The sequence below is a fragment of the Enterobacter cloacae complex sp. 2022EL-00981 genome (genome assembly GCF_028737495.1).
Lineage (GTDB): Bacteria > Pseudomonadota > Gammaproteobacteria > Enterobacterales > Enterobacteriaceae > Enterobacter > Enterobacter cloacae.
In genome coordinates, this window is the sequence record NZ_JAQZRK010000011.1 from 1 (window position 1) to 57,671 (window position 57,671).

53 protein-coding genes and 7 tRNA genes (1 of these 60 running past the window's edge) are annotated in these 57,671 nt (G+C 54.4%); 22 read left to right on the forward strand and 38 right to left on the reverse strand.

Annotation, left to right across the window (positions count from 1 at the left end; genetic code table 11):
* Nucleotides 1–151: 151 nt before the first annotated feature.
* From hisP to pdxB, 15 genes are all read right to left on the reverse strand, one after another.
* Complete coding sequence (gene hisP / locus PUZ33_RS11405) at nt 152–925, reverse strand: histidine ABC transporter ATP-binding protein HisP (RefSeq protein ID WP_020690627.1); 774 nt, start codon at nt 923–925, stop codon at nt 152–154.
* Nucleotides 926–933: 8 nt separating this feature from the next.
* Nucleotides 934–1,650, reverse strand: a complete 717-nt coding sequence (locus tag PUZ33_RS11410; protein ID WP_008502590.1) for an ABC transporter permease — start codon at nt 1,648–1,650, stop codon at nt 934–936.
* Nucleotides 1,647–2,333, reverse strand: coding sequence for a histidine ABC transporter permease HisQ (locus PUZ33_RS11415; protein WP_013098131.1), 687 nt, complete (start codon nt 2,331–2,333; stop codon nt 1,647–1,649). Before PUZ33_RS11415 ends, PUZ33_RS11410 begins: the two co-directional genes overlap by 4 nt.
* 87 nt (nt 2,334–2,420) lie before the next feature.
* Nucleotides 2,421–3,203: a histidine ABC transporter substrate-binding protein HisJ gene (hisJ, locus tag PUZ33_RS11420; protein WP_008502592.1), complete on the reverse strand. Its 783-nt coding sequence runs from the start codon at nt 3,201–3,203 to the stop codon at nt 2,421–2,423.
* A 226-nt stretch (nt 3,204–3,429) separates the two neighbouring features.
* Entirely contained in the window at nt 3,430–4,212 is a 783-nt protein-coding gene (gene argT, locus PUZ33_RS11425) for a lysine/arginine/ornithine ABC transporter substrate-binding protein ArgT (RefSeq protein ID WP_013098132.1), read from the reverse strand.
* A gap of 290 nt (nt 4,213–4,502) precedes the next feature.
* On the reverse strand, nt 4,503–5,072 hold the full coding sequence (locus PUZ33_RS11430) for a UbiX family flavin prenyltransferase (RefSeq protein ID WP_020690624.1): 570 nt from the start codon (nt 5,070–5,072) through the stop codon (nt 4,503–4,505).
* A gap of 90 nt (nt 5,073–5,162) precedes the next feature.
* Nucleotides 5,163–6,680, reverse strand: coding sequence for an amidophosphoribosyltransferase (purF, locus tag PUZ33_RS11435; protein ID WP_014832786.1), 1,518 nt, complete (start codon nt 6,678–6,680; stop codon nt 5,163–5,165).
* A 36-nt stretch (nt 6,681–6,716) separates the two neighbouring features.
* The gene (gene cvpA, locus PUZ33_RS11440) at nt 6,717–7,205 is read right to left on the reverse strand and encodes a colicin V production protein (protein WP_013098135.1); all 489 of its coding nucleotides are present in this window, start codon (nt 7,203–7,205) and stop codon (nt 6,717–6,719) included.
* A 213-nt stretch (nt 7,206–7,418) separates the two neighbouring features.
* Complete coding sequence (gene dedD / locus PUZ33_RS11445) at nt 7,419–8,114, reverse strand: cell division protein DedD (protein ID WP_014832787.1); 696 nt, start codon at nt 8,112–8,114, stop codon at nt 7,419–7,421.
* Nucleotides 8,104–9,372 carry a bifunctional tetrahydrofolate synthase/dihydrofolate synthase gene (gene folC, locus PUZ33_RS11450; RefSeq protein WP_274205316.1) on the reverse strand — a complete coding sequence of 423 codons (1,269 nt, stop codon included), beginning with the start codon at nt 9,370–9,372 and terminating at the stop codon, nt 8,104–8,106. The genes dedD and folC overlap by 11 nt, the downstream gene beginning before the upstream one ends.
* A gap of 70 nt (nt 9,373–9,442) precedes the next feature.
* The gene (gene accD / locus PUZ33_RS11455; protein WP_013098138.1) at nt 9,443–10,348 is read right to left on the reverse strand and encodes an acetyl-CoA carboxylase, carboxyltransferase subunit beta; all 906 of its coding nucleotides are present in this window, start codon (nt 10,346–10,348) and stop codon (nt 9,443–9,445) included.
* Nucleotides 10,349–10,502: 154 nt separating this feature from the next.
* Nucleotides 10,503–11,162, reverse strand: a complete 660-nt coding sequence (locus tag PUZ33_RS11460; protein WP_020690622.1) for a DedA family protein — start codon at nt 11,160–11,162, stop codon at nt 10,503–10,505.
* Nucleotides 11,163–11,190: 28 nt separating this feature from the next.
* Nucleotides 11,191–12,003, reverse strand: coding sequence for a tRNA pseudouridine(38-40) synthase TruA (gene truA, locus PUZ33_RS11465; protein ID WP_013098140.1), 813 nt, complete (start codon nt 12,001–12,003; stop codon nt 11,191–11,193).
* On the reverse strand, nt 12,003–13,016 hold the full coding sequence (locus PUZ33_RS11470; protein WP_013098141.1) for an aspartate-semialdehyde dehydrogenase: 1,014 nt from the start codon (nt 13,014–13,016) through the stop codon (nt 12,003–12,005). Before PUZ33_RS11470 ends, truA begins: the two co-directional genes overlap by 1 nt.
* Before the next feature lie 67 nt (nt 13,017–13,083).
* Nucleotides 13,084–14,220, reverse strand: coding sequence for a 4-phosphoerythronate dehydrogenase PdxB (gene pdxB, locus PUZ33_RS11475; protein WP_038984389.1), 1,137 nt, complete (start codon nt 14,218–14,220; stop codon nt 13,084–13,086).
* A gap of 113 nt (nt 14,221–14,333) precedes the next feature.
* On the opposite strand from pdxB, the gene flk reads away from it, so the two are divergent.
* On the forward strand, nt 14,334–15,338 hold the full coding sequence (gene flk / locus PUZ33_RS11480; protein ID WP_020690619.1) for a flagella biosynthesis regulator Flk: 1,005 nt from the start codon (nt 14,334–14,336) through the stop codon (nt 15,336–15,338).
* 90 nt (nt 15,339–15,428) lie between these two features.
* On the opposite strand, the gene PUZ33_RS11485 is transcribed toward flk, so the two are convergent.
* A complete protein-coding gene (locus PUZ33_RS11485) occupies nt 15,429–16,607 on the reverse strand; it encodes an MFS transporter (protein ID WP_047023797.1) in 1,179 nt (392 codons plus the stop codon).
* Between the two features lie 68 nt (nt 16,608–16,675).
* Entirely contained in the window at nt 16,676–17,893 is a 1,218-nt protein-coding gene (gene fabB, locus PUZ33_RS11490; RefSeq protein WP_013098145.1) for a beta-ketoacyl-ACP synthase I, read from the reverse strand.
* 158 nt (nt 17,894–18,051) lie between these two features.
* Here fabB and mnmC point away from each other — a divergent pair, with 158 nt between their 5' ends.
* Entirely contained in the window at nt 18,052–20,049 is a 1,998-nt protein-coding gene (gene mnmC, locus PUZ33_RS11495; RefSeq protein ID WP_058680701.1) for a bifunctional tRNA (5-methylaminomethyl-2-thiouridine)(34)-methyltransferase MnmD/FAD-dependent 5-carboxymethylaminomethyl-2-thiouridine(34) oxidoreductase MnmC, read from the forward strand.
* A gap of 36 nt (nt 20,050–20,085) precedes the next feature.
* On the opposite strand, the gene PUZ33_RS11500 is transcribed toward mnmC, so the two are convergent.
* The 6 genes from PUZ33_RS11500 to prmB are packed head-to-tail and all read right to left on the reverse strand — an operon-like array spanning nt 20,086 to nt 24,637.
* Nucleotides 20,086–20,364, reverse strand: coding sequence for a YfcL family protein (locus PUZ33_RS11500; RefSeq protein ID WP_013098147.1), 279 nt, complete (start codon nt 20,362–20,364; stop codon nt 20,086–20,088).
* 13 nt (nt 20,365–20,377) lie between these two features.
* The gene (locus tag PUZ33_RS11505) at nt 20,378–20,923 is read right to left on the reverse strand and encodes an elongation factor P hydroxylase (RefSeq protein ID WP_013098148.1); all 546 of its coding nucleotides are present in this window, start codon (nt 20,921–20,923) and stop codon (nt 20,378–20,380) included.
* Nucleotides 20,920–21,732 carry a sulfite exporter TauE/SafE family protein gene (locus tag PUZ33_RS11510; RefSeq protein ID WP_058680700.1) on the reverse strand — a complete coding sequence of 271 codons (813 nt, stop codon included), beginning with the start codon at nt 21,730–21,732 and terminating at the stop codon, nt 20,920–20,922. The genes PUZ33_RS11505 and PUZ33_RS11510 overlap by 4 nt, the downstream gene beginning before the upstream one ends.
* Nucleotides 21,732–22,556: a penicillin-insensitive murein endopeptidase gene (mepA, locus tag PUZ33_RS11515; RefSeq protein ID WP_020690615.1), complete on the reverse strand. Its 825-nt coding sequence runs from the start codon at nt 22,554–22,556 to the stop codon at nt 21,732–21,734. Before mepA ends, PUZ33_RS11510 begins: the two co-directional genes overlap by 1 nt.
* A 2-nt stretch (nt 22,557–22,558) precedes the next feature.
* Entirely contained in the window at nt 22,559–23,644 is a 1,086-nt protein-coding gene (gene aroC / locus PUZ33_RS11520) for a chorismate synthase (protein ID WP_023619788.1), read from the reverse strand.
* Nucleotides 23,645–23,704: 60 nt separating this feature from the next.
* On the reverse strand, nt 23,705–24,637 hold the full coding sequence (prmB, locus tag PUZ33_RS11525) for a 50S ribosomal protein L3 N(5)-glutamine methyltransferase (protein WP_013098152.1): 933 nt from the start codon (nt 24,635–24,637) through the stop codon (nt 23,705–23,707).
* Nucleotides 24,638–24,782: 145 nt separating this feature from the next.
* Here prmB and smrB point away from each other — a divergent pair, with 145 nt between their 5' ends.
* Nucleotides 24,783–25,334: an endonuclease SmrB gene (gene smrB / locus PUZ33_RS11530; RefSeq protein ID WP_013098153.1), complete on the forward strand. Its 552-nt coding sequence runs from the start codon at nt 24,783–24,785 to the stop codon at nt 25,332–25,334.
* 46 nt (nt 25,335–25,380) lie between these two features.
* Here the strand turns inward: smrB and sixA are convergent, their stop codons facing one another.
* The 4 genes from sixA to PUZ33_RS11550 all read right to left on the reverse strand — a co-directional run bounded on the left by sixA (nt 25,381) and on the right by PUZ33_RS11550 (nt 30,043).
* Nucleotides 25,381–25,866, reverse strand: a complete 486-nt coding sequence (sixA, locus tag PUZ33_RS11535; RefSeq protein WP_014832802.1) for a phosphohistidine phosphatase SixA — start codon at nt 25,864–25,866, stop codon at nt 25,381–25,383.
* Nucleotides 25,867–26,074: 208 nt separating this feature from the next.
* On the reverse strand, nt 26,075–28,222 hold the full coding sequence (gene fadJ / locus PUZ33_RS11540; protein ID WP_058680699.1) for a fatty acid oxidation complex subunit alpha FadJ: 2,148 nt from the start codon (nt 28,220–28,222) through the stop codon (nt 26,075–26,077).
* A complete protein-coding gene (gene fadI / locus PUZ33_RS11545; protein WP_058680698.1) occupies nt 28,222–29,532 on the reverse strand; it encodes an acetyl-CoA C-acyltransferase FadI in 1,311 nt (436 codons plus the stop codon). Before fadI ends, fadJ begins: the two co-directional genes overlap by 1 nt.
* Before the next feature lie 226 nt (nt 29,533–29,758).
* A complete protein-coding gene (locus tag PUZ33_RS11550) occupies nt 29,759–30,043 on the reverse strand; it encodes a YfcZ/YiiS family protein (RefSeq protein ID WP_014832805.1) in 285 nt (94 codons plus the stop codon).
* 372 nt (nt 30,044–30,415) lie between these two features.
* Between PUZ33_RS11550 and fadL the strand changes: the two genes are divergently transcribed.
* A complete protein-coding gene (fadL, locus tag PUZ33_RS11555; protein ID WP_014832806.1) occupies nt 30,416–31,738 on the forward strand; it encodes a long-chain fatty acid transporter FadL in 1,323 nt (440 codons plus the stop codon).
* 45 nt (nt 31,739–31,783) lie between these two features.
* On the opposite strand, the gene mlaA is transcribed toward fadL, so the two are convergent.
* Nucleotides 31,784–32,536 (reverse strand): phospholipid-binding lipoprotein MlaA, encoded by a 753-nt coding sequence (mlaA, locus tag PUZ33_RS11560; protein ID WP_013098159.1) that lies wholly within the window; start codon nt 32,534–32,536, stop codon nt 31,784–31,786.
* A gap of 315 nt (nt 32,537–32,851) precedes the next feature.
* Between mlaA and PUZ33_RS11565 the strand changes: the two genes are divergently transcribed.
* On the forward strand, nt 32,852–33,781 hold the full coding sequence (locus PUZ33_RS11565) for a formate/nitrite transporter family protein (protein ID WP_058651771.1): 930 nt from the start codon (nt 32,852–32,854) through the stop codon (nt 33,779–33,781).
* A gap of 75 nt (nt 33,782–33,856) precedes the next feature.
* Nucleotides 33,857–33,928: transfer RNA gene (locus tag PUZ33_RS11570), tRNA-Arg, on the forward strand.
* 15 nt (nt 33,929–33,943) lie between these two features.
* On the opposite strand, the gene PUZ33_RS11575 is transcribed toward PUZ33_RS11570, so the two are convergent.
* Nucleotides 33,944–35,323: a diguanylate cyclase gene (locus PUZ33_RS11575; RefSeq protein ID WP_058680697.1), complete on the reverse strand. Its 1,380-nt coding sequence runs from the start codon at nt 35,321–35,323 to the stop codon at nt 33,944–33,946.
* 313 nt (nt 35,324–35,636) lie between these two features.
* Between PUZ33_RS11575 and lpxP the strand changes: the two genes are divergently transcribed.
* Nucleotides 35,637–36,554, forward strand: coding sequence for a kdo(2)-lipid IV(A) palmitoleoyltransferase (lpxP, locus tag PUZ33_RS11580; protein ID WP_058680696.1), 918 nt, complete (start codon nt 35,637–35,639; stop codon nt 36,552–36,554).
* 357 nt (nt 36,555–36,911) lie between these two features.
* On the forward strand, nt 36,912–36,983 hold the full coding sequence (gene ypdK / locus PUZ33_RS11585; RefSeq protein WP_099458937.1) for a membrane protein YpdK: 72 nt from the start codon (nt 36,912–36,914) through the stop codon (nt 36,981–36,983).
* Nucleotides 36,984–37,038: 55 nt separating this feature from the next.
* Here ypdK and alaC read toward each other — a convergent pair whose 3' ends face one another.
* The gene (gene alaC / locus PUZ33_RS11590; RefSeq protein ID WP_020690608.1) at nt 37,039–38,274 is read right to left on the reverse strand and encodes an alanine transaminase; all 1,236 of its coding nucleotides are present in this window, start codon (nt 38,272–38,274) and stop codon (nt 37,039–37,041) included.
* A 386-nt stretch (nt 38,275–38,660) separates the two neighbouring features.
* Between alaC and PUZ33_RS11595 the strand changes: the two genes are divergently transcribed.
* Both PUZ33_RS11595 and PUZ33_RS11600 read left to right on the forward strand, forming a co-directional pair.
* On the forward strand, nt 38,661–40,358 hold the full coding sequence (locus tag PUZ33_RS11595; RefSeq protein ID WP_032618314.1) for a sensor histidine kinase: 1,698 nt from the start codon (nt 38,661–38,663) through the stop codon (nt 40,356–40,358).
* Nucleotides 40,359–40,371: 13 nt separating this feature from the next.
* Nucleotides 40,372–41,103 (forward strand): LytR/AlgR family response regulator transcription factor, encoded by a 732-nt coding sequence (locus PUZ33_RS11600; protein WP_013098180.1) that lies wholly within the window; start codon nt 40,372–40,374, stop codon nt 41,101–41,103.
* Nucleotides 41,104–41,134: 31 nt separating this feature from the next.
* Here the strand turns inward: PUZ33_RS11600 and glk are convergent, their stop codons facing one another.
* On the reverse strand, nt 41,135–42,100 hold the full coding sequence (gene glk, locus PUZ33_RS11605; RefSeq protein ID WP_013098181.1) for a glucokinase: 966 nt from the start codon (nt 42,098–42,100) through the stop codon (nt 41,135–41,137).
* A gap of 205 nt (nt 42,101–42,305) precedes the next feature.
* On the opposite strand from glk, the gene PUZ33_RS11610 reads away from it, so the two are divergent.
* Nucleotides 42,306–43,541 (forward strand): ion channel protein, encoded by a 1,236-nt coding sequence (locus tag PUZ33_RS11610; RefSeq protein WP_029881751.1) that lies wholly within the window; start codon nt 42,306–42,308, stop codon nt 43,539–43,541.
* On the opposite strand, the gene ipdC is transcribed toward PUZ33_RS11610, so the two are convergent.
* Nucleotides 43,542–45,200, reverse strand: coding sequence for an indolepyruvate decarboxylase (gene ipdC, locus PUZ33_RS11615; RefSeq protein ID WP_058680695.1), 1,659 nt, complete (start codon nt 45,198–45,200; stop codon nt 43,542–43,544).
* 183 nt (nt 45,201–45,383) lie between these two features.
* On the opposite strand from ipdC, the gene mgrA reads away from it, so the two are divergent.
* Complete coding sequence (gene mgrA, locus PUZ33_RS11620; RefSeq protein ID WP_023619795.1) at nt 45,384–46,382, forward strand: L-glyceraldehyde 3-phosphate reductase; 999 nt, start codon at nt 45,384–45,386, stop codon at nt 46,380–46,382.
* A 125-nt stretch (nt 46,383–46,507) separates the two neighbouring features.
* Nucleotides 46,508–46,864: a DUF2502 domain-containing protein gene (locus tag PUZ33_RS11625; protein ID WP_058680694.1), complete on the forward strand. Its 357-nt coding sequence runs from the start codon at nt 46,508–46,510 to the stop codon at nt 46,862–46,864.
* A gap of 33 nt (nt 46,865–46,897) precedes the next feature.
* Here the strand turns inward: PUZ33_RS11625 and PUZ33_RS11630 are convergent, their stop codons facing one another.
* Entirely contained in the window at nt 46,898–48,136 is a 1,239-nt protein-coding gene (locus PUZ33_RS11630) for an Nramp family divalent metal transporter (RefSeq protein ID WP_038984362.1), read from the reverse strand.
* Between the two features lie 349 nt (nt 48,137–48,485).
* On the opposite strand from PUZ33_RS11630, the gene PUZ33_RS11635 reads away from it, so the two are divergent.
* Complete coding sequence (locus PUZ33_RS11635; RefSeq protein WP_013098187.1) at nt 48,486–49,673, forward strand: NupC/NupG family nucleoside CNT transporter; 1,188 nt, start codon at nt 48,486–48,488, stop codon at nt 49,671–49,673.
* A gap of 45 nt (nt 49,674–49,718) precedes the next feature.
* Here the strand turns inward: PUZ33_RS11635 and PUZ33_RS11640 are convergent, their stop codons facing one another.
* The 3 genes from PUZ33_RS11640 to PUZ33_RS11650 form a co-directional block, all read right to left on the reverse strand.
* On the reverse strand, nt 49,719–51,908 hold the full coding sequence (locus PUZ33_RS11640) for an EAL domain-containing protein (RefSeq protein ID WP_038984360.1): 2,190 nt from the start codon (nt 51,906–51,908) through the stop codon (nt 49,719–49,721).
* Between the two features lie 214 nt (nt 51,909–52,122).
* A tRNA-Ala gene (locus PUZ33_RS11645) sits at nt 52,123–52,198 on the reverse strand.
* A gap of 41 nt (nt 52,199–52,239) precedes the next feature.
* A tRNA-Ala gene (locus PUZ33_RS11650) sits at nt 52,240–52,315 on the reverse strand.
* Between the two features lie 217 nt (nt 52,316–52,532).
* Here PUZ33_RS11650 and PUZ33_RS11655 point away from each other — a divergent pair.
* Nucleotides 52,533–52,895 carry a YfeC-like transcriptional regulator gene (locus PUZ33_RS11655; RefSeq protein WP_020690601.1) on the forward strand — a complete coding sequence of 121 codons (363 nt, stop codon included), beginning with the start codon at nt 52,533–52,535 and terminating at the stop codon, nt 52,893–52,895.
* Between the two features lies 1 nt (nt 52,896).
* Nucleotides 52,897–53,292, forward strand: a complete 396-nt coding sequence (locus PUZ33_RS11660) for a YfeC-like transcriptional regulator (protein WP_038984358.1) — start codon at nt 52,897–52,899, stop codon at nt 53,290–53,292.
* Between the two features lie 43 nt (nt 53,293–53,335).
* Here PUZ33_RS11660 and gltX read toward each other — a convergent pair whose 3' ends face one another.
* Nucleotides 53,336–54,751 carry a glutamate--tRNA ligase gene (gene gltX / locus PUZ33_RS11665; RefSeq protein ID WP_038420306.1) on the reverse strand — a complete coding sequence of 472 codons (1,416 nt, stop codon included), beginning with the start codon at nt 54,749–54,751 and terminating at the stop codon, nt 53,336–53,338.
* A gap of 258 nt (nt 54,752–55,009) precedes the next feature.
* On the opposite strand from gltX, the gene PUZ33_RS11670 reads away from it, so the two are divergent.
* The 5 genes from PUZ33_RS11670 (at nt 55,010) to PUZ33_RS11690 (ending at nt 55,910) form a co-directional block, all read left to right on the forward strand.
* Nucleotides 55,010–55,085 (forward strand) — tRNA-Val (locus PUZ33_RS11670).
* 42 nt (nt 55,086–55,127) lie between these two features.
* Nucleotides 55,128–55,203, forward strand: a tRNA-Val gene (locus tag PUZ33_RS11675).
* A gap of 29 nt (nt 55,204–55,232) precedes the next feature.
* A tRNA-Val gene (locus PUZ33_RS11680) sits at nt 55,233–55,308 on the forward strand.
* A gap of 4 nt (nt 55,309–55,312) precedes the next feature.
* A tRNA-Lys gene (locus PUZ33_RS11685) sits at nt 55,313–55,388 on the forward strand.
* A 180-nt stretch (nt 55,389–55,568) separates the two neighbouring features.
* Nucleotides 55,569–55,910, forward strand: coding sequence for a FlxA-like family protein (locus PUZ33_RS11690; protein WP_020689959.1), 342 nt, complete (start codon nt 55,569–55,571; stop codon nt 55,908–55,910).
* Here PUZ33_RS11690 and PUZ33_RS11695 read toward each other — a convergent pair.
* The gene (locus tag PUZ33_RS11695) at nt 55,907–56,842 is read right to left on the reverse strand and encodes a LysR family transcriptional regulator (protein ID WP_013098193.1); all 936 of its coding nucleotides are present in this window, start codon (nt 56,840–56,842) and stop codon (nt 55,907–55,909) included. The genes PUZ33_RS11690 and PUZ33_RS11695 overlap by 4 nt on opposite strands.
* 89 nt (nt 56,843–56,931) lie before the next feature.
* Between PUZ33_RS11695 and PUZ33_RS11700 the strand changes: the two genes are divergently transcribed.
* Nucleotides 56,932–57,671, forward strand: the 5' portion of a protein-coding gene (locus tag PUZ33_RS11700; RefSeq protein ID WP_029883927.1) for a bile acid:sodium symporter family protein. 256 nt of this gene lie beyond the right edge of the window; the window shows 740 of its 996 coding nt (coding positions 1–740); the start codon lies at nt 56,932–56,934; the stop codon falls past the right edge of the window.

Consider the following 57,671-nt stretch of genomic DNA (forward strand, 5'->3'; position numbering starts at 1 on the left):
AGTCATCCGGCATGAGCCCGGGAAAGTGAGACGGCTGAATATAGTTAACGAGATGAAAAAGCTGGGAAAAGAGTACAGTAATATGGTCATGGTGGCATGACCATATTACTGGGGATCCCTCAGCCCACGGGGAGAGGGAGAAAGGCAAAACCTACTTCAAAGAGCCCTTCAGGAACTGCTGCAAACGCGGGCTTTGCGGATTCGCCAGCACCTCATCCGGATGTCCCTGCTCTTCGATTTTCCCCTGATGCAGGAAGATCACGTGGTTCGAGACGTTGCGGGCAAAGCCCATCTCGTGCGTTACCACAACCATGGTTTTACCCTCTTCCGCCAGCTTCTGCATGATGCGTAGCACTTCGCCAACCAGTTCCGGGTCAAGTGCTGAGGTCGGTTCGTCGAACAGCAATACTTCAGGCTCCATCGCCAGCGCGCGGGCGATAGAGACACGCTGCTGCTGACCACCAGAGAGATGCACCGGGTACTTTATCTGCTGTCGCTCATCGATACCCACTTTCGCCAGGTATTTCACCGCGCGCTCACGGGCCTCCTGCTTGCTTAAACCCAGCACCTGAACCGGTGCTTCCATCACGTTCTCCAGCACCGTCATGTGGCTCCAGAGGTTGAAGTGCTGGAAAACCATTGTCAGTCGCGTGCGCAGCAGGCGCAGCTGGTTCTTATCTGCCACCTTCAGCTGGCCGTCTTTATCCCGGGTCAGATTGATATTCTGCCCGCTCACCACAATTGAGCCTTCACTCGGCTTTTCGAGGAAGTTGATGCAGCGCAGGAAGGTACTTTTCCCCGAGCCGGATGATCCGATAATACTGATCACGTCGCCTGCATTTGCCTGCAGCGACACCCCTTTCAGCACTTCATGTTCGCCGTAGCGTTTGTGCAAATCAATTACGTTTAATTTGTTCTCAGCCATCATCATTCTCAGTGCGTCGAAGAGGGTTTTATATGCTGCAACCAGCGCTTTTCTGCCTTACGGAACAGGCTAATCAGGACGTATGAAATAATCAAATAGAGCACTGCCGCAATGCCAAACGCGGTAAACGGCTGATAGGTCGCAGAGTTAATATCGCGGGCGATTTTAAGCAGGTCGGGCACCGTGGCGGTAAAGGCCAGCGCGGTGGAGTGGAGCATTAAAATCACTTCGTTACTGTAGGCTGGCAATGCGATACGCAGCGCCGACGGCAGAATAATGCAACGGTACAGTTTCACCGACGAGAAGCCGTACGCGCGCGCCGCTTCGATTTCTCCGTAAGGAACGGAGCGGATGGCCCCGGCGAAAATCTCGGTGGTGTAGGCGCAGGTGTTGAGCGTCAACGCCAGCACCGTACAGTTCAGGCCGCTGCGGAAGAAGGCGTTCAGCATCTCGGTGCCTTTCACAATCTCCAGCGTATACATGCCCGAATAGAACACCAGCAGCTGTACGTACAGCGGTGTACCGCGGAATACGTAGGTAAACAGCCAGATCGGGAACTGAATAAATTTATTGTTCGACACGCGGCCGATGGCAAGAAACACCGCCAGAATGCCACCCATCACCACCGAAGAGATCAGCAGCCACAGCGTAATGGCCACGCCGGTGAAGCGATAGCCGTCCGTCCACAGCAGCGATTTCCAGTATTCCTGAATAATCTCAATCACAGGTCAGCCCTCTTCACACCCACGGAGTAGCGACGTTCGAGCAGAAGCAGCACACCATTGGAGACGGTCGTAAAGACCAGATAGATCACGCCACACACCACCGCAAAGTAGAACGGCTCCCAGGTACTTTTACCGGCAAGCTGCGTGGCCTTTACCACATCTTCCAGACCCAGCAGAGAGACCAGCGCCGTGGCCTTGAGGATAACCTGCCAGTTGTTGCCAATGCCCGGAAGCGCGTAGCGCATCATGGCCGGGAACATAATCCGGCGAAACGTCTGGGAGGAGGTAAAACCGTAGGCGGTCGCCGCTTCTATGTGTCCTTTCGGTACCGCCATATAAGCGCCGCGGAAAGTTTCGGTGAAGTACGCGCCGTAGATAAAACCGAGAGTGATAATACCGGCCACCATCGGGTCGATATCGATCTGCCCCATTCCCATGGCGTCCGTCACGCTGTTAAGCGCGATCTGCAGCCCGTAAAAGATAAGCAGCATCAGCACCAGATCGGGAACGCCGCGAATCAGCGTGGTATAACCTTCAAAAATCAGCGCCAGCGGTTTGTTAGCCGAAAGCTTCGCCCCTGCGCCTGCCAGACCTATCAGCACCGCCAGCACCACGGAGCTGATAGCCAGCTCAAGGGTGACAAGCGCGCCCTGTAAAATAACGCCAGAAAATCCGTACAGCATACCGCGAGCCCTGTCGTATCGTGAGTGATGGACCGTGTCTTATCCCCTCCCTGAGCGGGAGGGGCCGCACGTTATTTGACGGGGCGATTAGCCGCCGTAAACATTAAAATCGAAGTACTTTTTCGCCAGTTTGTCGTACGTGCCGTCAGCGCGCATTTCAGCAAACGCTTTGTTCAGCGCTTCGCGCAGCTCGTTGTCTTCTTTACGCAGACCCATACCGGTGCCGACACCAAACAACTTCACATCTTTAATGGATGGGCCGCCAAATTTGTAATCTTTACCTACCGGCGTCTTCAGGAAGCCTTCGCTCGCGGCGACTTCATCCTGGAAAGCGGCGTCGATACGGCCTGCCGTCAGATCAGCGTAGATATTTTCCTGGCCCTGATAAGAGACGATTTCAATCCCCTTCGGTGCCCAGTGTTCATTACCGTAGGTTTCCTGGGTAGTGCCCTGCAGCACGCCCACGCGTTTGCCTTTCAGTGATTCGAGGGTTGGCTGGATGTCAGACGATTTAGCCACCACCAGACGAGAATCTGCCGCATAGAGTTTGTCGGTGAAGGCAATCTCCTGCTGACGTTTTTCAGTGATGGAAAGCGAGGACATGATAACGTCGATTTTTTTGGCTTTCAGCGATGGGATCAGTGCATCCAGCGGGTTCTCAACGTAGGTACACTGCGCTTTGATGCGTTTGCACAGCTCATTGGCCAGATCAATGTCAAAACCGACCAGTTCACCCTTCGAATTCTTAGATTCGAACGGGGCATAGGTAGGGTCGGTACCAATACGAATTTTCTGCGGAATTGCTGCGAACGCCGCGGTAGCGCTGGAAAAGGCCAGCACCAGAGATAACGACAACACGAGTTTTTTCATATCTGTCCTCAACAAACTGTCTTCTTACGTGATTTTTACGACGACGGGGTGGTGCTAATGTGCCATCAATCCACGCCATCAGGCAAAGATTAATGCCTTTCAGGCGAGATTTTTTGCATGATAAATGCGTAAGTATGCACACAGCGATCCAATACGGTGCACGAAACGCACCATATTGGATCAATCACACCCGCAATGCACCAGAACAGTGCACCATCATCGAGTATCAATCACCGTAGACGTTGAAGTCGAAGTATTTCTTCGCCAGTTTGTCGTAGGTACCGTCTTTGCGCAGTTCTGCAAACGCTTTGTCGAAGGCGGCTTTCAGCTCGGTATCATCTTTACGCAGGCCAATACCGGTGCCGTCACCAAAGTATTTTTTGTCTTTCACGGACGGGCCAGCAAAGGCGTAGTCTTTACCTGCCGGCTGTTTCAGGAAGCCTTCACTTGCGGCAACCTCATCCTGGAATGCCGCATCCAGACGACCGGCCGCCAGGTCAGAATAAATCAGATCCTGGTTCTGGTAAGCCACCACGTCAACGCCCTTCTCACGCCAGTTTGCATTGGCATAACCTTCCTGAGTCGACCCCTGCAGCACGCCGACATGCTTGCCTTTCAGGGAGTCAATGGTTGGCTGAATGGGGGAGCCTTTTGCCGCAATCAGACGGGAATCCGCGGCGTAGAGCTTGTCAGAGAAGGCAATCTCCTGCTGACGTTTTTCGGTGATGGAAAGAGAAGAGATAATGGCGTCGATTTTCTTGGCTTTCAGCGACGGAATTAACGCGTCAAAGTCGCTGCCCACCCATGTGCATTTCACCGCAATGCGTTTGCACATCTCATTACCCAGATCGATATCAAACCCTACGAAATCGCCTTTCGCATCCTTGGAAGAGAATGGCGCGTAGGTTGCATCTGTACCGATACGCACTGTCTGTGGAAGCGCTGCGTAGCTACCTGCTGCTGCACTTAACCCCACCAGCAAAGACAGAGCCAGAACCGTCTTCTTCATACATTTACCCTCAAGTACCGTGATTTTATTATGTATTGTGTTGTGTGTTGTGTTGCAGGCTTCTCTTGCAGGTCTTATGCCACATTGCCGTCGGGTCAAAACTTCGACGTTAAATATGTTAATAAAACGTTGCGATATTGCCTTAATGGTGAAAGATAGCAGGTCTGCCGAACGAACCGGAAAGAGAAAAAGGGAAAAAACGAATTAAATGTCGAGGATATGATCGCCGTTGCAATTTTGCCCTGAAACAGGGCATCGTCTCTGTTCATGCACGCTGTTTGTGCACAGAATCAGGCGCCCTGCCAGCGGGTGAAGAGGTCTTCGGGCAGGTCGATATCAAACTGATCCAGCACGCGGTTCACTGTCTGATTAATCACGTCATCGAGCGAGGCCGGACGATGATAAAACGCCGGCACCGGCGGCATGATCACCGCGCCCAGTTCAGCGGCCTGGGTCATTAAACGCAGATGCCCCAGATGCAGCGGCGTTTCGCGCACGCAAAGCACCAGAGGGCGACGCTCCTTCAGCACCACGTCTGCCGCACGCGTCACCAGCGTGTCGGTATAGCTGTTAACAATGCCGGAGAGGGTCTTAATTGAACAGGGCAATATCACCATGCCCGCGGTTTTAAACGAGCCGGAGGAGATGCTGGCAGCGATATCGCGGGCATCGTGTACCACATCCGCCAGCGCCTGGACATCGCGCAGGGAGAGATCGGTTTCGAGGGAGAGGGTCTGACGCGCCGCCTGGCTCATCACCAGATGGGTTTCGACTTCCGCCACGTCACGCAGCACCTGCAGCAGACGCACGCCGTAGATCGCGCCACTGGCGCCGCTAAGCCCAACAATGAGTCGTTTCATGATTTTCGCCCTTACTGATTTCAGGGCAGACTGTGCAGGATTTTGCGGGGAGTTGCAAGTGAGGGCGAAGGCCCTCACTTGCCTGCACAATTAACCTTCGTTGTGCATCTCTAAGCTTTCGAGATCGTTTTGCAGCTGGACGGCTTTCGCATCGTCGTTGCGCAGCGAATCGAGATAGTCCAGATACTGCTGATCAACATCTTTGGTGACGTAAACCCCGTTAAACACGGAACATTCAAACTGCTGAATATCCGGGTTCTCGGCGCGCACCGCGTCGATAAGATCGTTCAGATCCTGGAAAATCAGGCCATCGGCACCGATGATCTGGCGAATCTCGTCCACTTCACGGCCGTGGGCAATCAGCTCGTTCGCGGTAGGCATATCAATGCCATACACGTTCGGGAAGCGAATCTCTGGCGCCGCAGAGGCAAGATATACTTTCTTCGCACCGGCTTCACGCGCCATCTCGATAATCTGCTCTGAGGTGGTGCCACGCACAATGGAGTCATCCACCAGCAGCACGTTCTTGTCGCGGAACTCAGCGCGGTTAGCGTTCAGTTTACGACGCACGGACTTACGGCGCAGCTGCTGACCCGGCATGATAAAGGTACGGCCAACGTAGCGGTTCTTCACGAAGCCCTGACGGTATGGCTTATCCAGAATGCGAGCGATTTCCAGCGCGATATCACAGGACGTTTCCGGGATAGGAATGACCACGTCGATGTCCAGATCGTCCCACTCGCGGGCAATCTTCTCACCCAGTTTGGTTCCCATGTTCACGCGGGCGCTGTAGACGGAGATCTTATCGATAAACGAGTCCGGACGGGCGAAATACACGTATTCGAACAGGCATGGGTTGCTGACCGGGTTGTCTGCACACTGGCGGGTAAACAGCTGGCCCTTCTCAGTGATATAGACCGCTTCGCCAGGGGCTACATCACGCAGGAATTCGAAGCCCAGGGTGTCCAGCGCCACGCTTTCAGAGGCAACCATATATTCGGTACGGCCATCACCCAGGTCACGCTTGCCGAGCACCAGCGGGCGGATACCGTTTGGATCGCGGAAGGCGACCATTCCGTGACCGATAATCATCGCCACGCAGGCGTAGGCACCGCGGATCTGGCGGTTTGTCGCAGCAACGGCGGCAAAGATATTGTCTGCTTCCAGCGGATAGTGGCGGAAGTTATCCAGCTCGCTCGCGAACACGTTGAGCAGGATTTCTGAATCAGAGGTGGTGTTAATGTGGCGACGTTTCTCTTCAAACAGCTTTTTACGCAGCTCATGCGCGTTGGTCAGGTTGCCGTTGTGAGCAAGCGTGATGCCATACGGTGAGTTGACGTAGAAAGGCTGTGCCTCAGAGGCGCTGGAACTGCCAGCAGTAGGATAACGAACGTGACCGATCCCCATATTACCTTGCAGACGCTGCATATGGCGGGCTTCAAACACATCGTTTACCAGGCCATTCGCCTTACGTAAACGGAAGCAGTTGTTTGCATCAATGGTGATGATACCCGCAGCATCCTGCCCACGGTGCTGAAGCACCGTTAACGCGTCATAAATCGACTGGTTTACCGGCATGAAACCGGCGATACCGACAATACCGCACATTCGTCTTTTCCTCGTTAAGCCACATCTCAGAGCGGGTTACACTCTGGGCAAGAAACTCGACGAGCTTTGCAGATAGTCAAAGAACCACCTGATGATGAAGCTGAACTCTGGAATGAGCTGCGATTTCTGCCAGTCTTCACTTTTGGAGAACCCGGTAAAGGTATCCAGGAAGAACAGTATCGCGGCCACAATCAGCACGCCTCGTAATGCCCCGAAACAGATCCCGAGCACCCTGTCCGTTCCTGACAGACCGGTTTTCTCGACCAGCTGACCTATCACGTAATTTACGATAGCGCCGACAATCAGCGTCGCGATAAACAGCACCGCGATGGCGATTCCATTTCGGACCAGTTCATCTTCAAAGCCCGTGAACCAGACAGACAGGTAAGTGTAGTAATGACTGGCAACAAAGAAAGCACAACCCCAAGTCACCAGCGATAACGCTTCACGAACAAAGCCACGGATCAGGCTAACCAGACAGGAAAAACCAATCACCGCAATGATGGCGTAATCAATCCAGACCATATGTGTCCCACGATTTAATGCCCTGTCATCCAGTTCGGGGCGAATTCTAACAGAAAAAGAAAACGTTTGCGTAGGGATTTCCTTCCCGCGCGTAAATAAAAAAGGCGCTGAAAAAATGTTCAACGCCGTTGGCTTATTACGTCTCTTTGGACGTCTGCCACTCCCCCTCCCCCTCACCCCTTTGGGAAGAGGGCCGGGGTGAGGGGAACCTTATCAGTTCGCGCTGTAGTTCATCACCACACCGCTCAGGCCAGAGATCTGCTTCAGCTCACCGAGCGAGCCTTTGAGCTTATCCTTAGACGCTTCTGGCCCCACAAGGATACGGGTGATTTTACCCTGCACCGGCGTGGAAGGTGAAGTGTAAACGCGATAACCCGCACTGCGCAGCTTACCCACTACCTCATTGACCTTATCGGCATTTTTCAGCGCACCCAACTGCACAACGTAGGCTTTACCCGTCGGTGCAGCCTCTTGCTGGGCCGGTTTTGCCGCAGGCGGCGTCTCTGAAGCCGCGGCCAGCTGTTCTGCTGCTTTATCCCGCTGCGGTTTCGGCTGTGTTTTTTCCACCGGCTTCGGTTTTTCAACCGGTTTCGGCTGCTCTACCGGCACCGGATCGATTTCGATGTTGTTATTCGCCGCCAGACGAGACGGATCGAGGGACGGCGCGGCCGCATCCCCGGCACGCACTTCTTCAGCCGCCCCTTCCGGCGGCTGAGCAGGCAGCGCCTGGGTCGCCGCAGGCAGCATATCCGGTTCGTCGCGATCGCCCGGCTTCGGCACCAGCGGAATGGCTGCAAATTCATCCTGGTAATGCTTTTTCTGCCCGTCGAGCAGACCCGGGAGGATAATCACCCCGAGCGCGACCAGCACAATGGTTCCTGTTAAACGGTTCTGAAACTTACTCGCCACCGGTTCTCCCCGTGTCCATCACTTCCATGACATGTGCCACCGTGTGGAACGAACCACACACCAGCACGGTATCTTCTGGTTTAGCATCCGCCATCGCGGCTTGCCAGGCCTGAGCCACGCTATTGTAGATTGCGCCTTTGCCGAGATGTTCCAGCAACTGCTCAGCCGTCGCACCGCGCGGCCCCTCCAGAGGAGCACAATACCAGCTATCGACCACACTCTCCATGCAGGCCAGCGTACCGCCGATATCTTTATCATGAAGCATACCGATAACCGCCAGCACGCGCCCGGTTTTTGGTAACGATTTGAGACGCGCGGCGAGATACGCCGCAGCATGCGGGTTATGTGCGACATCCAGTATCAGCCGCGGAGCGTCGCTGACAATCTGAAAACGTCCGGGCAAAATCGCATTCTGAATACCGTCGCGGATGGCCTGTTCGCTCACCGCCAGCCCGCTTGCGCGCAGTGCCGCCAGGGCGGTGGCGGCATTAGGTTGCGGTACCTGCGGCAGGGGCAGATTTTCCAGCGTTCCCTGCGCATCGCGATAGCGCCAGCCGTTGTTCTGAACCTCATACTGCCAGTCCACCCCCCGGCGCAGCAGGTGAGCGCCCTTCTCTTTTGCCACGTCGGCAATGGTGTGCGGCATATCCGGCTCGCCAACCACCGCGGGCTTATTCGTGCGGAAAATACCGGCCTTCTCACGGCCAATACTTTCGCGATCGGGGCCCAGCCAGTCGGTATGATCCAGGGCAATGCTGGTGACCACCGCCACATCGGCATCCACCATATTGGTGGCATCCAGACGCCCGCCGAGGCCCACTTCCAGAATCACCACGTCCAGTTGCGCCTGTTTAAACAGCCACAGTGCCGACAGGGTGCCGTATTCGAAATAGGTCAATGAGATCTCACCGCGCGCCGCTTCAATTTCCGCGAACGACGCCGTATGCGCAGACTCTGGCAGTTCGCTGTTTTGCACGCGAACCCGCTCGGTATAACGTACCAGGTGCGGAGAGCTGTAGACACCAACCTTGTAACCGGCAGCCATCAGGACAGCTTCCAGCGTACGGCAGGTGGTGCCTTTACCGTTGGTTCCGGCGACGGTAAAAACAAACGGCGCAGGTTTCAGCACATCGAGACGCGCAGCAACCTGGCTTACGCGTTCAAGCCCCATATCGATGGTTTTACTGTGCAGGTTTTCCAGATAAGAAAGCCACGTGGCCAGGGGCGACGTGGCTTGGGGAATGCTTTTATTTTCCATGATGCCCGGTTGTCATTAACAGTTTATAAAGCAAAAGGGCAGCGCCAACCGGCCCTGCCCTTTTCAGTTATCAGGCCTCGGGTTCCTGATCCGGTACTACCACGCCTTCGCGCGGCTCATCCGGGTTCGGCGCCGGCAGATTCATCAGCTTCGCCAGGATGCTTGCCAGTTTCAGGCGCATTTCCGGGCGGCGGACGATCATGTCAATCGCGCCTTTCTCAATGAGGAACTCACTGCGCTGGAAGCCCGGCGGCAGTTTTTCACGTACGGTCTGCTCAATAACGCGAGGACCAGCAAAGCCGATCAGCGCTTTTGGCTCAGCGATGTTCAGATCGCCCAGCATCGCAAAGCTTGCAGAAACGCCCCCCATGGTTGGGTCGGTCAGTACAGAGATGTACGGCAGGCCGCGCTCCTGCATTTTAGCCAGCGCAGCAGAGGTTTTCGCCATCTGCATCAGGGACATCAGAGCTTCCTGCATACGTGCACCGCCAGAGGCGGAGAAGCAGATCAGCGGGCAGTTGTCTTCCAGCGCCTGCTCAACAGCACGCACAAAGCGCGCACCGACCACGGAACCCATTGAGCCACCCATGAAGGAAAACTCAAACGCGGCGGCCACTACCGGCATCTCGTGCAGGGTGCCTTTCATCACGACCAGCGCGTCTTTCTCGCCGGTCTCTTTCTGTGCAGAGGCCAGACGATCTTTATATTTTTTGGAATCACGGAACTTGAGCACATCTTTTGGCTCAAGCTCGCTACCCAGTTCTACCAGAGAACCTTCGTCCAGCAGGCTGTGCAGGCGATTACGCGCCGTCATGCGCATGTGGTGGTCACACTTCGGACACACCTCAAGATTGCGTTCCAGTTCTGCGCGATACAGAACCTGACCACAGCTATCACACTTCGTCCATACCCCTTCAGGAATGCTCGCTTTACGCGTTGGGGTAATGTTGCTTTTAATTCGTTCAATCCAGCTCATTGATAACCTTTCTGCCTGAACCTGGTCGTATGCCAGTTTTGCTGTAAGAGGCGAATAATGCCATTTTTGCCTCCAACAGACCATGAATGTTGCACATTAAAACATAACAGCCCGAAAATTTGGATAAAAAAGTGGTCGAACCGCCTGCGTGCATTTACTTCGCTTGCTTTGCTGCCGCGCGCTTGTGACGAATAATTTCGATAACACCCGGTAAAACAGAAAGCACAATAATCGCTACAATCAGTAACTTAAGGTTTTCCTGAACTACAGGGAGATCGCCAAACAGGTAGCCTGCATAGGTAAAGAGCAGCACCCACAGCAGCGCGCCAATGACGTTGTATGCCGCAAAATGACGATAGGACATGTGCCCCATTCCCGCCACAAATGGCGCAAATGTACGCACAATAGGCACAAAGCGCGCAAGGATAATGGTTTTTCCACCGTGGCGCTCATAAAACGCATGGGTTTTATCTAAATAGCTACGACGGAAAATTTTTGAGTCCGGATTGCTGAATAAGCGCTCACCGAAGACCCGTCCAATGGTGTAGTTGACCGCGTCACCGACAATTGCGGCGATCACCATCAGCACCACCATTACGTGCACATTCAAATCGTTGCCAGGCAGCGCAGATAACGCCCCTGCGACGAACAGCAGCGAATCCCCCGGCAGAAACGGCGTGACTACCAGACCGGTTTCACAGAACAGAATGAGGAACAGAATGGCATACACCCAGACGCCATACTGCGCGACCAGCTCCGCCAGGTGAACATCAATATGCAGAATGAAATCAATCAGAAAACGTATTACGTCCATATTGTCTAAGCCTTAATTGCACCTTTGTTTAGTCCGCCAGGAACAGCGGGCCCATTGGCGGTTTTGGCAGGTCAAACCGGTCCGGATAGTCCACCGAGACCAGATACAGCCCTTCCGCTTTCGCCGTTGCTGCCGCAAGCGTTCTGTCCTTCGCTGCCAGCAGTTCTGCAATCCAGCTCTCCGGCTGGTGTCCGGCACCCACTTCCATCAGGCTGCCCACAATATTCCGCACCATATGATGTACAAAGGCATTGGCTTTGATATCCACCACCACATACGCGCCAAAACGGCTGACGTTTATGTGCATGACGTTACGCCACGGCGTGCGGGACTGACACTGCACCGCACGGAACGAGGTAAAGTCATTTTCACCAATCAGACACTGCGCCGCACGATGCATACGTTCTGCATCCAGCGGTTCATAAAAATGCGTCACGCCCTGGCTTAGTACCGCCGGACGAAGACGCTGATTGTAGATGACATAGCGATAACGGCGCGCGGTGGCGCTGAAACGCGCATGAAAATCATCCGGCACAGCTTTCACCCAGCGCACCGCAATGTCACCAGGTAAATTCGCATTTACACCCAACGTCCAGGCAGCGTCCTTGCGCACGGCGGTGGTTTCAAAGTGAACCACCTGCCCCGTTCCGTGGACACCGGCGTCAGTGCGTCCTGCACATAGGACGTTAATCGGTTCGTTCGCCACCTGAGAGAGCGCTTTCTCCAGTTTTTCCTGGACACTGCGCACCTCATTTTGACGCTGCCAGCCATAATATTTACTGCCGTCGTACTCGATACCGAGGGCGACTTTATGAACCGGCTTTTGTTCCACGTCTGACATCAGTACAGATACTCCTGCACCAGTTTTTCAGCGATTTTGACCGCCATCAGCGCGCCGCCGAAGCGCACGTTATCGGCTACGGACCAGAATTGAACCTGCTCCGGCATACCGTAATCATTCCGTACGCAGCCCACCGAGAGGTGTGCGCTGCCGGTGGCATCGCCAACCTGCGTCGGGAATTCACTCTCTTCGGAGAGCACAATGTCTTCACCGCGGCCGAACGCATCACGCGCTTCTTCTGCGGCCAGCGGACGCAGGGCTTCGAAACCTACCATCTGCGCATGACCGTAAAAGACCGGCGACTGCACGACATTTGCGGAGATCATCAGCCCCTCGTCCTGCAGAATTTTGCGCGCTTCGTCGACGATACGGCGCTCTTCACGCACGGAGCCTTCACGATCCGGCAGCAGCGGCAGCATATTGAATGCCAGCTGACGGCCGAAGAAATCGTCTTCATCAATCGGGATGCCGTTCAGGAGCTTCGCACTCTGTCCGGCCAGCGCGTCGACGGCCTTTTTGCCTTGCGCAGAAGCGGAAAGCAGGCTGGTCACGGTGATACGCGACAGACCGCCATCGTCGATTAAAGGTTTAAGAGCGGTCAGCAGCTGGCTGGTCAGGCTATTGGGAACCGCAATGATATTGCGGTTACGGTAGTCGGCCAGGACAAACGGGTTCACGTCCGGCACCACCAGCGGGACATCCGGCTCCATCGAGAACAGGCCGCTCAGATCGATCACCAGACAGCCAGAATTCGTCGCGTCTTCAATGTACGACGCGGTGGCTTCAGCACCTGCCGCAAAAAAGGCCAGCTGCGCCTGCGTCCAGTCGAATTCGGCGGCATCCTGAACCATGACGGATTTGCCGCCAAAACGCAGATGCTCACCGGCGCTGTCAGTGCGCGCCAGTGCATAGATATCACCCACCGGGAACTGACGCTCAGCAAGGGTTTCGAGCAGGGCTTCACCCACGGCACCCGTGGCACCTAAAATGGCAATGTTCCAGCCTTCAGACATGGTGGTTTACTCCAGAAATAAAAAAGCGTCCCTGTTGGAGTATCCAACAGGGAGCGTTAAGAAGACATTAATGCGCCGGGTGATGAACGGCGTTAAAACCCAGTTTATGCAGCAGCGCTGCCGCCGACGCGTCATCGCACATCACATACAGAGAAGACCATTCACGGCGCTCAACGTAATTCTTGCGCAGCTTGTCAAACTCACCCGGGATCCCCGCCACTTTACGCAGCAGCGCATCGTCGCGGCGCACATCATACACCAAATGCACCAGCCTTTTCAGCGTTGCCTGATCGAGCGGGCCATGCAGGGTAATGCGGCCAAATTCAGGCGCGGGGAGTAAGGTGTCCAGTGCCACCTGCTGCGGGCGGCCAATAAAGGCGCTATAGGCCTCAAAGACCTGGGTGGTGCCACGGGCCTTTCCTTCGAGCGTATAACCCGCTATATGCGCGGTTGCAACGTCGACCTTGTTCAGCAGCGCAACGTTGAGATCGGGCTCCGGCTCCCAGACGTCCAGCACCACGCTGAGATCCTGCCCCTCTTCCAGACATTTCAGCAACGCGGCGTTATCGACGACCGGGCCACGACAGGCATTTATCAGAATAGTGCCAGCCTTCAGACGACGGATCAGCGCCTCGTCAGCAAGATGGAGCGTCTTATAGGCCCCCTCTTTGAAGAGGGGCGTATGGAAGGTGATGACGTCACATGCTTCAACCAGCTCATCCAGGGGGCGGAAGTCGCCTTCATCACCGTTGTCTTTACGCGGCGGATCACACAGCAGGGTGCGAATGCCTAACGCCTCAAGGCGTTTTTGCAGGCGTCCTCCCACGTTGCCCACCCCGACAATGCCTACGGTGCGGTCTTTCAGCGCAAAACCGTCGCGCTCTGCCAGCATCAGCAGAGAAGAGAAAACGTATTCCACTACCGCAATGGCGTTACAGCCAGGCGCGGCGGAAAACCCGATTCCCGCCTGCTTAAGCCATTTGTCATCCACATGATCCGTCCCGGCCGTTGCGGTTCCGACGAATTTAATCGCTTTGCCGGAGAGCAACGCCTCATTTACTTTGGTCACCGAGCGCACCATCAGGGCATCGGCATCATCCAGCTCGTTTACCGGAATGGGTCGACCAGGGACAGCCTTAACATTACCAAGGCGGCTAAAGAGCTCGCGGGCGTAAGGCATATTTTCATCAACGAGGATTTTCACGTCTGAGTACCTGTTTGAGAGGAAGAAAACCTGCCAAGTGTGCCATAATCTGGCCGCCAGGCATATATGCATGCCGGGTTTACGCTGAGTTTTGACTTTAAGGATTTTTGACGATGCAGCCTATTTCAGGTACGCCACCACGCCCTCCGGGTGAAGGCCCTGTCACGCCAAACGTTGCAGGTGAACAACCGCTTTCCACGCAACAGCGCACCGTGCTGGAGCGCCTGATCACGCGCCTGATCGCGCTCACTTCACAGCAAAATGCGGAAGTCTGGGCCGGGGTAAAGCATGATTTAGGCGTCCGGAACGATGCACCGTTGCAGTCGCGCCACTTCCCTGCGGCCGAGCAAAATCTGAATCAGCGTATTACCGCCGCACAGCAAAATCACACCACTCGCCAGATAGTTGCACAACTGACCGAGCTGTTGAGCCAGGGCAACAACCGTCAGGCAGTCAGTGATTTCATCCGCCAGCAGTTTGGCCAGACCGCCCTGAGCCAGCTAACGCCAGAGCAGCTGAAAACCGTGCTGACGCTGCTGCAAACCAATCAGCTGACCATTCCGCAACCGCAACAGCGTCCGTCAACCGAGCGTCCGCTGCTGCCTGCTGAACACAATACGTTGAACCAGATGGTGACCAGGCTGGCCGCCGCCACCGGCGAATCAACGAAGCTTATCTGGCAGTCGATGCTGGAGCTTTCCGGCGTGAAAGCGGGTGAGCTGATCCCGGCCAAACAGTTTACGCATCTGGTCACCTGGCTACAGGCTCGCCAGACGCTGAGCACCCAAAGTACCCCTACCCTGCATACGCTACAGGCGGCACTGAAGCAGCCGCTGGAGCCGCATGAATTTGAGGTGATTCGGGATTACGCCCAGCAGACCTGGCAGGCCACGCCGCAAACGGTACTGACCACCGCGCAAGTGCAAGATTTGCTGAATCAGATCTTTATTCGCCGCGCCGAGCGCGAAGGCGGTGTGCCGGAAGTCAGGGATATTCAACCGATCTATAGCCCGCTGTTTGCGCCGGTGGTGGAGACCTTCAGAACCCTCTCTGCGCGTCCGGGATTACTGTTTATTGCGTTACTGATTGCGCTGGCAATTTTCTGGCTGGTTGCCTGATGTTTTGCCCGGTGGCGCTGCGCTTACCGGGCCTACAACGACCCGAACGGTAGGCCGGGTAAGGCGAAGCCGCCACCCGGCAACAACGGCTCAAGGCCTGCGAAACGCCACCAGCGTCACCACGATCCCAACAACGGCTGAAACGGCTCCCGCCAGGAAGACAGAGGGATAGCCAAACGACGTGGCCAGGAGCCCCGCCAGCGGTCCGGTGACACCGTATGAGATGTCCTGAAACGCCGCATAACCGCCCAACGCCGTACCGCGCACCTGTGGCGCGACGCGTTTTACCACCTCAACCCCCAGCGCCGGGAAGATCAGGGAACAGCCGCAGCCGGTCAGTGCCGCTCCGAGAAGGGCAACGGAGGCCACAGGGGCATACCACAGCAGCAGCAAACCGAGGGTCTCAATCACCAGCGACGCCACGGCCACCTTCACGCCACCAAAGCGATCCGGCATCCAGCCGAACAGCACGCGCATCAGGACAAACGCGCCACCAAAGGCGGTTAGCGTAAAGCCCGCCATCGCCCAGCCGCGGCTCATAAAGTACAGTGAAACGAATGTCCCAATCACCGCGAAGCCCACGCCCTGTAGCGCCAGCCCCAGCCCCGGCTGCCAGATTTGACCTATTACGCTCCACAGGGAAGGACGCTCACCTTTATGGGCAGGTACTTTGCGCACCGAGCCATTAAACGCCCATGCCAGCAGCGGTAACAGCATGGTGGTGGCCGCCAGCGCGGCAAAACCGAACTGGCTGTGGATCAACAGCCCCAGCGGCGCACCTGCCGCGAGTGCGCCATAGATAGCCATACCGTTCCAGGACATCACTTTGCCCGAGCGCGCTGGGCCTACCAGCCCCATTCCCCAGGTCAGGGTGCCGGTCAGCAGCTGGCTTTCACCAAAGCCGAGAATCAAACGTCCCACCACCAGCAGGGCAAATTTATACGCTGCGTCGACCGGCAGAAGCGCGGCAAGCAGCCACGCTGCGCCCGCCAGCCCGCAGGCAAACATGCCCTGCAGCGCTGAGCGTTTGGCACCGTGCTGGTCCGCCAGACGCCCGGCGTAGCCGCGGGTTAATACGGTAGCTAAAAACTGAATACCCACGGCGATGCCAACCAGGGTATTACCGTAGCCCAGCTCCTGGTGAACAAACAGCGGGATAACAGGCAGCGGCAGGCCAACGGTCATGTAGGTCAGAAATACCGCAAAGGCGATACGGAAAAGGGAAAGGTTCCCGGAAGGGGTACTCTTCTCAGGGATAACGGCCTTCATGCGTAACTCCGTGTTCAGGCATAAAAAAAGGGAGCCTCGCGGCTCCCTTCTACTATACCTTCAAACGCTTACGCTTTCAGCTTGCGCATGACCAGCGTGGCGTTGGTGCCGCCAAAACCGAAGCTGTTGGACATCACGGTCGTCAGCTCACGTTCGGTGGTTTCGGTCACGATGTTCAGGCCCGCTGCCTGCTCGTCCATCTCTTCGATGTTGATGCTTGGCGCGATAAAGCCATTTTCCAGCATCAGCAGAGAGTAGATTGCTTCCTGCACGCCAGCTGCACCCAGAGAGTGACCGGTCATGGCTTTGGTCGCGGAGATTGCCGGGCTGTTGTCGCCGAAGACTTCACGGATCGCACCCAGTTCTTTCACATCGCCTACCGGCGTAGAAGTCCCGTGGGAGTTCAGGTAGTCGATTGGAGTATCAACGCCGTGCATCGCCATCTTCATGCAGCGCACCGCGCCTTCGCCGGATGGAGCAACCATGTCAGCGCCGTCAGACGTTGCACCGTAGCCCACGATCTCAGCGTAGATGTGCGCGCCACGTGCCAGAGCGTGTTCCAGCTCTTCAACCACAACCATACCGCCGCCGCCTGCGATAACAAAACCGTCACGGTGCGCATCATAGGTACGGGATGCTTTAGCCGGGGTTTCATTGTATTTGGTAGACAGGGCACCCATTGCGTCGAATTCACAAGCCATTTCCCAGCCCAGCTCTTCGCCGCCGCCAGCAAATACGATGTCCTGTTTACCCAGTTGGATCTGCTCAACAGCATTACCGATGCAGTGTGCGGACGTCGCACATGCAGAGCTGATGGAGTAGTTCACACCGTGAATTTTGAATGGGGTTGCCAGGCACGCGGAGACCGCAGAACCCATGGCTTTGGTTACCACGTACGGACCTACTGCTTTCAGACCACGCGGGCTACGCATGGCGTCAGCACCGAATACCTGCGCTTTGGATGAACCACCGGAACCGGCAATCAGACCCACGCGCGGGTTGTTCTGGTAAACCTCTTCGCTCAGGCCAGAATCTTTGATCGCTTCCTGCATGGAGAGATAAGCATAAATAGAGGCATCGTTCATGAAACGAACCACTTTACGGTCAATCAAACCGGTGGTGTCCAGTTTGACGTTACCCCATACGTGGCTACGCATACCTGAATCTTTAAACTCTTCAGAGAAAGTGATCCCGGAGCGTCCTTCACGCAGAGATGCCAGGACTTCCTGCTGGTTATTACCGATGCTGGAAACAATGCCCAGGCCAGTAATCACTGCACGTTTCATTCAATACCTCTGTAAGTCGCACTATAGTAAGTTTCGAGTCGCACAATAGCGTACACTTGTACGCCGAACAAGTCCGATCAGACATTTTCTGCGGAAATTTGCACCGATGGACTCACATCGTTAAGATCGTGCCACTGCCTGTCAGACGAGTAACTTACGTGAAACAAAACGCTATACAACCCGCCAACCTCGAATTCAACGCTGAGGGTACACCTGTTTCCCGAGATTTTGATGACGTCTATTTTTCTAATGATAACGGACTGGAAGAAACCCGCTATGTTTTCCTCGACGGAAATCAGCTCAGCGCACGCTTTCCCGCCCATCCGCGCAGTCTGTTTGTCGTCGCAGAGAGCGGGTTCGGTACCGGCCTGAATTTTCTGACCCTCTGGCAGGCTTTCGACCAGTTTCACGCTGCCCATCCTGAGGCTACGCTACAAAGATTACATTTCATCAGTTTCGAAAAATTTCCACTCACCGCGCACGACCTGCACCTGGCGCACCAGCGCTGGCCGGAGCTTGCCCCTTGGGCTGAACAGCTTCAGGCGCAGTGGCCGCCCGCCATCGGCGGTTGCCATCGTCTGCTGCTGGACGGTGGACGCGTCACGCTGGACTTATGGCTCGGCGATATCAACGAACTGACCGATAAGCTTGATGATTCGATGAACCAGAAGGTGGACGCGTGGTTCCTTGACGGGTTTGCGCCAGCTAAAAACCCGGAGATGTGGAGTCAGCATCTGTTTAGCGCCATGGCGCGTCTGGCGCGGCCTGGCGCAACGCTCGCGACCTTTACCTCGGCGGGGTTTGTCCGCCGCGGCTTACAGGAAGCAGGCTTTACGATGCGAAAAACCAAAGGGTTTGGCCGCAAGCGCGACATGCTGGTCGGGACGATGGAACAGACGCTGGCGATCCCCGCCCGTGCGCCCTGGTTTGCACGCCGTGCCAGCGCATCCCGCGAGGTGGCGATCGTTGGCGGAGGGATCGCCAGCGCCCTGCTTTCGCTCGCGCTTTTACACCGCGGCTGGCAGGTGACGCTCTACTGTGCTGACCCGGCTCCGGCAAACGGCGCCTCCGGCAACCGTCAGGGAGCCCTTTATCCGCTTTTAAGCGCGCACGACCCGGCGCTGTTCCAGTTTTTCCCCGCGGCCTTTACCTTTGCCCGTCGCGTATACGACACTCTTCCGGTGGCATTCGACCATGACTGGTGCGGCGTGACGCAGCTCGGCTGGGATGAAAAGAGCCAGCAAAAAATCGCGCAGATGCTGTCGCTGGGCCTGCCGGAAGAGATTGCCCGCGCGGTAAGTGCGAAAACGGTGACAGACACCACCGGCGTTGAGACGGGCTGCGGCGGTATTCAGTATCCGCTCGGCGGCTGGCTGTGCCCTGCCGAACTGACCACTGCGGCGATTACCCTGGCACAGTCACGCGGGCTGACGGTGCATTATGCTCATAAGGTTGCATCGTTTAGCCGGACAACCCACTGGACCCTGCGCTTTGCCGATGGCAAAGAGGCCACGCATGCCAGCGTTGTGCTGGCAAACGGACATCACATCAATCAGTTTGTCCAGACAGAGACATTGCCCGTTTATCCGGTTGGCGGCCAGGTGAGCCATATTCCGACCGCACCTGCACTGAGCCAACTGCGCCAGGTGCTGTGCTATGACGGCTACCTGACGCCGCAAAATCCGTCTAATGCTCATCATTGCATTGGTGCCAGTTACCATCGCGGTGAAACAGACACGCATTACCGCGAGGAAGATCAGCAGCAGAACCGCCAGCGCCTGATTGACTGCTTCCCGGACGCGGCGTGGGCGAGAGAGGTTGACGTCAGCGGGGGCGAAGCGCGCTGCGGCGTACGCTGCGCCACCCGCGATCATCTGCCCATGGCGGGAAATGTACCGGACTATGAAGCAACGCTTGAGGCGTATCAGGATCTGGCTGAACACAAGGAGACGGCTGTGGTCTCACCGGTTCATCCGGAGCTGTTTATGCTGGGCGGGCTGGGCTCGCGCGGGTTATGTTCTGCACCGCTGCTGGCGGAAGCGTTAGCCGCGCAAATGAGCGATGAGCCCATTCCGCTGGACAGCACCACGCTCGCAGGGCTGAATCCGAATCGTTTGTGGGTGCGGAAATTGCTGAAGGGGAAGCAGGTTAAATAGGGTGCCCTCTCCCACCGGGAGAGGGAGGTGAAACGCTTACTTCGCTTTCGCCTGCTGGAACAGGTTGTCCCACATACCCAGCACCAGAGACTGGTCGCGGGGAGAAAGCTCGCCCGCCTGGATGGCTTTTTCCAGGCTGCGGCTCACTTCATCATGAATGGCCTCGGCAGAGTGATCGTCCCCGGCTTCCAGCTCGGCAACGGCCAGCGTCAGGTGACCACGCAGATAACCGCTGGCGAACAGCTCATCATCACTGGCGTGTTCCACCATGTCATCAATTAACGCCAGAATGCGTGATTCAAATTCTGCGATCATCTTCTTTCCTCTGTTAAAGATCTTCCGGCCACGGGAAGCATTCCGCCGTGATCTCCGGCGTATGGTAATAATTCTGTAAAGCCTTGATCAGGCGTGCCGGGCGTTCCGGGATGCCTTTCTCAAGATACTCCATCACCTGCGCATGCACGCGGCGCTGGAAGAGAATACGGTCTGGCTCGAAATCCCCTTCGAGATTGTCACAGCTGACGTTGAACGGGAAACCCGCCGCCACGCAGAACAGCCACTCCAGCGCCTGCGGTTTGACTTCCACATCTTCAAACTGACCCTGCGTGGCCGCGTCACGTCCGTCCGGACAGTACCAGTAACCAAAGTCCACCAGCTCGCGACGCGCTTTTCCCGCAATGCACCAGTGTGAAATCTCATGCAGGCCACTGGCGTAAAAACCATGCGCAAACACGATGCGGTTATAGGGCACCTCTGCATCAGCAGGAAGATAGATCGGTTCGTCGTCGCCTTTAATCAGACGGGTATTAAAATCATCAGCAAAACAGCCGTCAAAAATCTCAATCAGCTGTTCATAGTTATGCGTACTGTTCATGCATTCATCCCCAGCCAGGTGAGGAGCTCCTGTCCATGGCTGTCATAAAGAAGCTTGGCGCTCATCACCGCCGAGACGATGACGATCATCGGGCGAATCAGCTTCTGTCCTTTGCTTAATACCAGACGCGAGCCCGCGCGCGCGCCTAAAAACTGCCCCGCCATCATCACAAACCCGGTTGCCCAGATAACCTTGCCGCCGATGATAAACAGCAGCAGACCGCCGACGTTCGAGGTGGCATTCAGCACTTTAGCGTGGGCGGTAGATTTGGCGAGGTTAAATCCGGCCAGCGTGACAAACGCCAGGGCATAGAACGACCCGGCGCCTGGGCCAAAGAAGCCATCGTAAAACCCGACGCAGCCGCCTGCGATAAGCGCGAACGGCAGACCATGCAGCCGACGCTGCCTGTCCTCTTCACCAAGCTTTGGCATCAGCAGAAAGTAGAGGCCAATACAGATGACCAGCACCGGCAGGATCTGACGCAGAATGTCAGACTGTACGTGCTGAACCAACAGCGCACCGGAGGTTGAGCCGATGAAGGTCATCAGAATATTGAGCTTCTGGTCGGCAAGATTAACCACCTTACGGCGAATAAAATAGAGCGACGCGGAAAGGGACCCGCCGCAGGCCTGAAGCTTGTTGGTGGCAAGCGCCTGAGCCGGGCTCATGCCCGCCGCCAGCAGCGCCGGAACGGTAAGCAATCCGCCACCGCCCGCGAGGGCATCGATAAAACCGGCCAGCATTGCCACAAAGAACAGCACCACCAGCAGCAGCGGTGACACCATAAACAGGTCGACGAAATTATCCATTAAAGTACATGCTCATCCAGTAGCGCCTGGCAGGAAGGCGGCAACGGAGGCGGTGTCTTCTTCTCAGGCTTAGAGGTTCCAGGTTTTGCCGGTTCAAACCAGCTTTGCAGTTCCGCACCGCAGCCATCGCCTGGCGGTGGTAGCGGCTGATCTTCACATTCCAGACTGTTTGCCGGGCAGCGCAGACGTACGTGCATATGCGCACGATGCTGGAACCACGGACGCACTTTGCGCAGCCAGTCGCGATCGGTTCCCTCATCCAGGCAGAGCTGCTGCTTGATGGCCGGGTTAACGAAGATCCGCGTGACCTCGTTGTCCTTCGCTGCCAGCTTAATCAGGCTGAAAACATCCGGGGTCCACAGCGACGGCACAACGCTTTTGCCGTCGCGCGCCACCAGATCCAGCGCCTGCGGCTTCAGCAGTTGTGCCGAGGTCCAGCGCGTTTTAGGCAACTGCAGGAATATATCCACATCCAGCCCGGTCTGGTGACTGGCGTGCCCACCGTTGAAACGACCGCCAGCAGGCATACCCATATCGCCAATCAGCATCGTACCCAGCCCCAGGTTATGCACCTGGTTACCCAGACGCTGGATAAACAGCACCAGATCCGGGTGGCCGAAGTAACGACGCTGGTCGGTACGCATCACCTGATAAGTATCCGACTGCAGAGGAAGTTCCTGCGCACCAACGATACAGCCATTGGAGAACGCACCAATCGACTGCGCGCTTCCCGCCACCGGGTGAGTGATTTTTTGCCATGGCGTGGCGGCCAGACTGGCCCCACTGGCAAGTAGCGCCAGCAGAGCAATTGCGGTTTTTTTCATAGTTACCAGCGTGGAATGGTGGTCGTCACATCCGCATTCTGCGCACGCTGGCGCAGGAAGTGATCCATCAACACGATTGCCAGCATGGCTTCTGCGATTGGCACCGCGCGGATCCCGACGCACGGATCGTGACGTCCTTTGGTGATCATCTCAACTTCTTCACCAGAGCGGTTAATCGTGTGGCCCGGCACGGTAATGCTGGACGTTGGCTTCAGCGCGATATTGGCAATAATCTGCTGCCCGCTGCTGATGCCGCCGAGAATGCCACCCGCATGGTTGCTCTGGAAGCCCTCTTTTGTAATTTCGTCACGGTTCTGGCTGCCGCGAAGCTGAACCACGTCAAAACCGTCGCCAATTTCGACGCCCTTCACCGCATTGATGCTCATCAGCGCGTGGGCAATGTCCGCGTCCAGACGGTCAAATACAGGCTCACCCCAGCCTGGCGGTACGCCGTCAGCCACCACGGTCACTTTTGCACCGATAGAGTCGCCCTCTTTTTTCAGGCCACGCATCAGCTCGTCCAGCGCCTCCAGCTTCTCAACATCAGCACAGAAGAACGGGTTTTGTTCAACCTGCTCCCAGTCTTTAATGGCCAGCGGAATGTCACCCATCTGGGTCAGGCACCCGCGGATCACGATGCCAAATTTCTGCTGCAGGTATTTCTTGGCAATCGCCCCTGCGGCGACGCGCATCGCAGTTTCACGCGCGGAGGAGCGTCCACCGCCGCGATAGTCGCGAAAACCGTACTTTTGTTCGTAGGTGTAGTCAGCGTGGCCCGGACGGAACACATCTTTGATGGCACCGTAGTCCTGAGAACGTTGGTCGGTGTTTTCAATCAGCAGACCAATACTGGTCCCGGTGGTGCGGCCTTCAAATACGCCTGAGAGAATTTTGACCTGGTCCGGCTCGCGACGCTGCGTGGTGTAGCGAGAGGTGCCCGGACGACGACGATCAAGGTCGTGCTGTAAATCGGCTTCGGTGAGTTCGATGCCTGGCGGTACGCCGTCAACGATACAGCCCAGTGCCAGCCCGTGCGACTCACCAAAGGTGGTCACGCGGAATATTTGTCCAATACTGTTTCCTGCCATCACGGCTCCGATGTCGTTATTTGTGTGTGAGCGTTGTGAAACGGGCCGAAGCCCGCTGGATTAATCTTTGTAGATGCTGAAATGTTCGCGCGCGTCGAGCAGCTGCGCTTTGGTCAGCATAAAGACGCCGTCACCGCCGTTGTCGAACTCAAGCCAGGTGAACGGCACATCCGGGTACTGCTCTATCAGATGTACCATGCTGTTGCCCACTTCACAAATCAGAACGCCGTCGTCGGTCAGATAATCCGGTGCGCAGGCCAGAATGCGACGGGTCAGCTTCAGGCCGTCAGAACCCGATGCCAGGCCCAATTCTGGCTCGTGACGGTATTCGTTTGGCAGATCGGACATATCTTCCGCATCCACGTACGGCGGGTTGGTTACGATAAGATCGTACTGCAGCGTCGGCAGGTCACGGAACAGATCGGAGCGGATAGGCGTAACATGGTGGATCAGCCCGTGTTCTTCAATGTTGTGCTCGGTTACCGCCAGCGCGTCGGTGGAGATGTCCACCGCGTCCACTTCCGCTTCCGGGAAGGCATAAGCGCAGGCAATGGCAATGCAGCCGCTGCCGGTACACATATCCAGAATGTGCTGCGGTTGACGGTTAATCAGCCCTTCGAAGTGGTTGTTGATCAGCTCACCAATTGGCGAGCGCGGCACCAGCACGCGTTCATCAACATAGAATTCGTGACCGCAGAACCAGGCTTTGTTGGTCAGATAGGCTACCGGAATACGCTCGTTCACGCGGCGGATCACACGCTCAACGATGCGGTGCTTTTCGCTGGAGGTCAGACGCGCGGTGCGCATGTCTTCCGGAATATCGAGCGGCAGGTAGAGAGAAGGCAGCACCAGTTGAACAGCTTCATCCCACGGGTTATCCGTACCGTGTCCATACCAGATATTGGCGGCGCTGAAGCGGCTAACCGACCAGCGCAACATGTCCTGTATGGTATGCAGCTCGTTTACTGCTTCATCGACAAAAATTTTATCCACTCTTTCCTCCAGGGCATGCTCGCATAATTTTCGGCGGCTAGTTTGCCATGAAGACGGCGATAAATCAGCAATGACGCATACCGCTTGAGGTTAAAAAATGCGTTTAGTCGGGTACACTATCGGAAATACGAGATGAGAACGACGAATGAAAAAGAAAACATCGCTCAGCGAGGAGGATCAGGCGCTCTTCCGTCAGCTCATGACTGGTACGCGTCAAATCAAGCAGGACACGATTGTCCACCGGCCGATGCGCAAAAAAGTCAGCGAAGTGCCGGTCAAAAGGCTATTGCAGGAGCAGGCGGATAATAGCCACTATTTTTCCGATGAGTTTCAGCCGCTGCTTAACACGCAGGGTGCGGTCAAGTACGTTCGCGAAGATGTCAGCCACTTTGAGCTGAAAAAATTACGCCGGGGAGATTATTCACCCGAGCTGTTTCTCGATTTGCATGGTTTGACGCAGATGCAGGCGAAACAGGAGCTGGGGGCGTTGATTGCCGCCTGTCGCCGCGAACATGTGTTTTGTGCCTGCGTGATGCACGGCCACGGTAAACATGTTCTTAAGCAACAAACGCCGCTGTGGCTGGCTCAGCATCCACACGTGATGGCGTTTCATCAGGCACCTAAAGAGTACGGCGGAGATGCCGCCTTGCTGGTGTTGATTGAGGTTGAGGAGTGGCAACCGCCAGAACTGCCCTGAAAACATGGCGGGAGGCATAGTTGCTCCCGCCTTATCGCACGTCACCTCAGATTGCTTTCGCCATCCGGAGATTGCATGGACTCATTTGCCAGTTGAAGACCCCTTTGCCGGTTTCGTCGAGGGTGACGTTGGCAATGGCGGAGGTTGTAAACATCGGTGGCGTCTCGCCCGGGCACAGTTCAGATACCAGATAGCCAACCAGTGGCAGGTGGGAAATGACCAGTGCAGAAGCGACACCTTCATTGCACAGCGCCTGCAGGTAGGCACTGACAAGGCCGACATCACCACACGGCGTGAGTTCAGGGAGAACATCCACGCTGGTCGGCAGGTTCATACACTCCCCTACCACATCCAGCGTCTGTTCAGCACGCAGGAACGGACTCACCAGAACGCGTTCAATGTCCACTTTTTGACCTTTAAGCCAGTTCGCCATCTGACGAGATTCGTCGCAGCCGCAGACGGTTAAAGGACGTACTGAGTCACTGGCGGCATCGAGTGCCGCGTCGCCGTGACGCATGATAAAAACTTGCATATTGCACCGCTTTTGTTAACCAGAATCACCGGCGTTAACTACCCGCGATTAATGCTTGAGGTAGAAAACCCGATGGCCGGGCATTGTGCCTGATCCATTCGGTGAATGAAACGCTGTTTTTTACCTCAATGGCGTAAGTATAGTCAATCTCTGTTTACAAAATCGCCAAATCAGATTCATTCACCGCCGGATTTACCCTTCTTTGACCTCAACTTACGAGGACAGTTTCCCTTGCTGGCCAAAATGTCTGGCCCCGTTCCGCCATCTGCAATAATTCGTCACAGGGTGTAAACCGGGGACCATACTGCGTGGCAAGACGTTGCAGAATCGCAACCACTTCACCCGCTCCGAGGGTGTCCATGTAACGGAACGGGCCGCCAAGGAACGGCGGGAAACCAATACCAAATACGGCGCCAATATCGCCATCGCGTGCGCTTTTAATCACCTGCTCGCCAAAACAGCGTGCGGCTTCATTAAGCATCATCATCACACAGCGTTCAGCACACTGAACGGCAGACAGTTTCGCCTGTCCGGTTGTTGGGATAAGCCCATAGACCGAAGGGTCGACCTGTTTCTTGCTTTTACGCCCTTTTGCACCGTAAAGATAGAAACCGCGTTCATTTTTTCTGCCTTTGCGATCGTCCTTCAAAATTGCAGAAACAATGTTTGCAGGCGGGCTAAAACGCTCGCCATATGCGGCCTCCAGCACAGGTATAATTTTAGTGCCGGTGTCTATTCCTACCTCATCCAAAAGTTGGATTGGGCCAACGGGGAAACCAAACTTGACCAGCGCCTCGTCGACATGTTCGATCTTCTCCCCTTCCACCAGCAGGCGCATCGCTTCGTTGATATACGGCGCCAGAATGCGGTTGACGTAGAAACCCGCTTTATCTGCCACGACGATCGGGGTTTTGCCCTGCTTTTTCGCCAGTTTCACTACCGTAGAGACAGTCTGCGGGCTGGTTGACGCGTGTGGAATAACTTCAACCAGCGGCATTTTTTCAACCGGACTAAAAAAGTGCAGGCCAATCACCTGCTCAGGACGCGCGGCTTTCGCTGCGATATCACCGATCGGTAATGAAGAGGTGTTCGAGGCGAAAATCGTGTGCGGCGCACAATGTTGCTCAACGTCCGCAACCATCTGCTGCTTAAGCGCCAGGTCTTCAAACACCGCTTCAATGACCAGATCGCGATGGGCAAAACCACGGTAGTCCGTAGTGCCGCTGATCATGGCCACGGTTTTATCCCGCTCGCTTGCCTTGATATGGCGGCGTTTAACCTTCCGATCAAGGTTCTGCCAGCTGTACTGCAGTGCGTGGTTAATCCCTTTCGGGTTGATGTCTTTGATACGTACGGGCAATTTGGCTTTGCTGGCTGTAACAAACGCAATGCCGCCGCCCATCAGTCCGCCCCCGAGAACGCCAACGGCATTGAGCGGCGCAGGTTCAGCGTCACTACCCGGATCTTTTTTAACGTCAGTGCTGGCAAAGAAGATGCTGCGCAACGCCTGCGATTGCGGCGTCATCGCCAGTTCACCAAAGGCTTTTGCCTCCGCGGCATAACCGCTGCTGCTGCCCTGCGACAACCCGGTTTCAATCACCTCAAGAATGCGCTTCGCCGCCGGATAGTTGCCTTTGGTCTTTTGTTCGGTTTTCTTGCCCACCATGCTAAACAGCAGCGCCCGCCCCAGCGGCCCGGCCAGGACGCGCTCACGCACCGGCAGAACACGTCTTGCCTGACGTCCCTTCAGCGCCAGCTTTACGGCGGCTTCCAGCAAAATAGAATGCGGAACGACGTCATCAACCAGCCCCGCTTTCAGCGCCTGACGGGCGCGCAGCTGTTTGCCGGTTAAGATCATCTCCAGCGCTGTACTAACGCCAACCAGCCGCGGCAGACGCTGCGTTCCACCGGAGCCGGGAAGCAGCCCAAGCTGTACTTCCGGCAACCCAAGAACGGTTTTCGCGTCGTCAGTACAAATACGACTGTGACAGGCCAGCGCCAGCTCCAGCCCACCGCCCAGGCATGCACCGTGGATCGCGGCGATCGCCGGGATCGGCAGCGAATGGATCTCCGCCATCACCTGCTGCCCCTGGCGCGCCAGATCTTCCGCCTCCTGCGCGCTTTGCGCCCGGGCGATCATGTTGATATCGGCCCCGGCAATAAAGTTGTCTGGCTTTGCCGAGATAAACACCAGGCCGCGAATCGCTTTGTTCTCGCGGATCTGCTTTAACATCTCGCGCACCTGAACGCCAAATTCCGCCTTCAGGGTATTCATCTTTTCGTCGGGGACATCAATGGTAATCACAGCCACGTTATCGAGGCGAACCGTCAGATTAAATGCAGATGCCATTGCCATTATTCAGCCTCCAGAACCATTGCTGCCCCAAGACCGCCCGCCGCGCAGGCGGTGACGAGGCCAAAACCGCCGCCACGGCGACGTAACTCATGTAATGTTTGGGTGATCATCCTCGCACCCGTCGCCGCAAACGGATGACCGTAGGCGATAGAGCCGCCCAGTACGTTAAATTTGCTTTGATCCACTTCTCCGGTGGCATGGGCGCGGCCAAGCACATCGCGAGCAAAACGTTCGCTGGCCAGTAGCTGGACGTTGGCCAGGGTTTGTGCGGCAAAGGCCTCGTGCATATCAATCAGCGTTAAATCAGCGAGGGTCAACCCTGCGCGATCCAGCGCCAACGGCGTGGACCAGGCCGGGCCTAACAGCATGTCCTGCCAGACGTCGATCGCCGTGAACGCGTAGCTGCGCAGATAACCGAGCGGGGTAAGACCCAGCTCTTTGGCTCGCGATTCGGTCATCAGGATAACCGCGGCAGCACCATCCGTCAGCGGAGTACTGTTGGCGGCCGTAACGGTGCCGTGTTTGCGGTCGAATGCAGGACGCAGTCTGGCATAGTCCGCCAGCGTCGAGGTGCCACGAATGTTGTTATCTTCCACCAGCGGTTCGCGGTAAGGCGGGATATACGCGGTCATCACCTCGTCGTTAAGCTTGCCTTCCGACCAGGCTTTCGCCGCAAGCTGATGGGAACGGTGAGCCAGCGCATCTTGCTGCTCCCGGGTAATGCCGTAGGTTTTGGCCATCTGCTCGGCGGTGTCGCCCATGCGCAGGCCGGTGGAGTATTCAGCCACCGCAGGTGGAACAGGCATCAGGTCACGAAGGCGTAAACGCGAGAAGAGCGTGAGTTTTTGCCCGGTGGTGCGCGCTTTATTTGCATCCACCAGAATGCGGGCCAGCTTTTTACTGACCCCTATCGGCAGCACGGAGGACGAGTCTGCCCCGCCGGCGATCCCCGCGCGAATGGTGCCCGCCATCAGGCTTTCGGCCACGTTTGCCACCGCCTGAAAGCTGGTTGCACACGCACGGCTGACGCTGTAAGCATCCGTATGCACGTTCATTCCGGTGCCAAGGACAATTTCTCGTGCAATGTTGGGAGCTTCTGGCATCTGAACAACCTGGCCAAAAACCAGCTGCTCAATGACGTCAGGCGGTATTTCGCTGCGAGCCAGCATCTCCCCCACCACCATTTTCCCCAGGTCAACGGCCGGTATGCCGTGAAACGCTGTCGCCTGACGCGCAAACGGCGTACGCAATCCACTGACAATGGCAATGCGGTCACCTTGTCGGGTGATAAGCGGTAATGCCTGACTCATAACATTCCCCTGTAAAAATTTTTTGCAAACATAAAGTGGTCTGACCTGATTAATAGTCTTAACCATTTTTTTACATTCAGCCAATTGGGGAAACGAAAAAATGCGAACTAAAACACAGAGAAGAAAAAAGAAAATGCCCCGGGATAAAAACAAAACGGTAACCCAGAGGTTACCGTTTTGAGTGTTTGCACCCTCACCCGTAGGAGAGGGCATCAGGCCGCGGAGATTAACGCAGACCGAGTTGGAAAATCAGCGTTTCAGCTTCGCAGGCGAAGACAAAGTCGATATCCAGCTTCACGCCGCCGTCCACTTCCGTGAAGGTGGACTTGATTTCACACGGATCGGATTCTACGTCGCGCGCGCGCTTGCTCAGCGCCGCCAGGGTCTCTTCCGCTTCGGCACGGTTGGTGAACACGCGGCTGTAAGAGGCGGTGCAATCGGAGTTGTCCATGATGGTACCAACATCCATACAGCAGCAAACCGGGGTTTCATCAGCACTGCATTTACTCATATCTCAATTTCCTCTGTATTCGCGCAGGACGCGAGATAAACACGATGCTGATATTTTACGCCCCGATGCAGACGCTCTCCAGCCGTTAATGGCGCAAAACGGGATAAGTGACCAATATCACACTAAAAAATGATCTAAAACAAAATTCGCCCTTTTGGGTGAGTCGTGATGGTCACATTTTTGCCAACCAGATCTCGTTTCAAGAAACATGTTTGAAAATATTAATAAACAAACTTGCAACATTCTAGCTGGTCAGACCTATACTCTGGCCACTGGTCTGATTTGTAAGTCATACCTCAGACCCTACACTTCGCGCTCCTGTTACGGTATGTAACAATTATTGAATAAAAATAACTCAATGAGGTTATGGTCATGAGCCAGAAAACCCTGTTCAACAAGACTGCGCTGGCAGTCGCAGTGGCAATCGTCTCTACGTCCGCCTGGTCAGCGGGCTTCCAGTTAAACGAATTTTCTTCCTCTGGCCTTGGCCGTGCGTATTCCGGGGAAGGTGCAATTGCTGATGATGCAGGAAACGCCAGTCGTAACCCTGCGCTGATCATGATGTTTGATCGCCCAACGTTCTCAGCGGGCGCCATCTTTGTTGATCCGGGTGTGGATATTACGGGCCGTTCCCCGAGCGGAGCCAGCCTGAATTCCGATAACATCGCGCCAACGGCATGGGTGCCAAACCTGCACTTCGTCGCGCCAATCAACGACCAGTTTGGCTGGGGTGCATCCGTAACCTCTAACTATGGTTTAGCGACCGAGTTTAATAACGACTACGCAGCAGGAGCCTATGGCGGTAAAACCGACCTTGAGACTCTGAACCTGAACCTGAGCGGTGCTTACCGTCTGAACAGTAACTGGAGCTTCGGCGTTGGCTTTGATGCCGTTTACGCTAAAGCGAAAATCGAACGTTACGCGGGCGATCTCGGCAAAATCGTTGCGGGCTCCGGCGCACTGCCGCCGCCTCTGGCACAACAGGTTGCAGGGATCCCGGCAGACACCCAGATCGCGTATCTGAAGGGTGACGAGTGGGGCTTTGGCTGGAACGCCGGTATCCTTTATGAACTCGATAAAAACAACCGTTACGGTTTCACCTACCGTTCCGAAGTGAAAATCGACTTTGACGGCGACTACAAGAGCAGCCTGCCTTCTGCTTATAACCAGATCCTCGGCACCTTCGGTCTGCCAATGGGCACCGATGGCCGTACCACTGGCGGTTCTCTGAGTCTGCACTTACCGGAAATGTGGGAATTGTCCGGTTATAACCGCGTGGCACCACAGTGGGCGATTCACTATAGCCTGACCTACACCAGCTGGAGCCAGTTCCAGGAGCTGAAAGCGACCAACAGCAAAGGCGACACGCTGTTCTATAAAGATGAAAGCTTCCGTGATGCCTACCGCATCGCACTGGGTACCACCTACTATATGGATGACAACTGGACGTTCCGTACCGGTATTGCCTTCGATGATAGCCCGGTTCCGGCTGACAAACGTTCTATCTCCATTCCGGATCAGGACCGCTTCTGGCTGAGCGCCGGTGCGACCTACGCATTCAACAAAGATGCCTCTGTCGATGCAGGTGTTTCGTATATGCACGGTCAAAAAGTCAGCTTCAAGGAAGGTCCGTATGAGTTCTCTTCCGAAGGTAAAGCCTGGCTGTATGGCCTGAACTTCAACTACGCGTTCTAATTCGCGCAGGGATCAAAAAAGGTGAGCATCGCTCACCTTTTTTATTTATTCCGAATCGATATCTTTTAATTCGTTCTCGATTGCCTTCGCGTTTGGATTCTCTTCCGGCTTCAGCTTGCCACCATTGGCAATAAAGTCATGATTCTGGAAGTAAGCTTCACGCACCATGATGTATGGATCGGAAGACTGACGCAGCAGACCGTCGGAATCGAGCAGTTGCGCACGTGTTTCAATCCCTTCTACCGTCCATTTACCAATCGACAGCGGCCAGGTCAGCCACGAAAGAACCGGATACAGCGTATCCACCATATCACCGCCATCATCACGCACGGTAAAGCTGCCATAGAACGGCAGATGAACGTACGGGCCGTAACCGACGCCATAATGACCCAGCGTACTCCCGAAGCGGTGCGGCTGTTCACGCTGCAGTTTCGGGTTCGCCATGCCGGCGACATCGATAAAGCCCCCCATCCCCAGCAGGGAGTTCAGGAAGAAGCGAGTAAAGTGCACCATCCCCTGATACGGATCGCCTTGCAGGAAGTAGTTGACCATCACCGCTGGCTCTTCAAGGTTACTGGTGAAATTGCTCAACCCGTTACGCGCAGGCTGGGGAACATAATCACGCCATGCAACCGCCACCGGGCGAACCACATAGGGATCCAGCACGTTATAGTTGAAGCTATACATTGAGCGGTTAAATCCTTCGAGAGGATCGGAGCGTCCCGTTTGCTCCCCGGAGCTGGCGCAGCCCACAAGCATCGTCGCGCCCAGCGCAAGCGCCGACAGCCGAAGTTTCATAAAATTCTCCCTGTTCAGTATGGCTATCGTTGATTGCCATCCGTAACGGAGCATTTGATGCTCCGTCTGTAAACGTGCAAGTGATTGTATCAGCACGTTTACCGATGTCTATGAGCACAATTACGGGCAGTAACCACCGTCACTCTGATCTCAGCATAGCCTGGCTTTTAGAATTCGTTTCGCTGGCAATTTTATAATGGCTTTGAATGAGATGTCTCACCTTTGTTGCCATTACCCTCACTTTAAGAGCATCCCCACGGGCATTTTGTTAAAAGCCGCTACGCTTAAAAGAAAGAACACCCAACTGGAGCGGTTATGAAAGACGTGGGCGAAGAGAAAATTGGCGAGAGCAATGAAGAACTTGAAATTGAGAGCGAGGAAAAAGAGCGCGGTGAAAAGATAGAGATTGATGAAGATCGCCTTCCCTCCCGCGCGATGGCGATCCATGAACATATCCGTCAGGATGGGGAAAAGGAGATGGAGCGCGATGCCATGGCCCTGCTGTGGTCCGCTATCGCGGCCGGCCTCTCAATGGGGGCATCGCTACTTGCGAAGGGCATTTTCCATGTGCAGCTTGAAGGTGTACCCGGTGGCTTTTTGCTGGAGAATCTGGGCTACACCTTCGGCTTTATCATCGTCATTATGGCCCGCCAGCAGCTTTTTACTGAAAACACGGTCACCGCCGTTCTGCCTGTCATGCAAAACCCGACTCTGGGTAACTTTGGCTTACTGATGCGTCTGTGGAGCGTGGTCCTGCTGGGCAACCTCATCGGCACGGGTATCGCCGCCTGGGCGTTTGAATATATGCCGATATTTGATGACCCCACCCGGGATGCGTTTGTGAAAATCGGTATGGATGTGATGAAAAACACGCCCGTGGAGATGTTCTCTAACGCCATTATCTCTGGCTGGATTATCGCGACAATGGTCTGGATGTTCCCTTCCGCAGGCAGCGCCAAAATTGTGGTAATCATATTAATGACGTGGCTGATTGCGCTGGCCGACACCACCCATATCGTGGTAGGTACTGTAGAAATCCTCTATCTGGTGTTTAACGGCACGCTTCACTGGAGCGATTTCTTCTGGCCATTCGCACTGCCTACGCTTGCGGGCAACATCTGCGGCGGAACCTTTATTTTTGCGCTGTTGAGTCATGCCCAGATCCGTAATGACATGTCTAATAAGCGTAAAGCCGAGCTGAAAGCGCAGGAAAATGATGAAAAGTCGGCAAATAAATCGGCCTGAATGGTGACTCTTTGAGCAGTCGGGCGGCAATGCGCTTAACGCAAAGTGTAAATAACGGTATACTCGTGCCGCCTCGTCCCCTTAGTTAAATGGATATAACGAGCCCCTCCTAAGGGCTAGTTGCAGGTTCGATTCCTGCAGGGGACACTTTAATAGTAAACATCACTGCGCTTTCCATAACTCCACGCAGTTTCGCCCCCGTCGTTTTGCTCCATACAACGCCTCATCCGCAGCCTGAATCAGACGTTCGTAGTCAGGATGACCATTAAACATGGCCGCCCCAATCGAAAGCGACAACGGTATCGGCTCGCCTGTCGGGGAATGAACCTTAATTTTTTCCACGCGTCGGCGGACCCGCTCGGCAATGCGCAGGGTATCGGCTTCGGTGATTTCCGTTAGCACAATCAAAAACTCATCTCCGCCATAGCGGAAGACATAGTCACAGGTGCGAACGTTGTCATAAAACGCCCCGGCAACCTTTCTTAATATTTCATCTCCCGTGTTGTGCCCCCAGGTATCGTTGATTTGCTTGAACTTATCGACATCAATAAGCAACACCGACAGCGGCGTACCAGAACGACTTGCCTGGGTAATTTCACGTTTAAAAATGGTTGGCAGGAAGCGACGGTTAAGCAGACGAGTGAGCACATCCACGCCCACCTCGTGCCGGGCTACCTCATCAAACAGCTCATGCAGCAGGGTCACGATTTGCGAGAAGGTCGTTCGCGTCAGTCGCAAAAATTGCACCTGTCGCAGTCTGTCGTGAAGGGCATCGTCTGTCTGACGAACGTCATGAAAAGCCGCGTCGAACTCCTGGATAAGACGAGAGATATGCCCTGCTTCGGCAATACCACTGAAGTAGTGACGTCCCTTATGACTGAACCACAGCCCAAAGTCGGACTGCCCGAGCGGCCGGCTATTGTCGATGCTGGAGTCCAGCATCACTTTATAAAGCAGCGACAGTTCCCACGTCAGTAATGCGGCGGTCTGCCGTTCCTTCTCGACTTCCGCATTTTCCATCAGCGAGAAGATTCGATAGTTCTCGTCCTCTTTTGCCGCATTGTTCTCGCTGAAGACATACGCGCGCGACATCACCTCCATTGCCAGATCAATGCTGTTAATGGCGTAGTGATAGATGCTTAACTTGGTCTCAGAAGGGTGTGGTGTGGCATTAATAAGGGGTAACAACAGCTTTTTCAGGATCCGAAAACCCATCTCAACCAGGTCGACTGATATACCTATTCGGGCGTGAACATCGGCGGCGCGCTGCTGAGCCCGCATCTGTTCATCAACCTGTTCAACCCGGCAGGAGAGAACATCAACAAGCCAACGGCGCAGCGCTTCCTGCAGCTGCCTTTCAACCTGCTCAGTGGTCAGAAACTCCGCTGCATTAGGGTCGGCCAGGACCACACGATAAAACTCCGTAATCAGACCAGAAGCATGATCGCTGGCCAGTTGCGCAGTAAGTTGATGAACGAGGGGATCCGTTTCATTGATTAACTGAATCCACTCATCCCTTACGGTTTGTAAATAGGTTTCCATTTACACCCTCCAGGGGAGATCGTTAGCTTGTCCGACGGGAATGAGCGCACGGATTCACCGTCTGGCATGCGTGATAATCAACAACAGCAACAAAATCAACACCCTTTCCAGGTGCCGCTTTTTTAATCAAAAACGAGTAATAGCACATATCGTATAACGGTGCTACATTACGCCGCCCACCCAACGTCAGCAGTGGTCAGGCAACGCCGTAAAGATCGGTAAAGCCTGCAACCATGACCTTGTCCAACGGTCTAATTGGCACGTGGTATCGCTTTATGCGTTACTTTCAAAGGCTTTACATAGGTTCACTATTTTGTCTCAACCCCACTTCAAACGTGCGTTTTTACACCCGCGTTACTGGTTTACATGGTTTGGTCTTGGCGTACTCTGGCTTCTGGTTCAACTTCCTTATCCTGTGATCCGCGTACTGGGCTCCAGGCTCGGCAGCGCATCCCGCCACTTCCTCAAACGTCGTGAATCTATTGCCCGTAAAAATCTCGAACTGTGCTTTCCCCAGTATAATGCGCAGCAGCGCGAAACACTGATTGCCGAGAACTTTAAATCTATCGGCATGGCATTGCTTGAAACCGGCATGGCCTGGTTCTGGCCTGATGAGCGCGTCCGCAAATGGTTTGACGTTGAAGGTCTCGAAAACCTGAAACGCGCGCAAATGCAAAACCGTGGCGTGATGGTAGTTGGTGTCCACTTTATGTCGCTGGAGCTGGGCGGCCGAGTAATGGGGCTTTGTCAGCCGATGATGGCCACCTACCGCCCGCACAACAGTCCGCTGATGGAGTGGGTACAAACCCGTGGTCGCATGCGTTCCAATAAGGCGATGATCAGCCGTAACAATCTGCGCGGTATGGTCGGCGCCCTGAAGAAAGGCGAAGCCGTCTGGTTTGCACCCGATCAGGACTACGGACGTAAAGGCAGCAGTTTTGCGCCCTTCTTTGCGGTTAAAAATGTCGCCACCACCAACGGCACGTTCGTGATTTCGCGTCTGTCAGGCGCCGCAATGCTGACCGTGACAATGGTGAGAAAGGTTGATAAATCTGGCTATCGTCTGCACATCTCACCGGAGATGGCAAACTATCCGGAAAATGAATGCGAAGCCGCAGCGTTCATCAATAAAGTTATCGAGACCGAAATTATGCGCGCGCCGGAGCAGTATCTGTGGATGCATCGCCGTTTCAAAACGCGGCCGCATGGCGAAGCGTCTCTCTATATCTAATGTGTAGAAAGGTTAGTTTCGCTAAGAAACTAACCTTTTCAATCACCTGTAATCACCCTGAGTAATTGTCTTTTCTTGTCGTCGCTCAACGTGGATTTATTGCGCTCTGAAATCAAACTGTCGCCGTTCCACGACACCCGTAAGTTACGGAAAGTATTTAAAAAAATGCCCCTTGTCACCCCTCATTTTTAGGCGTACATTAGCGCCGTCTGGCAACAGGAAAGCACAGAATTCTGAGCTGGAGTTTGCATCGTAACGGGATAATTCTCATTTCCGTCTCAGGCAAATGTCAGTTCTCTATAATCAGGTGGACTCTGTTTTTAAGTGCGTACCAGAAGATACGCGGAGCGATGAAACGTGAAATATTTCTTTATGGGCATTTCGGTGATTGTTTTAGTGTGGGCCGGAACCTTCGCCCTGATGATCTAGCGAAGAACATGCAGTCAAAAAAACAGGAGCCGTTGGCTCCTGTCTTTTTATGTCATTAAGATTCGTGCTGTTCAACGGCACTCTTTGATGCGAGAAGCCCGTCGGCGCGGAACATACTCTTGATGCCCCTCACCGCCTGGCGAATACGGTCGCTGTTTTCAATCAGCGCGAACCGTACATGGGTGTCGCCATAATCACCAAAGCCAATGCCCGGCGAGACGCAGACTTTCGCGTCCTGCAACAGCTTTTTGGCAAACTCCAGTGACCCCATCGCCGCGTAAGGCTCAGGGATTTTTGCCCAGACATACATTGACGCTTTCGGCATTTCCACCATCCAGCCAGCCTCATGCAGCCCTTTCACCAGCACATCGCGACGGCGTTTATACTGGGCGGCAATATCATGAACACACTGCTGATCGCCTTCCAGCGCGGCGATAGCGGCCACCTGCAGTGGGGTAAAGGTGCCGTAATCGTGGTAACTCTTAATACGCGCCAGTGCACTCACCAGCGTTTTGTTACCCACCATAAAGCCAATACGCCACCCCGCCATGTTGTAGCTTTTCGACAGGGTAAAGAACTCCACCGCCACATCACGTGCGCCCGGAACCTGCATAATGGAAGGCGCTTTCCAGCCGTCGTACACAATATCGGCGTAGGCTAAGTCGTGTACCACCAGCACATCGTAACGCTTCGCCAGTGCGACGACTTTCTCAAAGAAGTCGAGTTCTACACACTGCGCCGTAGGGTTAGACGGGAAGCCGAGGATCATCATCTTCGGTTTCGGATAGCTTTCACGAATCGCACGTTCCAGCTCGTTAAAGAAATCGACCCCTTCCACCAGCGGCACAGAGCGAACCTGCGCCCCGGCAATCACCGCGCCGTAAATATGGATGGGGTAACTTGGATTAGGCACCAGCACCGTATCACCATGATCCAGCGTAGCCAGCATCAGGTGCGCCAGCCCCTCTTTCGAGCCAATGGTGACAATGGCTTCACTTTCCGGATCGATATCAACCTGATAGCGATCCTGGTACCAGCGAGAGATCGCACGACGTAATCGAGGAATGCCGCGAGAGGTGGAGTAACCGTGCGTATCCGGGCGCTGGGCGACCGTGCAGAGCTTCTCAACAATATGCGCAGGCGTTGGGCCGTCAGGGTTACCCATGCTGAAATCGATAATATCTTCGCCGCGACGACGCGCAGCCATCTTCAGTTCAGCAGTGATATTGAAAACATAAGGGGGGAGACGATCGATACGCGTAAAACGGCGTTCAGGACTGAATTCAGCCATAGATTCCTCAGATTAACGTTAGCGCCCGGACCGTCCGAGCGACGCTGCCACCGATGTGGCGTGTTTAGAAAATAACCTGAAAAAAAACATGCTGTCGAGAGGTTAAGCAAAAAAAAGATGTCGCGTTAAAAACGGGAACCTTCAGATACCGAAAGCGGAAGCGTTCCTGCTTATTGTGCAATTTTAATACCCAGTCTTTAACATGATGATATCAAAACTGTTACCTTGTCGCTCTCCAGGAGTAAAAAAACTGGCATCTTCAGGAAGCCACTCTCAATCCCCTTTGAAGATTATGGTTTTTCCTCATTTGATAAACCCGACGGATAGCTGGTCAACAGGCGTCAGGTTTTTTATCATTGGGCTTTCCTCTTTTCGCTGGTCGACTCGTGCACGAAATATTCGATATGCTGCTGGCGGTTTTTGACCGTGCGGCATTAATGCTGATTTGCCTGTTTTTCCTCATTCGTATTCGCCTGTTCCGCGAGCTTTTGCACAAGTCCGCCCACTCGGCAAAAGAGCTGCTGGCCGTTACCGCTATCTTTTCACTGTTCGCCTTGTTCAGCACCTGGTCCGGGGTGCCGGTAGAAGGGTCGCTGGTCAACGTGCGTGTTATCGCCGTGATGTCCGGCGGGATCTTGTTTGGCCCCTGGGTGGGCATTATTACGGGTCTCATTGCCGGGACACATCGTTACCTGATAGATATCGGCGGCGTGACGGCGGTGCCGTGTTTTATCACCAGCATCATCGCCGGCGTCCTTTCCGGCTGGATTAACCGCAAAATCCCGAAAAAGCAGCACTGGCGCGCCGGGATCATCGCGGGCATGCTGTGCGAAACGCTGACCATGGTTCTGGTGGTCGTCTGGGCTCCCACCATCGCGCTGGGGCTGGATATTGTCTCTAAAATCGGCATTCCGATGATCCTCGGCAGCGTCTGTATCGGTTTTATTGTGCTGCTGGTGCAAAGCGTTGAAGGGGAAAAAGAGGCCAGCGCCGCACGTCAGGCCAAGCTGGCGCTGGATATCGCCAACAAAACGCTGCCGCTCTTCCGCCATGTTAACGCTGAATCCTTACGTCAGGTCTGCGATATCATCCGTCGCGATATTCATGCCGATGCCGTGGCCATTACCAATATCGATCACGTCCTGGCCTATGTTGGCGTGGGTGAGCATAACTATCAGGACAGCGATGACACCATCAGCCCCACCACCAGGCAGGCGATCAATTACGGTAAAATCATCATTAAAAACAATGATGAAGCCCACAGAACCCCAGAAATTCACTCCATGCTGGTGATCCCGCTGTGGGAGAAAGGCGTGGTGACGGGAACCCTGAAAATTTACTACTGCCACGCGCACCAGATCACCTCCTCCCTGCAGGAGATGGCCATCGGGCTGTCGCAGATTATCTCTACCCAGCTGGAGGTCTCCCGCGCGGAACAGCTGCGCGAGATGGCAAATAAGGCAGAGCTACGCGCGCTGCAAAGTAAAATTAATCCTCATTTTCTGTTTAACGCGCTGAATGCGATCTCCTCGTCCATTCGACTTAATCCGGATACCGCACGTCAGCTGATTTTCAATCTGTCACGCTATCTGCGCTACAACATTGAGCTAAAAGATGACGAGCAGATCGACATCAAAAAAGAGCTTTATCAGATCAAAGATTACATTGCGATTGAGCAGGCGCGCTTTGGTGACAAACTCACCGTCATTTACGATATTGATGAAGAGGTCAACTGTGTGATCCCAAGCCTGCTGATCCAGCCGCTGGTTGAGAACGCTATCGTCCATGGGATTCAGCCGTGTAAAGGGAAAGGGGTGGTGACCATCAGCGTGACCGAAAGCGGCAACCGCGTGCGGATTGCCGTGCGTGATACCGGCCACGGAATTGATCCTAAAGTCATTGAGCGCGTTGAGGCCAACGAGATGCCGGGGAATAAGATTGGGCTGCTGAATGTCCACCACCGGGTCAAACTGCTGTACGGCGACGGGCTGCATATTCAGCGCCTTGAACCGGGCACCGAGATCGCCTTTTATATCCCGAATGAACGCTCTCCCGTTCATGCGTCTACATCCCTGTTGCCTTAGGCCGGAGTAACCCGTGAAAGTGATCATTGTAGAAGATGAGTTTCTGGCTCAACAGGAGCTGAGCTGGCTCATCAAAACGCACAGTCAGATGGAGATCGTGGGCACGTTTGACGATGGTCTGGACGTGCTGAAGTTTTTGCAGCATAACCGCGTTGACGCCATTTTTCTTGATATCAACATTCCGTCGCTGGATGGCGTATTACTGGCGCAAAACATCAATCAGTTTGCCCATAAGCCGTTTATTGTCTTCGTCACCGCCTGGAAGGAGCATGCGGTTGAAGCCTTCGAGCTGGAGGCGTTTGACTATATCCTTAAGCCTTACCAGGAGTCGCGCATCGTCACCATGCTGCAAAAGCTGGAGGCCGCGTGGCAACAGCAGAACGCCCCTGTCACCGCAAGCCCCGCAGTACGTGAGAACGACACGATTAACCTGGTGAAAGATGAACGTATCATCGTGACGCCGGTTAACGATATCTACTATGCCGAAGCCCATGAAAAGATGACTTTTGTTTATACGCGGCGGGAATCGTACGTGATGGCGATGAACATTACCGAGTTTTGCAGCAAGCTGCCGACAGCGCATTTCTTCCGCTGTCACCGCTCGTTTTGTGTGAATTTAAACAAGATCCGCGAGATCGAGCCGTGGTTTAACAATACCTACATTTTGCGCCTCAAGGATCTTGATTTTCAGGTGCCAGTGAGCCGCAGCAAGGTCAAAGAGTTCCGCCAGTTAATGCACCTGTAAATCCCCTCTCCCGCAAGAGAGGGGCTGGGTTTTAGAGGATCTGACCGAGCACCTGACGCAGGTGGGCGCCCGAGCCAAGTAAACCCGGGTTGTCGTGCACAATCAGATAAACAGGAATGTCCTGCACGTAGCTTTTAAAACGTCCTTTGTCTTCGAACCCGCCGCGGAAGCCTGACGCTTTGAAGAACTCCAGGAAGCGCGGCACAATGCCACCGGCAATGTAAACGCCACCGAAGGTGCCGAGCGTAAGCGCCAGGTTGCCACCAAAACGCCCCATGATCACGCAGAACAGCGACAGCGCGCGACGGCAGTCGATGCAGCTGTCTGCCAGTGCGCGCTCGGTCACGTCTTTCGGCTGCAGATTTTCCGGCAGACGGCCGTCAGACTTCACAATCGCACGATACAGGTTCACCAGCCCCGGGCCGGAAAGCACGCGCTCAGCCGACACGTGGCCGATCTCAGCGCGTAGCTCTTCCAGAATAATGCCCTCTTCTTCGCTGTTCGGTGCAAAGTCCACGTGGCCACCTTCACCCGGCAGACTCACCCAGCGCTTATCAACATGAACCAGATGCGAAACGCCCAGCCCTGTACCGGCACCGTAAACGGCAATCGGCTTGCCTTCTACCGGTGCAGTACCGCCAAACTGAGTCAGGTGCTCTGGCTTCAGCATCGGGATGGCCATCGACACCGCAGTAAAGTCGTTGATGATTTCCAGATGTGCAAAGCCGAGGTTCTTTTTCATCTCGGCGATGGAAAATGCCCAGGTATGGTTGGTCATCGCGACCCAGTCGCCGGTAATCGGGCAGGCAATCGCGATACAGCCATCGTCAACGCTGACCTTGTGCTCTTCCAGATAGACGCGTACAACGGCCTCAAGGCTGGGGTAATCCAGCCCTGAATAGGTTTTCGCCTGGGAAATTTCACCGCTACTTACATCGCATAATGCCAGGCGCGCGTTAGTGCCGCCCACATCTCCTACCAAAGCATACTTTGTCATTCTTCTACTGCTCCGCTAAAGTCAGAATAAATCTTTGGAACACTGTAAATTCAAGGCGTGATAACAACAACGACCGGAAGGTGAATGCCCCGGGATTATCGATCTTCGTCACAGAATAACTTTACCGTTTCAGCACCTTTTGCACTATTGCCACAATGCTGATTGTGCAAAGTAACGTAATACCTTTTTGTACAAGGAAATTATCATGCTCCACCCGCGAGCCAGAACCATGCTGTTGCTGGCAATCCCGGCCTTAATTATTGGTATTGTCTCAAGCCTGGTGCTTATCGTCGTGATGAAAGTCGCCTCGGTGCTGCAAACGATGTTATGGACGGCGCTTCCGGCTCAGGTGGGTATCAGCGTTGATTCGCCGGCGTGGATCATAATGATGCTGACCCTGACGGGGGTTGCGGTGGGTCTGGTGATCCGCTTTAGCCCAGGGCACGCCGGGCCTGATCCGGCGCTGGAACCGCTGATTGGTGCCCCGGTCGCTCCTGCAGCGCTGCCAGGACTTATTATCGCGTTGATTATCGGTCTGGCGGGCGGCGTTAGCCTGGGGCCGGAACACCCGATCATGGCGGTCAACATCGGTCTGGCGGTGTATCTCGGCTCACGCATTTTACCCCGCGTCGGGGCCCTGGACTGGACGATTCTGGCATCGGCCGGCACCATTGGCGCGCTCTTCGGCACGCCGGTCGCGGCCGCGCTGATTTTCTCGCAGACGCTTTCCAGCAATAACGACGTGCCGCTCTGGGATAAACTCTTTGCGCCACTGATGGCCGCCGCGGCCGGTGCGCTCACCACCAGTCTGTTTTTCAATCCACACTTCTCGCTCTCCCTTCCCCACTACGGCCAGATGCAGATAGCCGATATCTTCAGCGGTGCGGTTGTAGTCGCTATTGCCATTGCGCTGGGGATGATCGCCGTATGGTGTCTGCCGCGTCTGCACCGGCTGGTGCATAAGCTCAAACATCCGGTGCTTATCCTCGGGGTCGGCGGATTGATCCTCGGCATTTTAGGGGCCATCGGCGGTAAGGTAACGCTGTTTAAAGGTCTGGATGAGATGCAACAGCTGGCCTTCAGTCAGGTGTTTAGCGTGTCCGATTATTTGCTGTTTGCGCTCATAAAGCTGGCTGCGCTGGTGGTGGCGGCAGCGTGCGGCTTCCGTGGCGGACGGATCTTCCCGGCGGTCTTTGTTGGCGTCGCGTTGGGGCTGATGCTGCATGAACATGTGGATGCGGTTCCGGCGGCGATTACCGTCTCTTGCTCTATTCTGGGGCTGGTATTGGTGGTGACACGTGATGCCTGGCTGAGCCTGTTTATGGCCGCGGTGGTGGTTCCGGATACTACTCTCATCCCGTTACTTTGCATCGTGATGTTGCCCGCCTGGCTCCTGCTGGCGGGCAAACCGATGATGATGGCCTGGCGTAACGACAAGTGATCAGGCGTTGTTACGCGCTTCCAGCGCTTTGGTAATCGCCCCCAGCAGCGGTGGGATATCCGCTTTGGGTAGCATCACTTCAATCAGTGATAGTCGCTCGCGGTGTGCCACTTTTTCGAGCACCTCCGCCAGCTGTTCCGCTTCACTGACCCGCCAGCACTGTGCCTGAGGATCCAGGCTCAGTGCCTGCGGAATTTGCGTCCAGTTCCATAAGGCAATGTCGTTATAGCGCTGTTCCGGTCCATGAATGGCCCTTTCTACGGTGTACCCTTCATTGTTGAGCACCAGGATAATGGGGTGCTGTTTATCACGCAGCATCGAGCCCAGTTCCTGAATGGTCAACTGCGCGGCGCCATCCCCCGTGAGCACAATGACGCGCCGGTCTGGACAGGCGGTTTGGGCACCATACGCCGCGGCCAGGGTGTAGCCAATGGAGCCCCACAGCGGCTGGACGATAAAATTCACATCTGCCGGCAGACGCAAATCGATCGCACCAAAGGCTGACGTCCCCTGGTCGGCAAGAATAATGTCACCCGGGCGAATAAAGGTTTGCAGGGTGCTCCAGAAATTCTCCTGAGTGAGCGAGCCCTCGGATTGCGGGAAGGCGATACCGCTGTGAGAGACTGGCGCCAGGGTATCGTGGACATACTGTTTGCAGAGAGCCACCAGCGTCTCGATCGCGTCAGACATAGGGATACCGGTAAACCAGACATCCCCCACCCGTGCGGCATGGGGCTGCACTTCTATCGTTTGCGCCTGCGTCAGCTGATGGGTAAACCCCGCCGTCAGGGTATCGGTAAAACGCGTGCCAATGCACAGTACCGTATCCGCCCCTTCGATGGCCTCTTTTACCGCCCCGACGCTTGCCGAACCACTGTACGTGCCATAAAAACCGGGCTGGCGTTCGTCAAAAATGCCCTTGCCCATCAGCATGGTGGCGTGGGCAATGGGCACCTCTTTCACCCACTTCTGCAGGGCATGTTTCATGCCGTGGCGCAGGACCAGGAAATCGGCCAACAGCGCGGTACGCTTGCTTGTTTTCAGCCTGCTCTCGGCGGCGTCTCGGAACGCTTTCAGGCAGGCGTTATCGGCATGCGCGGTCTTAAACGTGAGAGCGTTTACAGGCGGCGTGGCTGATTTTTTAGCCACATCAGCAGGCAGCATCAGGTAGCCTGGACGTCGCTCCCGCAGCATGGTTGTTAATACTCTGTCGATTTCGTAGCAGGCGTTTTGTTCGGTCAGGATCGCCTGCGCGACCGTGATCGGTTCACTCATATGATAGAAGTGGCGGAACTCACCATCACCCAGCGTGTGGTGCAGCAGCTCACCTTTTTGCTGTGAGGCCATGCCCGGTGCCCCCACAATGTGTAACACCGGAACATGCTCGGCAAAGCTGCCGGCCATGCCGTTCATGGCACTTAATTCCCCTACGCCAAATGTTGTCAGCAGCGCGGCAAAGCCCTTACATCGGGCATATCCGTCAGCGGCATAAGATGCGTTTAGCTCATTGGCACAGCCCACCCAACAGATATCCGGGCTGTCGATGACATGATCGAGAAACTGCAGGTTATAGTCGCCCGGCACGCCAAACAGATGATCGGCACCACAATCTGTAAGACGGTCCAGCAGGTAATCGGCGACGCAGTATGGGGTTCGCATAACAGGTGTCCTTCTGACGTTGACCTCACTTTGAGTATTAAATAAGCGTGATGGCTGTCCAGAAATGGCAGAAAGAAGAGTATGGAAAGAATGCTTTACAAAAAAGGCTGCGCTATGCTCTGTTTTTCGCATCAGTGTAAACGCATACACTGTTCTTACTTTTTAGCGCCAGAGGTCATGAGAATGCACTATCAGCCAGATAAAAACCGTTATCAGACAATGCTGTATCGTCGCTGTGGGCAAAGTGGCGTTAAATTACCCGCCGTCTCTCTTGGGCTCTGGCACAACTTCGGTGACGCCACGCTTATCGAAAACAGCCGTCAACTTTTACAGCGCGCGTTTGATCTTGGTATTACACACTTCGACCTTGCCAATAACTATGGTCCGCCTCCCGGTTCTGCCGAACGCAATTTCGGCCGCATTTTGCAGGAAGATTTTCTGCCGTGGCGCGATGAGCTGATCATCTCGACGAAAGCGGGCTATACCATGTGGGACGGCCCTTACGGTGACTGGGGATCGCGCAAATATCTCATCGCAAGCCTGAATCAAAGTCTGAAACGTATGGGGCTGGAGTATGTTGATATCTTCTATCACCACCGTCCTGACCCGGAAACGCCGCTGCAGGAGACAATGAAAGCGCTTGACCATCTGGTGCGTCAGGGAAAAGCCCTGTATGTCGGTTTGTCCAATTACCCGGCCGAGCTTGCACGGCAGGCTATCGACATACTCCATGACCTCGGCACGCCGTGTCTGATCCATCAGCCGAAATATTCAATGTTTGAACGTGCGCCGGAAGCGGGCTTGCTGGACGTTTTGCAGGAAAAAGGTGTCGGCTGCATTCCATTCTCGCCGCTGGCGGGTGGTCAACTGACCGATCGTTATCTGAACGGCATTCCGGCGGACTCCCGCGCCGCGAGCGGGAGTAAGTTCCTGAACCCGGATCAGATAACCCAGGAGAAACTGGAAAAAGTCAAAAAGTTGAACGCGCTGGCAGAAAGCCGGGGACAGAAGCTGTCTCAGATGGCGCTGGCCTGGATTTTGCGCCACGAGGCGGTAACTTCCGTACTGATTGGCGCCAGTAAAACCGGGCAAATAGACGATGCAGTGGGCATGCTGGAGAACCGCCATTTCACGGCGGAAGAGCTTGCCACCATTGACGGGATCCTGAATAGCTCAAAATAAATCCTGTTTTAGCAAAAAGTGCTATCACGTCTGAATTCGGAGTTGAGGCGATGAAACGAGGCTTTCCCAACTCGTAAAATTGCGTTAACAGGCCCCCTAAGGCCCCGATCGTGAAGGAGAAGAGTATGTTCAGGTCACTGATTCTTGCAGCGGTATTACTGGCTTCGGCCCCGCTGGTCGCCACTGCTGGCGAAATCACCCTGTTGCCATCAGTAAAATTACAAATTGGCGATCGTGACGACTACGGCAGATACTGGGACGGTGGCTACTGGCGCGACCGTGACTACTGGCACCGTCACTATGATTGGCGCGGCGACCGCTGGTGGAAACATGATAATGGTTTGCACCGCGGCTGGTACAAAAACAACGCCTACGAGCGTGGTTATCGCGAAGGCTGGAACGACCGTGATGACCGCCGTGGCGGCTGGGATCGCGGCGGTAAAGGTCGCGGTGGACATGGTCACGGCCACGGTCGTCACTAATCTAAAAAAGGAGCCTCCCGGCTCCTTTTTCTTTTATAACCCCAATGCCGTGCCTATCAGTAACCACAGGTTCAGCGCCACTACCACAACCACGATGACCCATCCGGTCCGTTTCACCAGCGTGGTGTTAACCAGTTCGCCCATCAGATGTTTGTTGCTGGTAAAGATCAGCAGCGGCACCAGCGCAAGTGCGATCCCGAAGCTCAGCAGCACCTGGCTCATGACCAGAATGCGTGTTGGGTCCAGCCCCATCAGGATCACCACAAATGACGGCAACATTGTGACGGTGCGACGTACCCACAGCGGTATATGGAAGCGGACGAACCCCTGCATGACCACCTGCCCGGCCAGTGTTCCCACCACCGTAGAGGAGAGACCTGCCGCCACCAGGCTTAAGCCAAATATGGTCGCAGCCGCATGGCTCAGTAACGGCTCCAGCGTCAGATAGGCCTGATCGAGATCGGCAATGCCGGTGTGACCGTTAAAGTGGAACGCTGCGGCAGCGGTTGCCATCATCGCCAGATTCACAAAACCGGCAATCGTCATGGCGATAGCCACATCCCATTTGGTTGCCGAATAGCGTTCTTTGCGCGTCCCCCCGTGCAGGTGCTGGGTTAACGAGGAGTGAAGGTAAATCACATGTGGCATGATGGTCGCCCCCAGCACCCCGGCGGCGAGGAACACCGCTTCAGAGGTAGGCAGGCTTGGGATTACCATCCCTTTACCGAGCTGCGCCAGGTTAGGCTGCGAGAAAATCAGTTCGACAATATAGGCCGCAGCGACAAACAGCAACAGGCCGCCGATGACTTTTTCCAGCGGTTTTTGCCCCCGACGCTGCAGCATCAGAATAAGGAAGGTGGCAATGCCGGTAAGCACCGCCCCCTGCAGCAGTGATACGCCGAGGATCAGCTTGAAACCAATTGCCGCACCAATGAATTCGGCAAGATCGGTTGCCATCGCAATGATTTCCGCCTGGATCCAGTACAACCATACCGCCGGGCGCGGGTAATGATCGCGGATCTGTTCCGCCAGGTTTTTACCGGTGGCAATACCCAGTTTCGCGGAAAGCATCTGAATCAGCATAGCCATCAGGTTAGCCCAGACAACCACCCACAGAAGCTTATAGCCAAAGCTGGCCCCGGCCTGAATATTGGTCGCAAAATTGCCTGGATCGATATAGCCAATGGCAGCGATGAACGCAGGTCCCATTAATGCGAACCGCAACTTGCGCGCTGCTCTGCCACTGCTACCCTCTACGCGACTGTTTGTCATTTCTGCCTCTGAAATATAGCCTTTGCTATGTTTAACGCTATCAAAATGAGAATGATTATCAAGATCATTTGTAACGGTTGCAGTGATTTCTCTGATAGCTTTGAACGATAGACAGGCGGGTAAGCGGGGGCGCTCTAACAGAAACCGAAATCGCGCGCTCTTTTGTGAAGACTAGCACACAAACTTAACTTTTCACTCATTTACCTAACATAACAAAAATGTATTGTGGATCACTATTTTTGAGACTCGTCACAGGATGTAACTATAGTGTGTCCTTGATCTCGTTTTCTTTTCGGTTGTTACATAGAATGTGCACGAAAATTAAACCTGCCTCATATTTGGAGCAAATATGGACCGCGTCCTTCACTTTGTCCTGGCACTCGTTGTCGTTACTGCGCTTGCGTTGCTGGTCAGCCATGACCGTAAAAAAATCCGCATTCGCTTTGTTGTTCAGCTTCTCGTTATTGAAGTTTTGCTCGCGTGGTTCTTCCTGAACTCCAACGTGGGGCTTGGCTTCGTAAAAGGCTTCTCCGAAATGTTCGAAAAACTGCTCGGATTCGCCAACGAAGGGACGAACTTTGTCTTCGGTAAAATGAACGACGAAGGGCTGGCATTCTTCTTCCTGAAAGTACTTTGCCCAATCGTCTTCATCTCTGCGCTGATTGGTATTCTGCAACACATCCGTGTTCTGCCGATTGTGATCCGTGCCATTGGTACCGTACTGTCCAAAGTTAACGGTATGGGTAAGCTGGAATCATTCAACGCCGTCAGCTCCCTGATTCTGGGCCAGTCAGAGAACTTTATCGCGTATAAAGATATTCTCGGCAAGATGTCCCGTAACCGTATGTACACCATGGCCGCAACAGCAATGTCCACCGTTTCCATGTCTATCGTGGGCGCGTATATGACCATGCTGGAACCAAAATATGTGGTTGCTGCTCTGGTGCTGAATATGTTCAGTACCTTTATCGTGCTGTCACTGATCAACCCATACCGTGTTGAGGAAGGCGAAGAGAACCTGCAGATGGCAAATCTGCACGAAGGTCAGAGCTTCTTCGAAATGCTGGGTGAATATATTCTGGCGGGCTTTAAAGTGGCGATTATCGTTGCCGCGATGCTGATCGGCTTCATCGCCCTGATCTCTGCCCTGAACGCCCTGTTCGCCGCGGTTCTGGGCATCTCCTTCCAGGGCATCCTGGGCTACATCTTCTATCCTGTTGCCTGGGTGATGGGTGTCCCTGCTCACGAAGCGCTGCAGGTTGGTAGTATCATGGCGACCAAACTGGTTTCTAACGAATTCGTTGCAATGATGGATCTGCAGAAAATCGCCAGCACGCTCTCTCCACGTGCGGAAGGCATCCTGTCCGTGTTCCTGGTTTCCTTCGCGAACTTCTCGTCCATCGGTATCATCGCCGGTGCGATTAAAGGTCTGAACGAAGAACAGGGTAACGTTGTTTCTCGCTTCGGTCTGAAACTGGTTTACGGCTCAACGCTGGTGAGCGTACTGTCAGCGTCTATCGCAGCACTGGTACTGTAACCCGTCACGTTATATGAGAACCGGGAGCCTTGCTCCCGGTTTTTTTTATGCCTGCAGTGCGTCAAGCGGCGTCGGTTTGCCTATCAGGTATCCCTGCAGGTAATCCACACCAAAGCGCAGCAGCATGTCACGTTGCGCCGGTGTCTCCACATATTCAGCCACCACACACAGTGATTTGGTTTTTGCCAGATTACAAATCGACTGCACAATCATCGCGTCCATGTCGTCGGTACAGATATCTTTAACAAAGCAGCCATCTATTTTAATGATATCCGCCTGAAGGCGTCTGAGTCGTTCGTAGTTGGCATAGCCGGTACCAAAATCATCAATCGCGATACGGAACCCACGATCCCGCAGCTGCTGAAGGTTTTTGATACTGCTGCCAGAGTTCGAGAAGGCCTGCTCTTCCGTGATCTCAAGGACAACGTCCTGCGGCGCGATACCATAGTGTTCGAACAACGCGCTAATCTCGGTAGCCACCTCTTTTTGCATCAGCGTCAGAGGCATCAGATTGACAGAAAAGCGAGTGCCACCCTGCGACGCAGGATGATCGCGCAACCACAACAGCAGTTTTTCCAGCACGCACATATCAAAGCGGTGGCTCAGGTTAAACTGGGCAATCAGCGGGATGAAGCGGTCAGGCGTGATAATCTCACCCTCGCTTTCCATGCGCGCCAGTATTTCGTAATAACCGCTGCCGTCCGCTTTCTGGATTGGTTGGGCATATAAATGAAACTGACCGGCATCCAGGGCATGTTTGATACGCGCTAACATCAGCACCCGTTCTGTGGTTTGCCCCGACGCGGCCTCCAGGCTATTGGTGAGCGCGAGTACGTTATGCGCTCCGCATGACTGCTCGGCCAGCCAGCTCAGTTGGCCCAGCGTATGGTGCAAGTTCTCGCCGTTTTCGACCATTCCCCAGGAAGCGCCAAACTCGATATCCAGCCCCGTGTTATTCCAGTAAATTTTTCGGCTGTTTAATTGATCGACCATATGCTGCAGCCGTTCAGCGGTTTCAGGCCCCAGCAATACAATGACCAGCTCGCTGCCTGGCAACTGGAAGAGCTTCTCATCTTTCTGCAACAGCGGCTGCAGGGAGGTGGTTACCCTACGTTTGCAATGCACCCGCATGAGAATGCCGTAGTGGCGACTTAAAAATTCCAGGTTGTCCATCCGCAGGCAGCAGATTTTTGCATCCGGGTGAACCTGAAGAAACTCTTCCAGCGCCCGAATATTCGGTAAACCGGTCAGCGGGTCGGTCAGCGCCCTGTCCTGCCAGTCCTGCTTCAACCAGTTGCTTCGCTGGTAGAGCCGCGACATGTAAAGCAGACAGATAGCGAAAGAGATCAGCACAGACAGGATAAAGGAGAGTGAATGCCCAGATTCGACGCCATTAAGGAAGTTGTAGTTATAGGTCAACAGCAGCAGAGCGGATGCCGCCCACAGTAAAGAGATGAGCGCATAGCTGAGGCGACTGATGCCTAGCGTAAAGAGAATAAAAATGACTGGCATTAAATAGCCAGCAATAACCGGTGACTCAAATGGCGCACATAACACGGCAAGGGTGAAAATTAAAAAAGCCAGCCAGATGAATACATACAAAGATTTTTTATGAAAAAACACTGGCTTCACGCTCCGCAGCCAGAAGGTTCTGACATAGCGGGGATTAATTATCATTCTTAATGGATAATAGAACATCATGGTGAAAATCAACGCTGCGCATATCAAGCTTTGAATATCAACGATGTTATAAATTACGGTGCCTTCGCCAAAGAATGTTGAGATAGTCACGGGAAAATCAAATAAAAAGCCAGCCAGATACATCAACCCTTTAATGCCTATCGGCACCATAAAGCCCAGCCAGAATATACGTTGCCCAATGTGTTTGTTCGGCACGCAGTGACGCCAGCGCTTGCCCAGCACAAGGCGCAGGACGCCACAGGCAGCAAAAACAGAAAACGTCTGACAGATCAATAATACTAAATATTGTAGTGGTGCTAAATTAATATTGTAGATGTTAGCAATAGTGAAACTTAAAAGAATGGGAATGATTGCCCGACGCCCAAATAACAAAATCACGGCCAGCATAACGCTTAACGGCAGCCATGCCAGATAAACATCATGACCATTTACTATAGCGCGTGGAGAGATATAACGGGAAAAGGGCACCGTAATCAAACACAGCGCCAGAGCAATCATAAATATCTTTACATTATTGTAAGTTTTTCTATTCATTAAGTTGGATAATCTGTTTTACCATGCAAATTATTGGCCGGACGGATAATAGGTTTATTAATTGCTCGAATCAAGTTGAAGTCCATTTATAGACTCGTTTATTGATTTGGATTGAGGCGAGGTATAGGAACGCTGCTAATTTGGCAACAAAAGAGGGTGAAGGTCGTTACAAAGACATAAAAAAACCCCCGTCTTTCGACGAGGGTTCAAATTTTGGTGGAGCTAAGCGGGATCGAACCGCTGACCTCTTGCATGCCATGCAAGCGCTCTCCCAGCTGAGCTATAGCCCCACATGTTACTTTACTTACCCTACTCTGTTGGGTTCAGAGTTTGGTGGAGCTAAGCGGGATCGAACCGCTGACCTCTTGCATGCCATGCAAGCGCTCTCCCAGCTGAGCTATAGCCCCATCGTAAAGCTGTCATGTTGACGGGCGGCATAATATGAATTCCGCTGCGGAGTGTCAACGGCAAAATCATTCACTGCCGTTCAATCGCCGAAAAATCATGCAAATGAACCACTTTGCGAGCCGCCTCGCAGTCAGGAGTTAAGCCTGTCACGTTTTCACCTAAAACGGTGCTATAAAATGAACCGTTAATTGACCCCACAAATATTCAGGAAATTGTATGATCAAGGAACGAATGACGCCAGAAGAGTTAGCCCTCCTCACTGGCTATAGCCGCCAGACCATCAATAAATGGGTACGCAAAGAGGGTTGGATTACATCGCCAAAACCGGGAGTTCAGGGCGGGAAAGCGCGCCTGGTACATGTGAACGAGAAAGTGCGTGACTTTATCCGCAGCGCGCGCCGGGCAACGGAAACCGCAGATATGCCGGAAAATGCGTTGCAAAACGGTTCTCTGCACACATTACTTCTGACGCTGGCGAATGAAATGACGCCGGAAGAGCAAAAGCAGATGACATCGCTGTTACTGCGGGAAGGGATTACCGGATTGTTGCAACGTTTAGGGATTCGCGACCATAACTGATATGAAAAGATTACGCAGCAAAATGACCACGGAAGAGCTGGCGAACAGCCTGGGTGTTGCCCGGCAAACCGTTAACCGCTGGATTCGTCAGCAGGGCTGGAAAACCGAAGGGATCAATGGCGTGAAAGGGGGACGAGCGCGGCTGATCCATATTGATACTCGGGTGAAGGAGCATATCATGAACCTCCCGGCCATTCGCAACCGTCAGGCGGTTTACCACCTGGCAGAAGCAACGATGCCCTATGGCGATCCTGCGTCGTCGAATCTGCTCGTGCAGATTGTCGACACGCTTGAAAACATGACGCAGCTGGAACAGGAACGACTGCACGTGTTGCTAAAACGCGAAGGCATCAGCGGTTTTCTTACGCGCCTGGGTATTGCTGAATTACACGCATAAAAAAACGGCAGGTTACCCTGCCGTTTTTGCTTCTCAGGCTGTTTTACTGCTGGTTTTCACGTTCAGCAATAAATCCCAGAGCCTTGTTAATGCGCGCCACGCTGCGAGACTTACCGATCGCGTGAACGGTAACATCCAGCGCCGGAGACTGACCCGCACCGGTCACCGCTACGCGCAGTGGCATACCTACTTTACCCATACCGACTTCCAGTTCGTCAGCGGTAGCCTGAATCGCATGATGCACATTCTCTGCGGTCCACTCAGTGAGGGCCGCCAGTTTGTCACGTACCACTTCCAGCGGCTGACGCGCAACAGGACGCAGATGTTTCTTCGCGGCATCCGCATCGAACTCATCAAACTCTTCATAGAAATAGCGGCAGCTTTCGGCGATCTCTTTCAGCGTCTTGCAACGCTCGCCGAGCAGTTTCACCAGGTCCGCCAGCTCAGGGCCAGTACGGGTATCAATATTGGCCTGCTCAATGTGCCACTGCAGGTAAGTCGCCACATATTCCGGCGGCATGGTATTGATGTAGTGGTGGTTCAGCCACAGCAGCTTGTCAGTGTTGAACGCACTGGCGGATTTGCTCACAGAGTTCAGAGAGAACAGATCGATCATCTCTTCGCGGCTGAAAATTTCCTGATCGCCATGAGCCCAGCCCAGACGCACCAGGTAGTTCAGCAGCGCTTCCGGCAGATAGCCGTCGTCGCGATACTGCATAACGCTGACCGCACCGTGACGTTTAGACAGCTTTTTACCGTCGTCACCGTTGATCATTGAAACGTGCGCATAGACCGGAACAGGGGCATTTAACGCTTTCAGGATGTTGATCTGGCGCGGGGTGTTATTGATATGGTCTTCGCCACGGATAACGTGGGTGATTTCCATGTCCCAGTCGTCAACCACCACGCAGAAGTTATAGGTTGGAGAACCGTCGGTACGGCGGATGATCAGATCGTCCAGCTCCTGGTTGCTGAATTCGATTGGGCCACGGATCTGGTCGTCAAAAATAACAGAGCCGTCCTGTGGGTTAGCAAAACGCACCACGCAAGGTTCATCAGCGGCATGCTCGCTGTGGTCATGGCGGCAGCGGCCGTCGTAACGCGGCTTTTCGCCGTTCGCCATCTGCTCTTCACGTAGCGCATCCAGGCGCTCTTTAGAGCAATAGCATTTGTATGCCGTACCCGCGACCAGCATCTCGTCAATTACCGCGTTATAACGGTCAAAACGTTTGGTCTGGAAGTAAGGACCTTCATCCCACTGCAGATTCAGCCAGTTCATCCCATCCATAATGGCTTCAATTGCTTCCGGCGTGGAGCGCTCGAGATCGGTGTCTTCAATACGCAGCACGAACTCACCTTTGTTGTGGCGTGCAAAAAGCCAGGAATAGAGAGCAGTACGTGCACCACCGACGTGCAGGTAGCCTGTCGGGCTGGGCGCGAAGCGAGTTTTGATTTTCATGAAATGGCCTTACGTTATTAAGATGCCGGCAATCGGCAAATCCTGGGGAAAAAACGATGGGCAATATTCTATCACTGTGCGGCGATTCCTCAATGTCGATCCCTTTATCGTGACCGAGTTTGCTGTTTTTGTTTAGAAATCATGCGCCACAGCCCATTTCACGATCGTTTTGTTTAATTTTACGACGAACGAATAAAAACTTTAGAAAATGCGTTGACTCATTTTCAACTCTCCCTATAATGCGACTCCACACAGCGGGGGTGATTAGCTCAGTTGGTAGAGCATCTCCTTTACACGGAGGGGGTCGGCGGTTCGAGCCCGTCATCACCCACCATCTACTTCACGTAGACTCGCAGTGTAGATAAGAATTGAGATTGGGCGATTAGCTCAGTTGGTAGAGCATCTCCTTTACACGGAGGGGGTCGGCGGTTCGAGCCCGTCATCGCCCACCATTCTCACCTTATCGCAGCAGTTCCGAAATGGGCGATTAGCTCAGTTGGTAGAGCATCTCCTTTACACGGAGGGGGTCGGCGGTTCGAGCCCGTCATCGCCCACCATTTCGGGTCGTTAGCTCAGTTGGTAGAGCAGTTGACTTTTAATCAATTGGTCGCAGGTTCGAATCCTGCACGACCCACCAATGTAAAAAAGCGCCCTAAAGGCGCTTTTTTGCTATCTGCGATATGGACGGTTCGAATCTTTTGCACAGAAACTTCCTGTAGCCGCTCCAGCCAGCCTAACGCCCTGCCAGATATAGCAGTTTTCCTCAAGCTCCCACCATCGGTGCCGATATCTCTGTTTTATGGTAAGAGGAAAGACTATGACGACCATTCAGACATCAACCCACCCTATTCAAACCAGTAACAGTGGTGGGAGTGCTTCCAGTGGCAACGATATTGCTGCCCAAATCAGCCGCATTACGGAGCAAATCACCAAACTGACTCAACAGCTAAAAGAGCTGCCAGAGAGTGCCGGCAGCCCGGAAGAGAAGAAAAAACAGCAGGAGCTCATTCAGGCACAGCTTAAAGTGCTGCAGACACAGCTTGCACAACTATTGCGCCAGCAGGCGGAAGAGGCCCAGAAGAAACAAGATCAGAAGCAGGGCAAAGTGGAAGGCGTAAACAGCCCATCAGATGTCAATCAGATCGATATTTACATCTAATCATCTGCAGCATTAAACAGTGGGTCGCGTATGCGGGCTTCGGTTAACCGTTGCGCCTGGATACGCACCACTTCCCAGATAGCCTGTGCCGCCCCCGAAAGAGAACGATTTTTTCGTCGAACCAGCATCAGCTTTCTGTCAACCACCGGGGTCAACCGTCTTACAGCCAGCCGGCTCCCCTGTGGCAACGGCAGCGCCAGGGCAGGCAATACGCTGATCCCAATGCCTGCCTCAACCATAGGAAACAGCGTAGCCGGGTGACCAATCTCCTGCACGATGGTTGCTTTTACCCCCTGAGCATTCAGCGCGGAGTCAATCAATGGACGGCTGCCCGATGCATAATCCTGTAATACCAGTTTCGCGCCCTGCAGCGTCTGCCAACTGACATGAGGCAGCATTGCCAGCGGATCGTCGTCCCGACAGAGCAGCAAAAAAGGCTCAGAAAGCACAATCTCACACTCCAGGTCACTCACCTGGCCGGGATCGATGACGATGCCAAAATCCACATCTCCCTGGCGGATGCTCTCCAGCACCCACTGTTGCGGCCTGTCGTGCAGCACAAAATCGATATCCGGATAGCGCTGGTTACCCTCAGCAATACACTGCGGAATAAGATGCGCCGAAATCGTCTGGCTTGCTGCCACCCGTACGGTGCCAGAAAGCTGCTGCCCCAGTCTCCCGACATCCCTGAGCGTGCTGTTCAGTTCATCCAGTAACCGCTCCAGTCGCAGTGCCAGCTGCTGTCCGGCTTCGGTTAATACCACTTCACGCGTGGTGCGGTCGAGTAGACGCACACCTGTCTGGAGTTCCAGTTCTTTCACACTGTGGCTGACGGCCGACTGGCTCAGGCCAATGATCTCCCCTGCCCGGCTGAAGCTGCGGGCATGGGCCACGGTGACAAAAACGCGAAGCTGACGTAAGGAATAATTCATCTGTTTAATTCATGAATAGATGCAATAAATCAATTTTATTTCTCAAAGGGAACAAAGCACAATAGCGACATCTGTTTTCAGGAGTCATTATGAAACTATTTCGTATTCTTGATCCGTTTACACTTACCCTGGTCGTCACCGTTTTACTGGCCTCCTTCTTCCCCGCGCGCGGCGGTTTTGTGCCATTCTTTGAAGGACTCACTACCGCGGCCATCGCGCTGCTGTTCTTTATGCACGGCGCCAAACTCTCCCGCGAAGCCATTATCGCAGGGGGAAGCCACTGGCGACTCCACCTGTGGGTCATGTGCAGCACCTTTATTCTTTTCCCAATACTCGGCGTGCTGTTTGCGTGGTGGGCTCCGGTCAATGTTGACCCGGCGCTCTATACCGGTTTCCTCTACCTCTGTATTTTGCCAGCCACCGTCCAGTCCGCGATTGCCTTTACTTCGCTGGCAGGCGGCAACGTCGCGGCCGCTGTCTGCTCGGCATCGGCATCAAGCCTGTTAGGGATTTTCGTCTCGCCGCTGCTGGTTGGCCTGCTGATGAATATGCACGGTGCAGGCGGTAATCTGGAGCAGGTCGGGAAGATCTGTCTGCAGCTGCTTCTGCCATTTGTCCTTGGTCATCTTTCTCGTCCGTGGACGGGGGCGTTTGTGGCGAAGCACAAGAAATGGATCTCAAAAACCGATCAGACGTCGATCCTGCTGGTGGTTTACTCCGCCTTCAGCGAAGCCGTGGTGAATGGTATCTGGCATAAGGTGGGCGCAGGCTCGCTGCTGTTTATCGTGGTGGTCAGTATCGTCCTGCTGGCGATTGTCATTGCGGTAAA

Coding starts and splice junctions, on each gene's coding strand:
- sixA (WP_014832802.1), bottom strand. CDS start 25,866: ATGCAAGTTTTTATCATGCGTCACGGCGACGCGGCACTCGATGCCGCC.
- fadL (WP_014832806.1), top strand. CDS start 30,416: ATGAGCCAGAAAACCCTGTTCAACAAGACTGCGCTGGCAGTCGCAGTG.
- PUZ33_RS11430 (WP_020690624.1), bottom strand. CDS start 5,072: ATGAAACGACTCATTGTTGGGCTTAGCGGCGCCAGTGGCGCGATCTAC.
- PUZ33_RS11625 (WP_058680694.1), top strand. CDS start 46,508: ATGTTCAGGTCACTGATTCTTGCAGCGGTATTACTGGCTTCGGCCCCG.
- PUZ33_RS11485 (WP_047023797.1), bottom strand. CDS start 16,607: ATGAAGGCCGTTATCCCTGAGAAGAGTACCCCTTCCGGGAACCTTTCC.
- PUZ33_RS11610 (WP_029881751.1), top strand. CDS start 42,306: ATGCTCCACCCGCGAGCCAGAACCATGCTGTTGCTGGCAATCCCGGCC.
- mlaA (WP_013098159.1), bottom strand. CDS start 32,536: ATGAAACTTCGGCTGTCGGCGCTTGCGCTGGGCGCGACGATGCTTGTG.
- fabB (WP_013098145.1), bottom strand. CDS start 17,893: ATGAAACGTGCAGTGATTACTGGCCTGGGCATTGTTTCCAGCATCGGT.
- gltX (WP_038420306.1), bottom strand. CDS start 54,751: ATGAAAATCAAAACTCGCTTCGCGCCCAGCCCGACAGGCTACCTGCAC.
- accD (WP_013098138.1), bottom strand. CDS start 10,348: ATGAGCTGGATTGAACGAATTAAAAGCAACATTACCCCAACGCGTAAA.
- fadI (WP_058680698.1), bottom strand. CDS start 29,532: ATGAGTCAGGCATTACCGCTTATCACCCGACAAGGTGACCGCATTGCC.
- PUZ33_RS11505 (WP_013098148.1), bottom strand. CDS start 20,923: ATGAACAGTACGCATAACTATGAACAGCTGATTGAGATTTTTGACGGC.
- PUZ33_RS11500 (WP_013098147.1), bottom strand. CDS start 20,364: ATGATCGCAGAATTTGAATCACGCATTCTGGCGTTAATTGATGACATG.
- ipdC (WP_058680695.1), bottom strand. CDS start 45,200: ATGCGAACCCCATACTGCGTCGCCGATTACCTGCTGGACCGTCTTACA.
- hisJ (WP_008502592.1), bottom strand. CDS start 3,203: ATGAAAAAACTCGTGTTGTCGTTATCTCTGGTGCTGGCCTTTTCCAGC.
- PUZ33_RS11510 (WP_058680700.1), bottom strand. CDS start 21,732: ATGGATAATTTCGTCGACCTGTTTATGGTGTCACCGCTGCTGCTGGTG.
- aroC (WP_023619788.1), bottom strand. CDS start 23,644: ATGGCAGGAAACAGTATTGGACAAATATTCCGCGTGACCACCTTTGGT.
- PUZ33_RS11470 (WP_013098141.1), bottom strand. CDS start 13,016: ATGTCTGAAGGCTGGAACATTGCCATTTTAGGTGCCACGGGTGCCGTG.
- PUZ33_RS11635 (WP_013098187.1), top strand. CDS start 48,486: ATGGACCGCGTCCTTCACTTTGTCCTGGCACTCGTTGTCGTTACTGCG.
- mgrA (WP_023619795.1), top strand. CDS start 45,384: ATGCACTATCAGCCAGATAAAAACCGTTATCAGACAATGCTGTATCGT.
- folC (WP_274205316.1), bottom strand. CDS start 9,372: ATGGAAAATAAAAGCATTCCCCAAGCCACGTCGCCCCTGGCCACGTGG.
- fadJ (WP_058680699.1), bottom strand. CDS start 28,222: ATGGCAATGGCATCTGCATTTAATCTGACGGTTCGCCTCGATAACGTG.
- purF (WP_014832786.1), bottom strand. CDS start 6,680: ATGTGCGGTATTGTCGGTATCGCCGGTTTCATGCCGGTAAACCAGTCG.
- mepA (WP_020690615.1), bottom strand. CDS start 22,556: ATGAAAAAAACCGCAATTGCTCTGCTGGCGCTACTTGCCAGTGGGGCC.
- PUZ33_RS11565 (WP_058651771.1), top strand. CDS start 32,852: ATGAAAGACGTGGGCGAAGAGAAAATTGGCGAGAGCAATGAAGAACTT.
- smrB (WP_013098153.1), top strand. CDS start 24,783: ATGAAAAAGAAAACATCGCTCAGCGAGGAGGATCAGGCGCTCTTCCGT.
- PUZ33_RS11575 (WP_058680697.1), bottom strand. CDS start 35,323: ATGGAAACCTATTTACAAACCGTAAGGGATGAGTGGATTCAGTTAATC.
- PUZ33_RS11550 (WP_014832805.1), bottom strand. CDS start 30,043: ATGAGTAAATGCAGTGCTGATGAAACCCCGGTTTGCTGCTGTATGGAT.
- flk (WP_020690619.1), top strand. CDS start 14,334: ATGCAGCCTATTTCAGGTACGCCACCACGCCCTCCGGGTGAAGGCCCT.
- PUZ33_RS11690 (WP_020689959.1), top strand. CDS start 55,569: ATGACGACCATTCAGACATCAACCCACCCTATTCAAACCAGTAACAGT.
- alaC (WP_020690608.1), bottom strand. CDS start 38,274: ATGGCTGAATTCAGTCCTGAACGCCGTTTTACGCGTATCGATCGTCTC.
- PUZ33_RS11660 (WP_038984358.1), top strand. CDS start 52,897: ATGAAAAGATTACGCAGCAAAATGACCACGGAAGAGCTGGCGAACAGC.
- argT (WP_013098132.1), bottom strand. CDS start 4,212: ATGAAGAAGACGGTTCTGGCTCTGTCTTTGCTGGTGGGGTTAAGTGCA.
- PUZ33_RS11630 (WP_038984362.1), bottom strand. CDS start 48,136: ATGACAAACAGTCGCGTAGAGGGTAGCAGTGGCAGAGCAGCGCGCAAG.
- PUZ33_RS11655 (WP_020690601.1), top strand. CDS start 52,533: ATGATCAAGGAACGAATGACGCCAGAAGAGTTAGCCCTCCTCACTGGC.
- cvpA (WP_013098135.1), bottom strand. CDS start 7,205: ATGGTCTGGATTGATTACGCCATCATTGCGGTGATTGGTTTTTCCTGT.
- PUZ33_RS11415 (WP_013098131.1), bottom strand. CDS start 2,333: ATGCTGTACGGATTTTCTGGCGTTATTTTACAGGGCGCGCTTGTCACC.
- glk (WP_013098181.1), bottom strand. CDS start 42,100: ATGACAAAGTATGCTTTGGTAGGAGATGTGGGCGGCACTAACGCGCGC.
- PUZ33_RS11695 (WP_013098193.1), bottom strand. CDS start 56,842: ATGAATTATTCCTTACGTCAGCTTCGCGTTTTTGTCACCGTGGCCCAT.
- PUZ33_RS11640 (WP_038984360.1), bottom strand. CDS start 51,908: ATGAATAGAAAAACTTACAATAATGTAAAGATATTTATGATTGCTCTG.
- truA (WP_013098140.1), bottom strand. CDS start 12,003: ATGTCAGACGTGGAACAAAAGCCGGTTCATAAAGTCGCCCTCGGTATC.
- hisP (WP_020690627.1), bottom strand. CDS start 925: ATGGCTGAGAACAAATTAAACGTAATTGATTTGCACAAACGCTACGGC.
- PUZ33_RS11460 (WP_020690622.1), bottom strand. CDS start 11,162: ATGGACGTAATACGTTTTCTGATTGATTTCATTCTGCATATTGATGTT.